Below are 54,851 nucleotides of genomic sequence, written 5' to 3'. Positions count from 1 at the left end.
CGCTCACTCATGGCCGCCGAGATCATCGCGTCCTTCCCCGACCTCGGCGTCGGACTCGGGCAGCTCCTGGAAAACGGCCGCAACGCCAGCGACATGGCCATGGTCTTCGAGGCCATCCTGCTCATCCTCCTGGTCGGCATCGCCATCGACCTGCTCATCTTCAGCCCCCTGGAGCGCTGGGTCCTGCGCAGCCGCGGCCTGCTCGTCAGGCACTGAACCCGCTCGGGCCACGGTCCTGACCCGCTCGGGCCACGGTCCGACGACCGTCAACCCACCCTCGACCGGGGCTAGAGACACCGCTGCGACGCTCATCCGGAATAGCGGCAGAAAGGGCACACCGGATGGCTTTCAATGACGGGCGGGCTACGGTGATCGCAGACGGTTTGAGTTCCGCCGGATTAAGGTGCGAAGAACCGGTGGCCGGTGACGGAATCGCCCCCGGAAATGCCCCCGGAAACGCCCCTGGAGGAAGCCGCGGAATCGGCCCGGAAATCGGCCTCCAGAATGTCGAGAAGACACCCGTACAGGAACTCCCGGTCCATGCGCTCTCGCCCGGACTGCACCTGCGCCAGGGGGGAATCAACGCCGCGTACCTCCACCTGCTCGTCGAGGCGTCGGGCCGCTGCGCACTGCCGCCCGTGCTCGTCCAGAAAGACGGCTGGCGCATCATCGACGGGCTGCACAGGATGGAGGCCGCGAAACTCTGCGGCGACCACAGCATAAAAGCGCGGCTCATCGACTGCTCGGACGCCGAAGCGCTCGTCCTGGCCATGAAGGCCAACAGCTCGCACGGACTTCCGCTGTCGAAGGCCGACCGGATCGGCGGGGCCGAACGCGTGCTGCGGGCGCACCCCGAATGGTCCGACCGCGCCCTCGCGAGCGTCACGGGACTGAGCGCCAAGACGATCGCCGCCCTGCGCGACCGCTCCGCGTGCGCCACCCCGCCCGGCGGCCAGCGCCTGGGCCTGGACGGCAAACTGCGCTCGGTCTCCGCCGGCGAGGGCCGGCGCCGCGCCGCCGCCTACCTCAACGCCCACCCCGAGGCCACACTGCGGGAAGTCGCCCGGGAGACCGAGGTGTCCCTCGGCACCGTCCACGACGTGAGCGCCCGGCTGCGCCGCGGTGTCAGCCCCGAACGCAACGGACTCCGGGGGACCGGCGCCCGGCTCACCCTGCACCCGGCCGACCCGGCCCGCCCGGCCGCGCAGGCCCCGGCGGCCGGCCACGCCCAGCCGCCGGAGGCCGAGGGCGCGCCCCTGCGGCGCACCGGCCCGGCCGAGGAGCCCCCCGCCTGGGAGACGGTCGCGGCCAAGGTCGCCAACGACCCGTGCATCCGCTACACCGCCGGCGGCAAGGAGTTCCTGCAGTGGATGGCGCTGCACGCCACCGACCCGGACGGCTGGCGCGAGCTCGTCGGCGCCGTCCCGCCGCACTGGGTCGGCGTCATCGCCCCCATCGCGGAGAGCGTCAGCAGGGAATGGAGCCTGTTCGCCGAGCGGCTCAGGGGCCGGCAGGGAGCGGTATGAGCCCCGGCCGGGCGCTGCCGCCTCAGGAGCCGCTCTCCAGCTGCCGCTTCAGCGCGCGCTCCACCGGGGACAGGGCGACCTCCGGACACAGCCGTTCCGGATGGGCCCGGGGCGGGCCCGCCAACTCCCGGGGCGCCGTGGCGGGCGGGCGCCAGGTGCCCGCCATGCAGATGGCGCCGTAGGCCTGCAGGGCCGCGTACACCTCGCGCCAGCAGCGCCTGATCAAGCCGGACATGGCAATCCCTCCGAGAAGGCGCGGCCGCAGTGGCCGCGGGTGCGCCGGGCCGTCACTGTGCGGACCACTGGTCGAGGCGGACTCCAGCCGCCCCTCCGCCCGGCCTCAAGAGCGCCTTGCCAACGTGGCCGGGTGGAGCAGTCGCGCTCCGCGGCTCCGCGGGGCGCACGGTCGCAGGAGGATAGGCCCATGGACGAGGCCGAACGTGAGCGGCAGGTACGCGGCGGTGAAGCAGTCGCGCCGGTGCTCCGGCTCGCCGGGGTGGACGACGACGAGGACGACCCCGTGGAGACGAACGTGGTGCGCGGGATCGACTGACCGACGCCCCTTCCCGGCCCGGCCCGAAAGCCGCGACGGTGGTGTGCCAGGGCGCGTTGCGCCGGTGACCGAAAGAGGAGTCCAAGACGATGACGCTCTCCCCGCGGCGCGCCGGCACGACGGCGCTGTCCCCCTCGGCCCGCGCGTTCCTCACCGCGCCGCACACCGCCGTGCTGAGCACGCTGAGACCTGACGGCTCGCCCCATCTGACACCCGTGCGGTTCACCTGGGACGAGCGGGCGGGCCTCGCCCGCGTCCTGACGGTGAACACCACGCGCAAGGTCAGGAACGTGCTGGCCTCGCCGTCGGCCCGCGTCGCGCTCTGCCAGGTGGACGGCTTCGCCTGGGTCGCCCTGGAGGGCACCGCCCGGGTCTTCGACGCCCCCGACCGCGTCGCCGAGGGGGTGCGCCGCTACACCGAGCGCTACTTCGCCGGGCCGCCGAACCCGCCGGGACGGGTGGTCGTGGAGATCGCGGTCGACCGGGTGACGACCCTCAACTGCTGAACCCACCAGGCCCCCTGAGAGCGCTGAGGGCGCTGAGGGCTCTGGGCCCGCTGGGGGAGTGTGGGGCATCAGCCGCGGGCGCCGGGCGGCATCCCGTCCACCCAGATCAGCCCGAACGAGAGCCGGGTGAGCCGCCAGCCGTCCGGGGTGCGCCGGGCCGAGCCGCTCACCGAGGTGCCGGTGGTGAACAACTCGGGCCCCTCGCCGCCGGGATGGTGGACGTGCGTGGAGAGGAGGTTGGCGCGCAGGCTCGCCGCGTCGCCCGCGCAGTCCACCACCGCGGGCGAATTCAGGTGCTGGGTGCGGGCGAAATGCGCCAGCGCGCTGCGGTGCCATTCCGCGAGCCCGTCCCTTCCCTCGTGCCGGCTCAGGGGAAACGCGACGACGGCGTCCTCGGTGAACAGGGTGCGCGCCCACGCGTCGTCGAGTTTTTCGGTGTCCAAAGCCAGGAGATAGCGGTCCAGTAGCCCGCGCACGGCAAAGGCGTCCGCCATGGCCGTGTCCGGAGTGAAGGCTTCAGCTTCAGTCGAGGTCATGCTTGAGAATGGGCCCACAAAGGCACCTCGACCAACCCCGCCTGTAGAAGATCTGACATTGTCCGCACGTTTCTGTACTGGACTGCAGAAGCGTTGCACCGACGTCTCTTTACCGGCCGCTCCGGCGCTGTCCATACTCGTAAAACATCAACCAGAAGAGGGCGGATGGACGACGATGGACAATTATGACGCGGACGTGATCATCGTAGGCGCGGGTCCCACCGGGCTCATGCTCGCCGGTGAGTTCGGCCTGCACGGAATTTCCGTTCTCGTGGTCGACAGGCTCGCCGAGCCGATGCAGCAGTCACGCGCTCTTGGTTTCTCCGCGCGCACCATCGAGGAATTCGGGCAGCGCGGGCTGCTGTCCCGCCTCGGCGAGGTCGACGTCATCCCCGCCGGGCACTTCGGCGGCGTGCCGCTGGACTACCGGGTGCTCAGCGGCGGTTCCTACGGCGCCCGGGGGATACCCCAGTCCCGCACCGAGGCGATGCTGGCCGGCTGGGCCACCGAGCAAGGCGCCCGCATCCGCCGGTCCGTCGAGGTCACCGGCCTCATCCAGGACGAGGACGGCGTCACGCTGCAGGTGGCCGAGGCCGACGGCGGCCGGCTGCGCGCACGGTACGTCATCGGGTGCGACGGCGCCCGCAGCGCGGTGCGCGAGGCCGCGGGGATCGCCTTCCCCGGCACCGAGCCGGCCATCGAGCTGCGCTTCGCCGACATCGCCGGGGTGCGGCTGCGGCCCCGGTTCGCCGGCGAGCGGGTCCCCGACGGCATGATCATGGTGCTGCCGCTGGGCCCGGACCGCTGCCGCATCATCTACTACGACCGCACCGAGCCGCTGCGCGAGAGCGCGGACCCGATCACCTTCGCCGAGGTCGCCGACACCTTCCAGAGGCTGTCGGGCGAGGACATCCACGCGGCCACCCCGCTGTGGGTGAGCTCGACCACCGACGTGAGCCGGCAGGCCGCCGAATACCGGCGCGGCCGGGTGTTCGTGGCGGGCGACGCCGCCCACATCCACCTGCCCATCGGCGCCCAGGGCATGAGCGCCGGCGTGCAGGACGCGGTCAACCTCGGCTGGAAACTCTCACTGGTCCTCAAGGGGCTGGCCCCCGACGCGCTGCTGGACACCTACCACAGCGAGCGGCACCCGGTCGGCGCCCGGATCCTGACCAACACCCTGGCCCAGCGCATCCTCTACCTCGGCGGCGAGGAGATCACCCCGCTGCTCGACGTCTTCACCGAGCTCACCCGGTACGAGTCGGTGCAGCGCCACCTGGTCGGCATGGTCACCGGACTCGACATCCGCCACGAGGTGGGCGCGGGGGAGCACCCGCTGCTCGGCCGGCGCCTCGAAGACGCCGAGCTGACCTGCGAGGGACAGCGCAAAAGCGTCTACTCCCTGCTGCACGCCGGCCGGGGCGTCCTGCTCGACCTCGGCGGGGACAGCCCGCTGCTGGACACCGCCAAGGCCTGGTCGGACCGCGTCGACATCGTCACGGCCGAACGCGGCCAGGAGCTGCCCGACGCCGAGGGGATCCTGCTGCGCCCCGACGGCTACATCGCCTGGATCACGCCCGACGAGGGCGCCGAGACCCTGCCCCGCGCGCTGGAGCGCTGGTTCGGCCCCGCCGCCTGAACCCCCCGCACCCCCGCTCCACGGCCCGCCGCATCCATTCCTGACAGGAAGTGACATCCCGCCATGCCCTACATCTCCACCCAGGACAATTACCTGACCGTCCTCAACCTGTTCACCACCGACCGGCCGGACAAGCAGGACAAGCTGATCCAGGAGATGCGGAAGATCGTCGACACCGCGGCCTTCGACGGCTGGATCTCCTCCACCGTGCACGCCGGCCAGGACAGCCCCGGCACCGCCAACTTCATCCAGTGGCGCAGCGGCGAGGACCTGGAGAAGCGGTACGCCGGCGAGGAGTTCAAGCACCGCACGCTGCCGGTCTTCCAGGACATCACCACCTCCATCCGGCTGCTGCAGAGCGAGATCGTCCACACTCAGCGCCACCCCTCCCAGGGCGAGGCGACCGAGGTCTCGCCCGACCGCGACGACCACACCGTCATCGAGATCTTCAAGGTCGCCGAAGGCAACCAGGACGAGCTGATCGCGGAGCTGGGCGAGGGCCAGTCCTGGCTCGTGGACGTGGACGGCTACCGCTCGCACAGCGTCTTCAAGGGCCTGCGCGCCCGCTTCCTGGACGGGCCCTTCGTCGTCGTCTACTCGCAGTGGGCGAGCAAGGAGCAGTACGACGCCCACCGCCACCAGGCCCTGGCGCAGCAGTCCGAGACCCGCCAGAAGTCCGAGGCGCGCATCAACGCCCTGAAGACCGAGAGCGACTGGAACTCCTACCGGGTCATCCACAGCCGCGCCGCCGGCGCCTGAACCCCTGCCCGGCCCGCCCGCGGGCCGGCCCGTCGAGCCCACCCCGCCCCGGCCGGGCGGCTCGACTCCGGCCCGCCGGCCCTGACCCTGTCGTGCCCAGCGCCCGGCGCCCACCGCAAGGAGCGAGGTATGCACAGCACGCTGATCGTGGCCCGGATGGCGATCGACTCCAGCCGCGACGTCGCCGAACTGTTCACCGACTTCGACGCCACCGACATGCCCCACCGGATGGGGACCCGGCGCCGTCAGCTCTTCGCCTACCGCGGCCTCTACTTCCACCTCCAGGACTTCGACAGCGACGACGGAGGCTCCCGGATCGAACGGGCCAAGGACGACCCGCGGTTCGTGCGGATCAGCGAGGACCTGAAGCCGCACATCGAGGCATACGACCCGGCGACCTGGCGCTCCCCGGCCGACGCCATGGCCCAGCGCTTCTACTCCTGGGAGGCCGGCGCATGACGCAGCGCCGCGTGGTCATCACCGGCATCGAGGTCCTGGCCCCCGGCGGCCTGGGCCGAAAAGAGTTCTGGCAGCTGCTCAGCGAGGGCCGCACCGCGACCCGGGGCATCACCTTCTTCGACCCCGCGCCGTTCCGCTCCAAGGTGGCGGCCGAGGCCGACTTCTGCGGCCTGGAGCAGGGCCTGACCCCGCAGGAGGTGCGGCGCATGGACCGGGCCGCACAGTTCGCCGTGGTCACCGCGCGCGGCGCGGTCGAGGACAGCGGCGCCGAACTGGCCGCCCACCCGCCCCACCGCATCGGCGTGACCGTGGGCAGCGCGGTGGGCGCCACCATGGGCCTGGACGACGAATACCGCGTCGTCAGCGACGGCGGCCGCCTCGACCTGGTCGACCACCGCTACGCCGTGCCGCACCTGTACAACTACCTGGTGCCCAGCTCGTTCGCGGCGGAGGTGGCCTGGGCGGTCGGCGCCGAGGGACCCTCCACGGTCGTCTCCACCGGCTGCACCTCCGGCATCGACGCCGTCGGCTACGCCGTCGAGCTGGTGCGCGAGGGCTCCGTCGACGTCATGGTCGCCGGGGCGTCGGACGCGCCGATCTCACCGATCACCATGGCCTGCTTCGACGCGATCAAGGCGACCACACCGCGCCACGACGCGCCCGCGACGGCCTCGCGACCCTTCGACAGCACCCGCAACGGCTTCGTGCTCGGCGAGGGCGCCGCCTTCTTCGTCCTGGAGGAACTGCACAGCGCCCGGCGCAGAGGCGCGCACATCTACGCCGAGATCGCCGGCTACGCCACCCGCTCCAACGCCTACCACATGACCGGACTGCGCCGGGACGGCGCGGAGATGGCCGAGGCCATCCGCCTGGCCCTGGACGAGGCCAGGATCAACCCCGAGCAGATCCACTACATCAACGCCCACGGCTCGGGCACCAAGCAGAACGACCGGCACGAGACGGCCGCGTTCAAAAAGGCGCTGGGCGAGCACGCCTACCGCACCCCGGTCAGCTCCATCAAGTCGATGGTGGGCCACTCGCTGGGCGCCATCGGCTCCATCGAGATCGCCGCCTCCGCCCTGGCGATGGAGTACGACGTCGTCCCGCCGACCGCCAACCTGCACACGCCCGACCCCGAATGCGACCTGGACTACGTGCCGCTGACGGCCCGCGACCAGCGCGTCGACTCCGTGCTGACGGTCGGCAGCGGCTTCGGCGGATTCCAGAGCGCCATGGTGCTCACCGGCGCGCGAAGGAGCACCGTATGACCCCGGTCGCGGTCACCGGCATGGGCATCGCCGCCCCCAACGGCCTGGGCGCGGCCGACTACTGGGCGGCCACCCTGGGCGCCAAGAGCGGCATCGGCCGCATCACCCGCTTCGACCCCTCCAGCTACCCCGCCCAACTGGCCGGCGAGATCCCCGGGTTCGAGGCCGCCGACCACCTGCCGGGCCGGCTGCTGCCGCAGACCGACCGCGTCACCCGGCTGTCGCTGGCCGCCGCGGACTGGGCGCTCGCCGACGCCGGCGTGGACGTGGCCGCCTTCGACCCGCTGGACATGGGCGTGGTCACCGCCAGCCACGCCGGCGGCTTCGAGTTCGGCCAGGACGAACTGCAGAAACTGTGGGCCAAGGGCAGCCAGTTCGTCTCCGCCTACCAGTCCTTCGCCTGGTTCTACGCGGTCAACAGCGGCCAGATCTCCATCCGGCACGGCATGAAGGGGCCCAGCGGCGTCGTCGTCAGCGACCAGGCCGGCGGCCTGGACGCCCTCGCCCAGGCCCGACGGCTGGTGCGCAAGGGCACCCCGCTGATCGTGTGCGGCGCCGTGGACGCCTCGGTCTGCCCCTGGGGCTGGGTCGCCCAGCTCGCCGGCGGACGCATGAGCGACAGCGACGAACCCACCCGCGCCTACCTGCCCTTCGACCGCGACGCCCGCGGCTACGTGCCCGGCGAGGGCGGCGCCCTGTTCACCCTGGAACCGGCCGAGGCGGCCCGCGCCCGCGGCGCCCAGGTCTACGGCGAGCTCACCGGCTACGGGGCGACCATCGACCCGCCCCCGCACAGCGGCCGCGGCTCCACCCTGCGCACCGCCCTGCGCATCGCCCTGGACGACGCGGGCGCCGGCCCCGGCGACATCGACGTGGTCTTCGCCGACGGCGCCGGCGTGCCCGAACTGGACCGGGCCGAGGCCGAGGCGATCAGTGAGGTCTTCGGCTCCGGCCGCATCCCGGTCACCGTGCCCAAGACGATGACCGGCCGCCTGCACTCCGGCGCCGCACCGCTGGACGTGGCCTGCGCGCTGCTTGCCATGCGGGCCGGCGTCATCCCGCCCACCGTCCACATCGACCCCTGCCCCGAGTACGACCTGGACCTGGTCCTGTACCAGCCGCGCCCGGCCACCCTGCGCACCGCACTGGTGCTGGCCCGCGGCCACGGCGGCTTCAACTCCGCGATGGTCGTGCGCGCCGGGCAGTGAACCGCCCGCACCGGCCGGCGCGGCACGCCCGCACCGGCCGGGCCCAAGACGAAGGAAGCACACCGACATGACCGACAAACCCTTCACCCTCACCGACCTCAAGCGCATCCTCGTCGAGGCCGCGGGCGCCGACGAGACCACCCAGCCCGACGACATCCTGGACACCACCTTCGCCCTGCTGGGCTACGAGTCGCTCGCCCTGCTGGAGACCGGCGGCTGCATCGAGCGCGAGTACGGCATCTCCCTCGACGACGACACGCTGACCGACGCCCTGACCCCCCGGGAACTGATCGACACCGTCAACGAGCGGCTGGCCGCCGCCCGCGTGGCCTGAGAGGACACCCGCCATGACCCAGTCCACCTCCCGCGTCGCGCTCATCACCGGCGCCACCAGCGGCATCGGCCTGGCCACCGCCCGGCTGCTGGCCGGCCAGGGCCACCTCGTCTTCCTCGGCGCGCGCACCGAGAACGACGTCATCGCGACCGTCAAGTCCCTGCGCAACGACGGCCTGGAGGCCGAGGGCCAGGCCCTGGACGTGCGCGACGGCGCCTCCGTCACCTCCTTCGTGCAGGCCGCCGCCGACCGCTACGGCCGCATCGACGTGCTGGTCAACAACGCCGGACGCTCCGGCGGCGGCGTCACCGCGGACCTCACCGACGAGCTGTGGGACGACGTCATCGACACCAACCTCAACAGCGTCTTCCGCATGACCCGCGCGGTGCTCACCACCGGCGGCATGCGCACCCGGGACCGCGGCCGCATCATCAACGTCGCCTCCACCGCGGGCAAGCAGGGCGTCGTCCTCGGCGCCCCCTACTCCGCCTCCAAGCACGGCGTCGTCGGCTTCACCAAAGCCCTCGGCAACGAACTGGCCCCCACCGGCATCACCGTCAACGCCGTCTGCCCCGGCTACGTGGAGACGCCGATGGCCCAGCGGGTGCGCCAGGGCTACGCCGCCGCCTACGACACCACCGAGGAGGCGATCCTCACCAAGTTCCAGGCCAAGATCCCGCTCGGCCGCTACAGCACCCCCGAGGAAGTCGCCGGACTGATCGGCTACCTGGCCTCCGACACCGCCGCCTCCATCACCTCCCAGGCGCTCAACGTCTGCGGCGGCCTCGGCAACTTCTGAACCGCCCCGACCCGCCCAAGGAGCCCCTGCCATGACGACGCGTCAGGTCGAGCACGAGATCACCGTCGGCGCGCCCGCGGCCACCGTCTACCGCCTGCTGGCGGACGTGAGCCACTGGCCGCAGATCTTCCCGCCCACCATCCACGTCGAACGCCAGGACACCGGCGACCACCAGGAACGCATCCACATCTGGGCCACCGCCAACGGCCAGGCCAAGAACTGGACCTCACGCCGCACCCTGGACCCCGAGGCCCTGCGCATCGACTTCCGCCAGGAGGTCACCACCGCCCCGGTCGCCGCGATGGGCGGCACCTGGATCGTCGAACCCCTGGGCACCGACCGCGCCCGCATCCGCCTGCTGCACGACTACCGCGCCATCGACGACAACCCGCAGGACCTGCAGTGGATCGACCGGGCCGTGGACACCAACAGCACCTCCGAACTGGCCGCCCTCAAGGACAACGTCGAACACGCCCACGCCGCCGAGAGCGAGAAACTCCTCTTCTCCTTCACCGACACCGTGCACATCGACGGCGCCGCCCAGGACGTCTTCGACTTCGTCAACGAGGCCGACCGGTGGCCCGAGCGGCTGCCGCACGTGGCCACCGTACGCTTCGAAGAACCCGCCCCCGGGCTGCAGACCCTGGAGATGGACACCCGCGCCAAGGACGGCTCGGTGCACACCACCAAGTCCTACCGGGTCACCCTGGACTCCCGCAAAATCGCCTACAAGCAGGTCACCCTGCCTGCCCTGATGACCCTGCACACCGGCGTGTGGACGTTCACCGAGACCGGCCCGGGCACCACCGAGGCCAGCTCGCAGCACACCGTGTCCATCAACACCGCCAACATCGCCAAGATCCTGGGCGAGCAGGCCACCGTCGCCGACGCCCGCGACTACGTGCACAGCGCGCTGAGCACCAACAGCCGCGCCACCCTGGGGCACGCCAAGGACTACGCGGAGCGGAAGCGCTGACATGGCCGCGCAGGACGCCGACCGCACCCGCCGGGCCGGCCCGGGCCGCACCGACGTGATGGACACCCAGGTCATCATCGTCGGTGCCGGACCCGTGGGGCTGCTGCTCACCGCCGAACTGTGCCTGCACGGCATCCAGGTGGCCGTCGTCGAGCAGCGCCACCGCCCCACCAAGGAGTCGCGGGCCTCCACCCTGCACGCCCGCACCATGGAGATCTTCGACAGCCGCGGCCTGCTCACCGACCTCGGCAGGGCCCCCACCGAACCGCGCGGCCACTTCGGCGGCCTGCCCCTTGACCTCACCCTGCCCGGCGCCTACCCCGGCCAGCACAAGGTGCCCCAGACCAAGACCGAGTCGATCCTGGAGGAGTGGGCCCTCTCGCTGGGCGCGGACATCCGCTGCGGCCACCGGCTGCAACTGCTCGACCTCACCCAGGACGGCGAGACGGTCGAGGCCGAAGCCGTCGGCCGCGACGGGAACCCCGTGCGGCTGCGCGGCCGCTACCTGGTGGCCTGCGACGGCCAGGACTCCACCGTGCGCCGCCTGACCGGCGCCGACTTCCCCGGCCGGGCGGCCGCCCGTGAACTGCTGCGCGCCGACGTCGAGGGCATCGACATCCCCGACCGGCGCTTCCAGCGGCTGCCGCGCGGCCTGGCCATCGCCGCCCGCCGCCCCGACGGGGTGACCCGGGTGATGGTCCACGAGTTCGGCGCAGCCGCCCGACAGCGCACCCGGCCACCCCGGTTCGAGGAGATGGCCGCCGCCTGGCAGCGGGTGACCGGCGAGGACATCAGCACCGGCACACCCCTGTGGGTCAACCACTTCGACGACGCCAACCGCCAGCTCGCCCAGTACCGGCACGGCCGCGTGCTGTACGCCGGGGACGCCGCCCACCGCCAGATGCCCATCGGCGGCCAGGCCCTCAACCTGGGTCTGCAGGACGCCTTCAACCTCGGCTGGAAACTCGCCGCCGTCCTGGCCGGCCACGCCCCCAAGGACCTGCTGGACACCTACCACCAGGAACGCCACGCCGTGGGCAGCGCCGTCCTGGCCAACATCCGCGCCCAGGCGATGCTGCTGCTGGGCAGCGGCGAAGTGGAGCCGCTGCGCACGATGCTGGCCGAGCTGCTGCCCCACGAACAGGTGCGCACCCGCCTCGCCGGGATGATCAGCGGCCTCGACATCCGCTACGCCGGCTGCGCATCCGGCCACCGGCTGGCCGGCCTGCGGCTGCCGCACGCCCGGCTGCGGGTGGGCAGCTCCACCTGCACCACCCTGGAACTGCTCCGGTCCGGGCGCGGGCTGCTGCTGGGCCTGGAGGGCCGGGTGCCGGCCGTGGGGGAGGGCTGGGCCGACCGCATCGACCTGGTCGCGGCCCGCCCGGAGCCGGGCGGCGGGCCCGGCGAGCTGGACCAGGTGAGCGCGGTGGCGGTGCGCCCGGACGGCTACGTCGTCTGGGCGCAGGACACCGACGCACAGCCCGCCGGCGGTGAGGATTTGGCGGCCGTCCTGGAGCGCTGGTTCGGCCGCCCCCGCTGACCTGCCGCCCGCCCCTCGCCCGCCGGCCACCGCCGTGCCGCACGAGCGCCATCGAGCCCGACCGACAGAGCAGATCCGAGCGAGGAGAGGCAGGACAATCATGGCAGGGACAGCGGTGGACACCGACGTCATCGTGGTCGGCGCCGGACCGACGGGGCTGATGCTCGCGGGCGAACTGCGCCTGGGCGGGGCCCGCGTCACCGTCGTCGAGCGCCTGGCCGAGCCGACCGGGCAGTCCCGGGGGCTGGGCTTCACCGCCCGCGCCATGGAGGTGTTCGACCAGCGCGGGCTGCTGCCCCGGTTCGGGCAGGGCCAGACCCTCGCGACCAGCCCCCTGGGCCACTTCGGCGGCGTGCAGTTCGACTACACCACGCTGGAGGACGCGCACTTCGGGGCCCGCGGCATCCCGCAGAACGAGACCGAGGCCGTCCTGGAGGCGTGGGCGCTGGAGCTCGGCGCGGACATCCGGCGCGGCTGGGACGTGCTGGGCCTGGCCGAGGGCTTCGTGGACGGCGACCACGTCGAGGCCACCGTCGCGACCCCGGACGGCACCCGGCAGCTGACCGCCGCCTACCTGGTGGGCTGCGACGGCGGGCAGAGCGGCATCCGCAGGGCGGCCGGCTTCGACTTTCCCGGACTGCCCGCCGGCCGCACCATGTTCCTGGCCGACGTCGTGGGCTGCGGACTCAAACCCCGCTTCCTGGGCGAGCGGCTGCCGCACGGCATGGTGATGGCGGCCCCGCTGAAGGAGGGCGTGGACCGCATCATCGTCTGCCCGCACGGCGTCCCGGCCCGCGACCGGGACGACGACGTCACCTTCGCCGAGGTCGCCGCGGCCTGGCAGCACATCACCGGCGAGGACATCAGCGGCGGCAGCGCCCAGTGGGTGAGCTCCTTCAGCGACGCCACCCGCCAGGCCGGCCAGTACCGGCGCGGCCGGGTGCTGCTGGCGGGCGACGCGGCACACATCCACCTGCCGGCCGGCGGGCAGGGACTGAGCACCGGCGTGCAGGACGCGGCCAACCTGGGCTGGAAACTGGCCGCCACGGTGCGCGGCACCGCCCCGGCCGCGCTCCTGGACACCTACCACCAGGAGCGGCACCCGGTCGGCAAGCGGCTGCTGATGAACACGCGCGCGCAGGGCATCGTCTTCCTGGGCGGCGAGCAGTCCGACCCGCTGCGCGCCCTGTTCACCGAACTCATCGAACACGACGAGGTCAAAAGACACTTGGCGGGCATCGTCAGCCACCTCGACATCCGCTACGACGTGAACACACCCGGCACGCCCGAGGCCCCCGGCACGTCGGGTGCACCCGGCACGCCCGACGCATCCGGCACCTCCGAGGCATCCGGCGCCCCTGCTCAGGACGCGGTGCCCCCCGCCCACCCCCTGCTCGGCCGCCGGCTGGCCAAGCGCCCGCTGACCGGCGCCGACGGCGAGAGCGACACGCTGCGCCTGCTGCACCCGGCGCGCGGCGTCCTGCTCGACCTGGCCGACGACGCCGGGGTCCGTGACATCGCCGCCCGCTGGGCCGGCCGCGTCGATGTGGTGACGGCCACCGCCAAGCCGGCGGAGGGCGCCAGTGACGTACTGGCCGGCCTGGACGCGGTGCTGGTGCGGCCCGACGGCCACGTGGTGTGGACCGGCGAGGGCTCGCCGGACGGCCTGGCCGACGCGCTGGGCCGGTGGTTCGGCGAGGACCGAGCCGCGTAGTGGCACCGTCCCCCGGGCCGGCCACGGCCGGCCGGCGGCGCGAGGAACCCACCGGCGAGGGACCCGCCGGTGAGGAGACCTCCGGCGAGGAGCCCGCCGGCGAGGCCCGTCAGGCCGTCCTGGACGGTGAGGTCCCTCAGGACTCCCCGGACGGCAGGGCCTCTCTGGTTGCCCCGGACGGCGAGGCCCCTCGGGTCACCTCAGGTGGTGAGGTCCCTCAGCCCGCCCTGGGCGGCAAGGCCCGTCAGCTCACCCCGGACGGCAAGGTCCGGCGGATCGTTCTGGACGCGGCCGGGCTCGCCCTGTCCGCCCTGGTGAGCGAACCCGCCGGCACCGCCCCGCGCGCGCTGGTCGTGGCGGTGCACGGGGGCGGTATGAGCGCCGGGTACTTCGACGGGGCGGCCCGCCCGGAGCTGTCCCTGCTGCGGCTCGGGGCGCGGCTGGGCTACACGGTGCTGGCGGTGGACCGCCCCGGCTACGGCCGGTCCGCCGCCGCGCTGCCCGGCGGGCTGCCGGTCGCCGAGCAGGTCCCGCTGCTGCGCGCGGCCGTCGCCGACTTCGCCCGCCGCCACCGGGTGGGCGCGGGCGTCTTCCTGCTGGCGCACTCCTTCGGCGGCAAGCTGGCCCTGTCGGCCGCCGCGCACGCGCGGCACGGCGACGGGCTGCTGGGCGTGGACGTCTCGGGCTGCGGCCGGCGGTACGCGCCGGGCGCCGAGGACGAGGTGCGCGGCAACCGTCCCGGAAGCCGGCGCCGGCACTGGGGGCCGCTGCGGCTGTATCCGCCGGGCACCTTCCGGGCCAGTACGGGCGTGGTGGCGCCGATGCCCGCGCGGGAGGCGGCCGACCTGGCGTCCTGGCCGGGCGCCTTCGACCGGCTCGCGGCCCGGGTGCGGGTGCCGGTGCGGCTCACCTTCGCCGAGCACGAGGGGTGGTGGCGCCAGGAGGACGGTGAACTGGCCGCCCTGGCGGCCGCTTTCACCGCCTCCCCGCGCGTCCTGCTGGAGCGCCAGCCGCAGGCGGGGCACAACATCAGCCTGGGCTGGGCGGCCCGCGCCTACCATCTGCGGGCCCTGGCGTTCCTGGAGGAGTGCCTGCCCCCGCCCGCCGCCACACCCCCCGGCCCCGGAAGCTGACCGGCCGCGCCCCCCCGATCAAGACGCTCGCCTGCGACCATGTGCCGACGCCAACTCGCAGGATCCAGGCAGCGATTGGGAGGTACCGATCTTGTCCGTCCCAGGGAGAAGGATCAAGCAGGCCGTGTCGGTCATCGGGACGTCGGTGGGACTCGCCTTGTCGCTGACCCTGGCGGCACCGGGAACGGCCGCCGCCGCCGAGAGCGCACCGCCCCTGGCCCGGTTCGCGAACTACGAGTACAAGCAGTGCATCGAGGAGAACTCCTACTTCAACCTGTGGGCCCAGGCCTGCGACAAGGACTACCACGTGCAGTACTGGTGGTGGAGCGGCGCCACCAACACCTCCTCGACACTCCAGAACTACGTCTGGGACCACTGCCTGGACAGCAACAAGGAACGGCACGTCTACACCGGCGGGTGCAACGGCGGGAACAACCAGCTGTGGCAGATCATCCAGCCCGCGCCGGCCAGCGCGGTCATGCTCCGGAACACCGCGACCCGCCTCTGCCTCTACCAGACCGCCGGCGGCCTCTACCGCACGGCCACGTGCGACCGCAACGACCGCACGCAGCGGTGGACCATCGGCTGAGCGTCCGCTGTCCGCCCCCGCCGTTTCGTCCCCGCCGGGACGAAACGGCGAAAGCGGCCGCTCAGGCGTCCAGGACCACGATGTCCAGTTCCTTGAGCCGCTCGGGCCCGGCCACCAGGTCGATGGCGGTGATCTTCCCGTCCTCGATGGTGAAGTTGAAGACCACGATCGGGCGCGTCTTGGACTGCCACACGGCGCCCACCGACCCGTCGATGAGCGCGATGCGGGCCGCTTCGGCGCCGCCGGAGAAGATGCTCGCCACGCCCTGGGCGCCCTCGGTCAGCGGCGCGGCCCCGATACGCACGGCCGTGTCGTCGGCGTGCATGGTGGCATCGGGGGCCAGCAGGGTCAGCAGCCGCTCGAACTCGCCGCTGCGCGCGGCGGTCAGGAACGCGTCCACGACCTTGTGCTGGCGCTGCAGGTCGGGCAGGGGAGAGGCACCGTGCACGCGCCGGCGGGCGCGGCTGGCCAGCTGCCGGGTGGCCGCCGGGCTGCGCCCGATGATCGCGGCGATGTCGGCGAACGGCACGGCGAAGGTGTCGTGCAGGACGAAGGCGAGCCGCTCGTCCGGGTCGAGCGTGTCCAGGACCACCAGCATCGCCAGCCCCACGGAGTCGGCCAGCACGGCCGCCTGCTCGGGGTCGGAGAGCTCCTCGGTGCGGGGCTCGCCCGAGGGTTCGGCGTGTTCGGCGAGGAACTCCTCGCGGCGGTTGCGGGCGCGGAGCATGTCCAGGCAGACCCGTCCCACCACCGTGGTGAGCCAGCCGTCGAGGTTCTCCACGCTGTCGGTCTCGCTGCGGTGCAGCCTGATCCAGGCCTCCTGCACGGCGTCCTCGGCCTCGTCGGACGAACCGAGCATGCGGTGGGCCACGGCCTGCAGCCGCGGACGCTTCTCTTCGAACGCGTGCGCCAACCGTTCGTTTTCCTGCATGACCACCGTCGTCCCCTTCGATCCCGGTCGGTGTGTGACAAACGCCTGTCACATCTTCGCGCTGCCGGGCGTCATAGCAGTGACGAACGGGACCACCCGCGTGTGACGGGATGCGGAAGCCGCCGGCCACGGAAGGCTCCGCGCCCCTGGTCGCGCTTGCTCCCGGATTCAGATCGGAGCTGTCGAGCACAGGCTCCCTGACCCTTTGCGAGCATTCATGACAACTCTACGTCGGCGACCAGCGACACACGGTGACGATCCGAGCGCCGGGGCCGGTTTCCTGACCCGTTACGCCCGAATGGTCAGCGGCCGCCGCTCCAAGTGGGCCGTGCTCGTCGTCTGGTTGGTGCTGATCATGGCGGGCGGCTCCCTGGCGGCCAAGCTGGGAGACGTCCAGGACAACGACCCCGAGACGTGGCTGCCCTCCAGCGCCCAGTCGACCCAGGCGGTGGAACTGGCGGAGAAGCACTTCGCCGACAAGGACAGCAGCACCGCCATCATCATCTACGCCCGCGGCGGCGGCCTCACCGACGCCGACCGGCAGAAGATCGCGGCGGACCGCACCGAGCTGGAGAACGACGTCGCGGTGGGCGACGTGCCCAAGCCCGAGGTCTCCGAGGACGGCAAGGCCGCCTTCCTCAGCTACCCGCTGCGCACCAGCCCCAGCGACAACGCGGTGCTCACCGACGCCGTGGACGAGTCCGAGGACATCGTCAAGGGCGGCGCGCCCGACGGCCTGGACGTCCGCGTCGCCGGCGAGGCCGGCAGCGTCCGCGACTTCGCCGAGGTCTACAGCGGCATGGACGGGGCGCTGCTGGGCGCGGCCCTGGGCGTGGTCGCGTTGCTGCTCCTGCTGACCTACCGCAGCCCCGTGCTGTGGATGGTGCCGCTGCTGACCGTGTTCCTGGCCAGCCAGGTCGCCAGCGGCGTGGTCTACCTGCTGGCCAAACACGCGGGCCTGCTCGTCAACGGGCTCAGCGCGTACATCCTGATGATCCTGTGCGTGGGCGTGGGCACCGACTACGCCCTGCTGCTCATCGCCCGCTACCGCGAGGAACTGCACCGCCACGCCGACCGGCACGAGGCGATGCAGATCGCCGTGGGCCGCTCGATGCCGGCGCTGGCGGCCTCCGCGGCCACCGTGGGCGTGGCCACGCTCTGCCTGGTCTTCGGCAGCATGAACTCCACCCAGGGCCTGGGCCCGGTGGTGGCCATCGGCATCGCGGTGGTCTTCCTCGCGATGACCTCGCTGCTGCCCGCCCTGCTGGTCATCCTGGGCCGCTGGACGTTCTGGCCCTTCGTGCCGCGCCACACCCCCGGCTACGACGCGAGCGTGGAGAAGGAACACGGCGCCTGGGCGCGCGTGGCGCAGGCCGTGGGCCGCAGGCCCCGCGTCGTCTGGGCCGCCTCCCTGGGAGTGCTGGCCGTCCTGGCCCTCGGCACCGCCACGGTGGAGACCGGCCAGACCCAGGCCGAGCAGTTCACCAAGACCGTCGACTCCGTGGAGGGCCAGCGGCTGCTGGCCGAGCACTTCCCCGCAGGATCCTCGGCGCCCGCCGACATCTATGTGCCCGCCGGCGCGGCCGGCCCCGCCCTGCAAACCGTCGAGGACGTCTCCGGCGTGGAGTCCGCGGCCACCGAGCGGACCGCGGGCGGCTGGACCCACCTGACGGCCGTGTTCGAGGACGCCCCGGACAGCGCGGCGGCCAAGGACACCGTCGAACGGCTGCGCACGGCCCTGGACCGGGCCGGGGGAGAGAGCGCGGACGCCGTCGTGGGCGGCCAGACCGCGATCGTGCTGGACACCTCCGACGCCCAGAAGGACGAGGAGATGCTGCTGATCCCGCTGATCCTCGCGGTCGTCCTGCTCATGCTGGTCCTGGTGCTGCGCGCGGTGGTCGCCCCGCTCGTCCTGCTGGCCTCGGTGGTGCTCTCCTACGCCTCCGCCGTCGGCGCGGCCTCCCTGCTCTTCCACGCCATCGACTACCCGCGCATCGACCGCGGGCTGCTGCTGATCGGCTTCCTGTTCCTGGTCGCTCTCGGGGTGGACTACACGATCTTCCTGATGGCCCGGGTCCGGGAGGAGGTCAAGTTGCGCGGCCACCGCGAGGGCACCCTGACCGGCCTCACGGTCACCGGCGGCGTCATCACCTCCGCGGGCGTGGTCCTCGCGGCCACCTTCTGCGTCCTGGCCGCGATCCCCACCGTGGGCTCGCTGCAGCAGGGCCTGCTCATCGCGATCGGCATCCTGCTGGACACCTTCCTGGTGCGCAGCCTGCTGATCCCCGCACTCTCCCTCGGCATCGGCCCGCGCATCTGGCGCCCGGGCCACCCCGAGGACGAGGCGCCGCCCGCCGGCGAGCGCCCCGCCCAGACCGCCCGCGTCGACGTCGGCACCTGACCGGCGCGCCGGACGGAAGGGCGCCGCGCCGGATTCCCCCGCGGCGCGGCGCCCGCCCCCGCCCGCACTGCCCGCCAGGTCCCCGCAGACCCGGTGACCTGCCGCTGTCACACATGTCCGCCCCCGTTCGTCATAGAAGTGACGCTGCCTGCCAGCGGCGTCGATGTGGATCGAAGAGAGGAAGAACCATGGAAGCGCGCCTGCAGAACCCGGCGATGATCCTTGACGCCACCCAGCCTGTGCAGGACATGTACAAGGCGATCTACTCCGGTGGGGTCCCCAAGGCGACCCTGGACCTGGTCCACCTGCGCGCGAGCCAGATCAACGGCTGCAGCCCCTGTGTGGACTCCGGAGCCCGTGGCGCCCGCAAGGCCGGCGAGACCGAGGAGCGGCTGTTCGCCGTCGCCGCCTGGCGGGAGACGAACTACTTCACCGACGCCGAGCGCGCCGCGCTGGAACTGGCCGAGGCCGCCACCCGGCTGGCCGACCGCACCGACCCGGTGCCGGACGACGTCTGGGAGCGCGCCAAGGCCCACTACGACGAGAAGGGCCTGGCGGCCCTGGTCATGATGATCGCCCTGAGCAACTTCTTCAACCGGCTGAACGTGACCACCCAGCAGGTGGCCGGCGCCTGGGGCTGACCGGACCGGGCACGGACACGGCTGAGGCCGGCCACCCCGAGCGGTGGGCCGGCCTCAGCCGTGTCCGTCTGCCGGCTCCGGCCCGGCTCAGCCCTCCTGGGCCGCCCGCCGGGCGCGCGCCCCCCTGGCCGGCACGAGATTGATGCGCCACGACACCCCGAACCGGTCGGTCAGCCACCCGAACCGGGCACTGAATTCATACCCGCCCGCCGGCATGATGACCTCACCCTTCTCGGAAAGCGCCGTGTAGAGACGATCGAATTCGCTTTCCGATTCGCACTGCACGTATATCGCGGTCGCGGGGGAGAACTCATACGAATCCCACGGCGCAAGATCGTATCCAACGGCCCCGGGCGGCGGCATGTTCGTGCACATGAACATTTGCCCATCGAGTGTAAAGACGGCGTGCTGCAGCGTTCCTTCCTCCCACCCCGGCTCCCCGGCCCTGGCCCGGATCATCCGGTGCACCTCGGAGTGGTCGAAGAGCGCGGTGTAGAACTCCAGCGCCTCCTCGGCCTGGCTCCTGAAGGTCAGGAACGTCATCAGTTTCGGCCCCGGCGTCGCAGGCATCGTGGCTGCTCCTGTTCGTGGTCGGTGTCCCCATCAGTGTCCCCGTCGGTTTCCCGGCACGACGGTATCGGCCGCCCGCCACTGTTCAACCGAGCATTTCTCCGGTTGAACAAAGCAGTCGAGTAATCCACCACCGAAGCTCATGGAGTGGTCGAGACCCCGTCGTAACGATGTGGGCGTCTCGAACCGACCCGAAGGGTGAGTGTTCCGTGAGCGAGAACGCATTACCGGCAGCAAAATCCGCCCGTTCCGAGCGGATCGCCGCGCGAACTCGCGGCGAGAACTGGAAGAAGCCCCCGCGCCGCATAGAAGCCTCGGAGTGCATCACCTGCGACAGCTGCCTGCGCAGCTGTCCCGAGGAGTTCGGCGCCATATTCGACCGCGGCCTCGACGTCATCATCATTCCCGAACTGTGCTCGGGCTGCCCCGCCTGCGTGCTCGAATGCCCCGTCGACTGCATCTACGTCGACGAGGACTGGGACCCCACCGACGCGAGCCTGTGGAGCCACATCGACCTGTCCTCGGGCGCCTCATGAGCGGGCCGGCCGAGCGCGAGAGCCGCCGCGCCGCCAACGCCAGAAAACGCGTCAGCCGCCGCCCCAGCAGGCTGGGCACCCCCGCGGGCACCGCGCCGGGACCCGACCGCGCCCGCGAGCCCGGCGCCGGCTTCCCCGGCCTCCTGGAGCGGGTCTGGGAACGCGCCCGCACCGCCGAGGACCTGCGCACCTGCGTGGACATCCTGCTCAGCCTCGACCGGCACGTGCCCCCCGAGGTCCAGCTGCGGGCGCTGAGCACCTCCGACGAAGCCGCCTTCTGGGCGCTGTGGCAGCTGACCTGGCGCACCCGGGCCCCCGCCGCCCCCGACCCCGGCACCGACCCGGCCCCCGACCTCATCGAAGCGGCCGACGAGGAGCCCGTGTTCATCGGCGAACTGGCGCTGGCCACCACCGGCCGGATCCTCCTGCGCGGCCCCGCCCAGGGCCCCCTGGACCGCCGCGACCTGGTCGGCGGCGTCGTGCGCGTGCCCTGGTCGCTGCAGGCCGCCCGCGCCTACCACGCCGAGCTGAACCGCGCCGCCGCCCGCAACGCCCACACCCTGGCCGACTGCCGCGCCTGGCTGGAGCGGCAGGGCGACAAGGGCCGCGACGCCCTGCTGGAACAGGCCAAGGAAGCGGCCCTGCGCACCGCCCCCTTCGTCCTCTACCAGGAGCACCGGCAGTACACCAACTTCCGCGAGCAGAACAGCCTCACCGGCAAGACCCTGTGGCCCGGCCACCCCGACTGCGTCCTGAGCAGCCTGCAGCAACTGCCCCTGGAACTGTGGTCGGACCACGACGTGCAGCTGGTGGCGGGCCTGACCCTGCTCATCCGCTCGGCCGGCTTCGGCCGCGTCGAGGAGGCCAACGGCACCCAGCTGAGCATCGACCACGTCGCCGCCATGCTGGAGCGCATCCGCCGCTCCTACAACAGCGTCCCCGGCGAACCGGTCGCCCCCGCCGCCTCGCACGGCATGGAGGACCTCCACACCCTCGCCGAAGCCCTGGGCGCACGCCGCCGCCAGGTGATCCGCCAGGCCCCCCTCTACCGCGAGATCCACGGCACCCTGATGCACAAGGTGGAACGCGTCGCCGCCCCCGCCCGGGGCGCCCGCCGGCTGGACGAGGACATCAGCCGGCGCCTGGCCGAACACCTCCCGCTGCACGGCACCACCCTGGACGAACTCGGGCACAGCGCCGCCGCCGCCCCGCAGTGGCTCGCCCGGCCGCACGGGCCCTACGCCACCGGTCTGGAAGCCCTCGTCCACGAGAGCGTGGCGGCCGTCGCCGCCGTCTTCGACGTCGACTTCGCCATGAGCCGCGGCATGCGCTCCCTGCCCGCCCTGATCGGCGCGCTGCGCGCGGAGAGCTGGGCGGAGATCTGCGGCTGGGACATCACCCACTACTTCTGCTGCGTGGTGCCCCGGCCCCGGGCCCGCACCCACTTCGGCGGCTCCACCGAGGCGGTGGCCGACGCGGCCTGGGCGATGTCCTCGCGCATGCAGTACAACTCCTGGCACTTCGTCCCCGGCAACCTGCCCCGCCACCCCGCCGTGGTGGCCCGCGACCACTTCGTGCCGCCCACCATCCCCGACATCGCGTTCTTCTCCGACCAGCACCACCACGGGCACGTCAGCAACAAGGTGCGCTTCTCCATCCGCGCCCCGCAGCCCGTGGAGGTGGCCGGGCGCACCTTCAACGGCTTCGTCGACCTGCGCCTGCTGCGCTGCGCGGGCACCGCCTTCACCGAACAGGACCTGCTCGCCGCCCACCGCGCCTCACGCTTCATCGCCCGCGCCACCACCCTGGCCGCCGAACTCGCCCTGGCCGGGGCGCCGGTGCAGGTCACCGCGTTCGACGCGGCCTGGCACTGGCGCACGATCACCGCCACCGGCCCGGCCCGCCCCGACCCCCTGGGCACCCCACGATGACCGCCCCCTCGATCGGCGAACTCACCGAACGCCTGCGCCGCAGGGAGACCACCGTCACCGAGCACGTCCAGCACGTGCTGAGCGCCGTGCGCGAACAGGACACGCTGGGCGCGTTCGTCACCGCCGCCGGCGAGCAGGCCCTCAAGGCCGCCGAAGCGGCCGACCGGCGCATCCGCGAACGCGGCACCGACGCCTGGCACGGGGCCCCGCTGCTGGGCGTCACGGTCTCGGTCAAGGACCTCCTGCAGACCCGCGACCTGCCCACCACCCGCGGCTCCCTGCTGACCAACCGGCGCCCCCAAAAGGACGCCCCGGCCGTCGCCCGGCTGCGCGCGGCCGGCGCCGTCATCATCGGCAAGACGACGACCTCCGAGTACGGCTGGAGCGCCGCCACCCTGGGCCGCCTCACCCCGCCCACCGCCAACCCCTACGCACCCCACCTCACCGCGGGCGGCTCCAGCGGCGGCGCCGCCGCGGCCGTGGCCACCGGCCTGGGCGAGGGCGCCCTGGCCACCGACGGGGCCGGCTCCATCCGCATCCCCGCCGCGTTCTGCGGCGTGGCCGGCTACAAACCCTCCTACGGCCGCGTCCCCTACGTCCCCAACGGCGTCGACCGCCTCGCCCACCAGGGCACCCTGGCCCGCACCGTCGCCGACGCGGCCGCCCTGGCCGCCGTCATCGCGGGCCCCCACCCCGCCGACCCCGACTCCGGCCTCGGCTCCATCGACCAGCCCTCCCCCCGCCCCTGCCGGCGCATCGGATGGATCGAGTACGAGGGCACCACCGACGAGATCCGCACGGTCAGCGAACAGGCGATGGCCGCCCTGGCCGGCCAGGGACACCGGATCGAGCGCATCGAGGTGCGCTGCGACGACCTCTACCCGGCCCTCGTGGACATCCTGGCCGCCGCCGAAGCCGCCGGCACCGCCCGCGAGGACGAAGAACACTGCGATGCGGGCCGCCTGGAAATCGTCCGCTACGGACGCTCCCTGAGCGGCACCGCCCTGATGCGCGCCGAAGAGGTCCGCCAGCAACTGCGCACCCGGCTGCGCGCGGTGATGCGCCGCCACGGCCTGCTGGCCATGGCCACCGTCCCCATCGAGCCGTTCGCCCGCGACGCCATCGCCCCGCCCTGGGCGGCCGACCCCCGCGACCTGCTCTGGCTGGCCTGGTCGCCCGCCTCCTACCCCTTCAACATGACCGGCCAGCCCGCGGTGACCCTCCCGGCCGGCCTCACCGGCTCCGGACTGCCGGCCGGCATCCAGCTCGTGGGACCCGTCGGCGCCGACGACCTGGTCCTGAGGGTGGCCCACCGCCTGGAGCGCGAGCTCGGGCCGCTGCCCCCGCCCCGCGCCCGGCACGCGCTCGTCCCCGCCACCGAAAGGACCCCCTGAACCATGTACACCCGGTCATGGCGCTCCATCTCCGCCCAGGACGCCGTCGGCACCCCCTCCTTCGTCGCCGACCACGGCCTGTGGAGCGAGGAACAGCTGGCCGCCGCCGAACAGATCGAGGCCGACCTCGCCCACCTCGACTTCGTCCGCCTGGTCTTCGCCGACCCGCACGGCCTGGCCCGCTCCAAGACACTGACCGCCGACACCTTCCGCTCCGTGCTGCGCAACGGCATGAACTTCAGCCCCGGACCCTTCCTCTTCGACACCGGACACGCCATCGCCGTCGACTTCCTGGGCGAGCCGGGCCTGGGCGTGGAAGAACTCGCCGGCGCCGGCAACTTCATCCTCGTACCCGACCCGCTGACCTTCCAGCTCCTGCCCGGCAGCCGGCCGCGCACCGCCTGGGTCATCGGCGACGAATACCTGCGCGAGGGCAGCGCCCACCCGCTGTCCGCCCGCGCCGTCCTGCGCCGCCTGGAAACCGCCTACCACACCCACGGCTACACGCCGGTGGTGGGCCTGGAAGTCGAGTGGTACCTCACCCGGCTGCTGGAGAGCGAGCCGGGCAACCGGGGCAACGGCTTCGGCCTGCAGGGCCCCGCCCCCCAGGTCGCCCCGCTGAACGCCGGCTACCAGTTCAACCTGGATGCCCGCTACGACTCCGTCGCCCACCTCACCGACCCCCTGGCGATGCACCTGAGCGCGCTGGGCCTGCCGCTGCGCTCCATGGAACACGAATCGGGCCCCGGCCAGGTCGAGTCCACCTTCAGCCCGATGTCCGCCCTGGACACCGCCGACGCGATGCTGCTGTTCCGCACCGCCACCAAACGCTGGTGCGCCCAGCGCGGCCACCACGCCTCCTTCATGTCCCAGCCGCGCCTGGACGCCTTCGACCCCAGCGGCTGGCACCTGCACCAGTCCGTCCTGGACACCGCCGAGGGACACAACCTCTTCGCCGCCGAAGGGCCCGCCGGCGGCCTGTCCCCGCAGGCCAAGGCCTACGCGGACGGCCTGCTGGCCTGGAGCCGGGAACTGTTCGTGCTCTCGGTGCCCACCGTCAACGGCTACCGCAGGCTCAACTCCCGCCACGCCCTGGCCCCCACCCGCATGGACTGGAGCACCGAGGACCGCAGCGTCATGCTCCGCGTGGTCGGCGGCGGCACCGGCGCCCACATCGAGAACCGCAGCGGCGAACCGTGCGCCAACCCCTACCTCGCCATCGCCGCCCAGCTCTTCGCCGGCCTGCAGGGCCTGACCGGCGCCACGGAGGCCGAGCGCGGCGAACAGCCCGCCCCGGCCGCCGCCCAGTACGTGCCGCAGTCCCTGGACGAAGCCCTGGACGCCTTCCGCACCGGACGCGCCGACCAGCTTCTGGGCCGCCCCCTCACCGCTTGCCTGACCAAACTCAAGGAGAGCGAACTGCGCCGCTACCAGACCTGGCGCGCCACCACCGGCACCGACGACACCCAGGTCACCGAATGGGAACAGCGCGAGTACTTCGAGGCCTACTGACCACCCGGAGAACAGAGGTCGTTGCATGATCGCCCGATACACCCTGCCCGAGATGGCGGATCTCTTCTCCGACGAGTCCCGCTACGCCACCTGGGTCCGCGTCGAGATCCTGGCCACCGAGGCCCAGGTCCGCCTGGGGCGCGTCCCGCAGGACGCCCTGACCGACATGCGCCGGGCCCCGGTGCCGCTCGCCCACCGCATCGCCGAGATCGAGAAGGACCGCGACCACGAGGTCCTGTCCTTCCTGGCCGCCTACTGCGAGAACATCCCCGAGTCCTCGGCCCGCTGGGTCCACCTGGGCATGACCAGCTACGACCTGGTGGACACCGCGCTCGGCCACACCCTGGCCCGCGCCGGCGACCTGCTTGCGGCGGCCGGCCGGCGCCTGCGCCGCACCCTGGTGACCCGGGCACTGGAGCACTTCGACACCCTGATGGTCGGCCGCACCCACGGCATCCACGCCGAGCCGACCACCTTCGGCCACAAACTCGCCGGCTACGCCTTCGCCGTCGACCGCTCCCTGCACCGGCTGGCAGCGGCCCGCCAGGCCATCGCGGTGGGCACCATCTCCGGCTCGGTGGGCACCTACGCGCTCATCGACCCCTACGTGGAGGAGTACGTGTGCCAGTCGCTGGGTCTGGGCATCGAGCCCGCGCCCAGCCAGGTCGTCGCCCGCGACCGGCACGCCCAACTGGTGCAGGCCGTCGCCGCCATGGGCGCCTGCGTCGAGCAGATCGCCCTGGAACTGCGGCTGCTGCAGCGCACCGAGGTCGCCGAGGTCGAGGAACAGCGCGCCCCCGCCTACCAGGGCTCCAGCGCCATGCCCCACAAACGCAACCCCACCACCAGCGAACGGCTGTGCGGCCTGGCCCGCCTGCTGCGCGGCTACGCCACCACCGCCCTCGAAGACGTCGCCCTGTGGCACGAACGGGACCTGGCCCACCAGTCGGTCGAGCGGGTCATCCTGCCCGACAGCCTGGCCGTCGCCCACTTCCAGGCCACCAAGGCCGAAGAGCTGGTGGCGAACCTGCGCGTGAACACCCAGGCGATGCGGGCCGCCCTGGAGCGCACGCACGGCCTCATCTACAGTTCGGCCGTCCTGGTGGAACTGCTCGGCGAGGGCACCGAGCGCGAGCACGCCTACCGCTCGGCGCAGACCGCCGCGAACCGCACGGCGGCCACCGGCACCCCCTTCACCGACACCCTGGCCCACGAGGGCGTCGAGCTGCGCCAGGAGCTGCGGCCCGAACGGTTCCTGGTCCATCACGACGTCATACGGCGGCGATTGGAGAAGCTCGATGAGCTGGAAGACTGAACGCGTCAACGGCCCCGACCTCGACCTGGACGACGTCCTGGCCGTCTACCACGACTCCGGACTGGGCGAGCGCCGGCCCGTCCAGGACCGCGAGCGGATGGCCGCGATGGTCCGCGAGGCCAACCTCGTCGTCGTCGCCCGGGAAGCGGACGGCACCCTCATCGGCATCGCCCGCAGCATCACCGACTTCTCCTACGTCACCTACCTCTCCGACATCGCCGTCATCCGCCGCCACCAGCGCTCGGGCGTGGGCACCGCCCTGCTGGAGGCGACCCGCCGCGAGGCCCCCGACGCCAAGGTGGTCCTCCTGTCGGCCCCCGCCGCCACCGGCTACTACCCGCACGTGGGCTTCACCCGGCACGACTCGGCCTGGGTCCTCAACCCCGGCCGGCCCCTCGCGGGGCCGCCCAGCCAGCCGTAACAACCGCCCACAGCCGCGCACTTGGGCCGCCGGGTGCGACACCGGCGGCCCGCCCGGGCACCGCACACTCCACGGGGGAGGCATGAGCCACATTCCGTCACCGGCACTGCTGGAGCCCTTCGCCCCCGTGCCCGAGGCCGCCCGGCCCACCCAGCCGGGCACCCCGGCAACGGCCCGGGCCCCCACCGGCCAGCGCATCCTGGTGGTGGACGGCGACAGCGCCCTGGCCGGCTCCCTCACCGCCCAGCTGCGCCGCCACGGCCACGACCCCATCGGCGTCCGGCACGGCAGCGCGGCCCTGCAGGCCTACGAGGACGTCGAACTGGTCCTCCTGGACCTCGACCTGCCCGACCTGGACGGCCTGGAGGTGTGCCGGGCGATCCGCGAGGTCAGCCGGGTCCCCATCATCATCGTCACCGCCCGCCAGTCCGAACTGGACTGCGTCCTCGGCCTGCACGCGGGCGCCGACGACTACGTCACCAAGCCCTACGGGCTGCGCGAACTCATGGCCCGCATCGAGGCGGTGATGCGCCGCACCCGCTGGCAGCCCGCCGCGGCCAGGGAACTGGACCACGGCCGGCTGCGCATCGACGTCGACTCCCGCCAGGTCACCGTGGACGACCGGCCCGTCGCCCTGACCCGCAAGGAGTTCGACCTGCTGTGCCTGCTGGCCTCCCAGCCCGACACGGTCATCCCGCGCAAGCAGCTCCTGCAGCAGGTGTGGGGCGACTCCTGGTCACGCCGCACCATCGACACCCACGTCAGCAGCCTGCGCGGCAAGCTCGGCGCCAGCGGCTGGGTCGTCACCGTGCGCGGGGTGGGCTTCAAGCTCGGCACCGGCTGAGCACCCCCGCACCGACCGCACCCTCCCGCAGCCCTCACCTCTACGCCCACGCCCCCGCCGGCAGCGGTGCCCACCAGCCCTGGAGACACCATGATCACCCGACGCAGAGCCCTGAGCGCCACGCTCGCCACCACCGGCGTAGCACTGACCGGCGCCGGCCTCACCCCGCTGCTCGCCGCCCACGCGCGCACCCGGCCCGCCCCCGGCACCGCCCCCGCACCGGCGGCCCCGGAGAAGTTCCGGCGCCCGATGCCCCTGCTGCCCGTCAAACAGCCCCACAGCCGCACCGGCAAAGCCGACGTGTACGTGATGACCATGCGGCCCGCCCGCGCCCGGATCCTGCCCGGCGCCCCCACCGACGTCCTCACCTACGACGGCCACTTCCCCGGACCGGTCATCAAGGCCCGCACCAACCGTCCCGTGCTGATCAGACAGCGCAACCGCCTCACCGTGCCGACCGCCGTCCACCTGCACGGCGCCGCGGTGCGCCCCGACAGCGACGGCGACCCGATGGACGTCATCGAACCCGGCAAGGACCGCCTCTACCACTACCCCAACCGGCAGCCGCACGCCCCGCTGTGGTTCCACGACCACGCCCACCACCTCGAAGCCGAGAACGTCTACCGCGGCCTGTCCGGCTGCTACCTGCTCACCGACCCCACCGAACGCGCCCTGCCGCTGCCCAAGGGACGCTACGAAGTCGTCATCGCCCTGCGCGACGCCCGCTTCGACGAACAGGGCCAACTCGCCTACGCCATGGGCGACCGCGGCCGCAACACCCTGCTGGCCAACGGCGTGCCCTACCCCTACTTCCAGGTCGCCGCCCGCAAATACCGGCTGCGCCTGCTCAACGCCTCCAACCAGCGCCGCTTCGAACTGCGCCTGGCCGACGGCACCCCGCTCGTCCAGATCGGCTCCGACGGCGGCCTGCTCACCGCCCCCCACACCACCGAGAGCATCGCGCTGTCCGCGGGCGAACGCGCCGACGTCATCGTCGACTTCTCCCGCTACCCCGTGGGCTCCGGCGTGGTGCTGACCAACACCACCGGCAGCGGGCCGGCCCAGGACATCGGCGAAGTACTGCGCTTCGACGTGGTGGAAACGGCCGCCGACCCCAGCGAGATACCCGACCGGCTGCGCACCCTGCCGCCGCTGCCCCGCCCCGACGCCGAACGCGAGGTGGTGCTGCGCATGGACGAGGGCGGCGAACACCCCGGCGCCTACATCGACGAGAAGGTGTACGACCCCCAGCGCGTCGACGCCCACGTCAAGTTCAACACCAGCGAGATCTGGACGGTCACCAACGCCAACGCCCGGGCCGAACACAACTTCCACCTGCACCTGGTGCAGTTCCGCATCCTGGAACGCGCCGGGCGGCCGCCAGGGCCGGGCGAGAGCGGACTGAAGGACACGATCTTCCTCGCCCCCGGCGAAACCGTGCGCCTCCAGGCCGTGTTCGACACCTACCGCGGCCACTACCTCTACCACTGCCACATGTTCGAGCACGGCGTGCGGGGCATGATGGCCACCATGCACATCAGATGACCCGCTCAGGCCACAAGGAGGAGCCCGTGGACGCGCCGACGGGCGAGGCCGAGGGGATACAGCGCGGCCCCCGGCCGCGCAGCGTACGCCTCGCGCTGATACCCCTGCTGCTCGCGATGCTGCCCTCCTCGCTGGGCACCACCATCGTGGCGACCTCGATGCCGACCATCGCCGGTGAACTCGGCGGCACCACCTACCTGTCCTGGGCCGTCACCTCCTACACCCTGGCCGCCGCGGCCTCCATCCCGCTGTGGGGCAAGCTCGGCGACATGTACGGGCGCAAGCGGTGGCTCGTCGTGGCCATGTCGGTGTTCCTGACCGGCTCCCTGCTGTGCGGGCTGAGCCAGGACATGACGGAGCTGATCGCCGCCCGCGCCCTGCAGGGGCTGGGCGGGGGAGGGCTCGCGGTCGGCGTCATGGCGGTCATCGGCGAACTGATCCCGCCCCGCGAACGCGGCCGCTACCAGGGCATGATCACCAGCGTCATGGTGTTCTCCATGATCGTCGGCCCGCTGGCCGGCGGCGCCATCACGGACTCGATCGGCTGGCGCTGGGCCTTCTGGGTCAACCTGCCCGTCGGCGCCCTGGCCCTGGCCCTGATCGCCCGCCTGGTGCGGGTGACCGGCCGGCGCCGCAAGGCGCACATCGACTACGTCGGCGCCCTCCTGCTGGTCGGGTGCATCGTCTCCTTCGTCCTGGTGGTCACCTGGGGCGGCGTCGAACACGCCTGGGACTCCCGGGTGATCGTCACCCTGGCCGCCCTGTCCGCCGCGGCCCTGGCCGGCTTCGTCCACGCCCAGTCCCGCGCCAGCGAACCGGTCCTGCCCCCGCACCTCTTCCGCCGCCGCAACTTCTCCCTCATGGCCGTCCTGAGCTTCACCAACGGCTTCGTGATGTTCGGCGCCGTCCTCTACCTCCCGCTCTACCAACAGGCCGTGCACGGCGTCTCCGCCACCGGCTCCGGCCTGCTCCTGCTGCCCATGCTCGCCGCCCTGGTCCTCGCCTCCCAGCTCTCGGGACGCACCGTCGCCCGCACCGGCCGCTACAAGATCTTCCAGCTCACCGGCTCCGCCGCCATGCTCACCGCCGCCCTGCTCCTCTCCCACCTGGGCACCGGCACATCCCGCCTGACCGCCGCGCTCTTCATGGCCCTGCTCGGCGCCGGCATGGGCTGTCTGGGACAGAACGTGATGACCGTCGCCCAGAACAGCGTCGGCCCCCAGGAAGTGGGCGTCGCCTCCGCCGCCATGACGCTCTTTCGCACCCTGGGCCAGTCGGTCGGCGTCGCCGTCATGGGCACCTTGTTCAACCACCGCGTACGCGAGGCGATGAGCGGGCACCACGGCACCGCCCCGGCCGACACCCGCCTGGACGCCGAAGGCCTGGACCGCCTGCCGGCCGGCCTGCGCACCCTCTACCAAAGCGCCGTCGCCCAGGGCGTCCAGGGCGCCTTCCTGCTGGCGTCGCTGGCCGCCGGCCTGGCCCTGGCCGCCGCGCTCCTGGTCCGCGAGGTCCCCCTGCGCACCACCCGCAAACAACCGCAGCAGCGCTGACAAAGAAGAGAGCCGGCGCCGCGGCCCGATCGGGGGCCGCGGCGCCGGCTCGCTGGTGCGCCGGCACGCTCAGCGCGGGCTCGCCTCCACGATCGAGATCGCCGCCGGCGTCTGCACCACGCGCTCCAGCTGGAAGCCGGCCTTGGCCAGCAGCTCGGCGTACTGGGCGCGGGTGCGCTCCTTGCCGCCGACCAGCAGCATCAGCCACAGGTCGACCAGCTTCCCCGAGTGCGGGCCGTTGACCTTGTCGGGGATGACCATCTCCATCACCAGCAGACGGCCGCCGGGCTTCATCGCCTTGCGGACGTTGCCCAGGATCTCCAGGGCCTGCGGCTCCGGCCAGTCGTGCAGGATGTGCTTGAGGACGTAGGCGTCACCGCCGGCGGGCACCGCGTCGAACAGGCCGGCCTCGGTGACCGTGCACCGGCCGGACACGCCCTGCTCCGCCAGGAAGGCGGCGGCACCGTTGGTGCCCACCCGCGGGTCGCACAGGATGCCGCGCGCCGCGGGCGTCTTCTTCAACACGCCGGCCAGCAGATCGCCCCGGCCGCCGCAGAAGTCGACCACGGTGCCGTAACGCGCGAAATCGTAGGCGGCCAGCAGCGGTTCGGTCTCCGTGCCCGACATCGCGCCCATGCCGTCGGTGAAGATCGCCCCGTACTCCGCGTTGGCCTCCAGATACTCGAAGGCGCCCATGCCGCGCAGCTTGGGCAGGCTCGGCTCACCGGTGCGCACCGCGTCGACCAGGTGGCCCCAGTCCTCCCAGTGGATGGGGTGACCCATCAGCCGGGCGATGCCGTACATGGACATCGGGGCGTCCTTGAGCAGCGCGCGGGCCATCGGCGTCAGCGCGAACCGCCCGTCCTTGTGCTCGGTGAAGATGCCGTAGGTCGCAAGGAGGCGCAGCAGCCGGTGCAGCGCCTCGGGGTCCGCGCCGGCCCGCTCGGCGATCTGCGCGGGCTTCAGCGGGCCGTCCACGAGGGTCTCTGCGACACGCAGTTCGGCGGCCACGTGGATGGCCTGGCTGACCATGGCGCCCTGGACGAGTTCGAGCAGCGCGAACGGCGGCGGTGCGAGTTTGCGCGTCAGGCTCTGCAGAGCGGCGCGCACGCTTTCCACGGCACGGACGACACGGGCGGGCGGCAGTGGCGGCATGACATTCCTCCGGCTGGACGGTTGCTGAGCGATGGCTGGACGGGTGCGTGGCGGATACGGACGGAAGGTGGGGGCGGTGGAAGGACGACGGGTGGTCACCTGCCTCGAAAGAGAAGGGACGGAAAAGGGGGGAGGGGGGGAAGCCCACAGGGGGCGGCCGGGGCCGCGTCAGTCCCGCAGCGCGCGGTCCACCAGCGCCCCCGCGGCACCGGTGTACTGCCGCGGATCGAGCAGGTCCGCCAGCTCCGGGCCGCTCACCACGCCCTTCAGGCGCGGCAGTTCGGCCAGCACCTCACCCAGCGGACGGCCCTCGGCCCGCGCCCGCTCCAGGGCCTGGCCCAGCAGCTCCTTGGCCGCGGCCCGGCCAAGGCGGGGCGCCAGATACGCCGACACGCGCTCCGAGACGACCTGACCGGCCGTCATGCCGAGGTTGGCGCGCATCCGCTCGGGGTGCACGGTCAGGCCCGCCGCCAGCTCGGCGGCCGCGTGGGCGGCGCCCCCGGTCAGCCGCAGGCACTCGCGCAGCGGCTGCCACTCGGCGTGCCACAGCCCCGCCGAACGCTCGTCCTCGGCGGGCAGGCACTGCACGAGGACGGAGCTCAGCGCGGGCACCTGGACCGCGGCCGAGCGGATCAGGGTGGCAAGGACGGGGTTGCGCTTGTGCGGCATCGCCGAGGACACGCCCCGGCCAGCCCCGCCGGGCTCGGCGACCTCACCGATCTCGGTACGGGCCATCACCTGCACGTCCACCGCCATCTTGCCCAGGGCGCCCGCGGTGTGCGCCAGGGCCGCCCCCAGGTCGGTGACCGGTGTGCGCAGGGCGTGCCAGGGCAGTGCCGGGCGGGCCAGGCCCGTCTCGGCGGCGAACGCCCCGGCCAGCTGCTCCACCACCTCCTCGGCGCTCACGCCCCCGGAGGCGGTGGCCTGCTCCGCGTACTGCAGGTAGCCCGCCAGCGTGCCGGCCGCGCCGCCCAGCGACACCACGAGCCCTTCGTCGGCGACGCGCTGCAGGCGCGCGGCCGCCTCCAGGACCAGCTGGCGCCAGCCGGCCGCCTTGAGGCCGAAGGTGGTGGGCACGGCGTGCAGGGCCAGGGTCCGCCCGGCCATCACCGTGTCGCGGTGCTCGGCCGCGAGACGGGCCAGGGAGGCGGCGGTGGCCCGCAGGTCGGCGACGATCAGCGGCAGGGCCCGCGCCGCCACCAGCATCGCGCCGGTGTCGAAGACGTCCTGGCTGGTGGAGCCGCGGTGCACATACTCGGCGGCCTCCGGCGCCTGCCGGGCGACCAGAGCGGTCAGCGCGGCCACCACGGCGACCACCGGGTTCGCCGTCTGCCGGGCGGCCAGAGCCAGTTCCCGTACGTCGAAGTGGCCGGCCCGGGCGGCGGCGGTGATCGCCTCGGCGGCCGCGGCGGGCACCGTGCCCAGGCGGGCCTGCGCCCGGGCCAGGGCCGCCTCCGCGTCCAGCATCGCCTGCAGCCAGGCCAGGTCCCCGACCGCGGCCTCGACCTCGGTGCCCACCCGGACCGGCGACAGCAGCCCGGCATCCGGCTGCACGGCGGGGGCGGACTCCGCCCGGTCGCTGCGTGTCGTCCTCACGGCTGCACCTCTCTCGCCTCGCGCGCCTGACGTACCTCTCGTCCTTCTCGTGCCTGTTGTGGCTGCCGTGGGCCGGGCGCCGCCGCCGCGCCCGGCTCCCCGTCCGGCCCCGGGCCCTCACCCGCATCCGGCGGGGCGGGCAGCGCCAGCACCGCGCCCGCGATGGCGTCAGAGTCCTCCAGCGTCACCGAGCCGACCCCGGGCCGGATCCCCGCGGCCGTCACCCAGTGCACCGACTCGGTGGGCACCCCGTACGCGAAGCGCCGCGGATGCGCCGCCCCCGCGCCGCTCAGCAGCCGGTACGAGCGCGTCACGGCCAGCCCGCCCGTCTCATAGCCCTGGACGCGGTAGGGGTGGCACTGCCCCGACTCCAGCAGCCGGCGCAGCAGCGGATCGGCCGTGCGGCGCAGGTCGATCTCGGGCAGCCGGGCCTCGATCAGCGCGGTGGCCCGCACCCGCACACCGGGGATCCGCGCCGAGCTCCCCACAAAGCCCGCCCCCGCACCCCCCTCACCGGTGGTGGTGGTGACGCGGATGCCGGGACAGGACACGTCCAGCACCCCGGCCTCCATGAGCGCGAGCATCTCCTCCACCCGCCCGGCGGGCGGGCCGATGGACAAGTACGCGTTCAGCGGCGTGTACCAGCCCTCCAGCTCGTCCCGGTGCGAGGCGGCCGCAAGACCGCCGTGGTCCACGGCCAGCCGGATCTCGTTGCGCAGATCACGCAGCACGTCCAGAGCGGCCTTCAGCGGCCCGCGCACATTGCCCCGGCGCGCCTCCCGGACGTCCCGCACCAGATAGGCCCGCAGCCAGGCCCGGAACTCCGCCGGGCCACCGAAGCAACGAGGCCCGTACGGACGGGCGACGACCTCCCAGTCCCAGCGCTCCTCCCGGCCGATCCCGGCGGCCGCCAGCACCCCCTCCTGCGCCCGCCCCGGCGCCGCGCGCAGGAACCGCGCCGCGAACCGGGCCACCGCCGCACGGTCCTCACCCCGCGCGGCCAGCAGCGCCTCGTAGTACACGCACTGCACCTCTGTGGAGATCAGCGGCCACAGGTCGTCGGCGAACCGCAGCGGCCCGCGGCCCGCCGCGCGCAGCGCCGCGACATGCTCGACGGTCAGCAGCCGCGGCCGGTAACGGCCATGGGCACCCTTCTCGTTGTCGCCGCGCGAGTGGTACGGGACGCCGCGCCGCGACCCGGCGTGCAGCCGCGGCTCACGCCCCGAGGGCCGGTAGACCAGCCGCCCCCCGACCCGCTCGAACGTGCCGCCCCTGCCGTGCGTGAACAGCGACATGTAGTCGAAGAAGTTCAGGCCGAGCCCGCGCAGCAGCACGTCCTGGCCCGGCGCGATACGCGACAGGTCCACATCGGCGGGGTTGGCCGGAGGCACATAGACCAGACCGTGCCGGGCGGCGAACTCGGCCAGCCGGCGCTCGTGTTCACCCGCGCGCACGGGCAGGTGCCCCTGCGCGAGCACCACCGCGGACAGCCCCCTCAGCCGCCTGCCGTCCTCAAGCACCACCACCTGCGCCCCGCCGCCCGGCCCCGCCGCCCCCGCCTCTTCCCCTTCCTCTTCTTCCAGGGCCACCGCCCGCACCCGGTGCACCCGGATCGCCACATGCGCCGGCGCGTTCGCCACGACCTGCTGGAACGCCCAGGTCAGATACCGCCCGTACAGGGCACGGGTGGGATAGGTGTCCGGCCCCAGCGCCCGGGCCTCGGCCAGCACGTCCTGGCCGCGGGGCGTGGCGGGACCGGGCGCCAGGGCGCCCCGGCCCAGCGCCCTGGCCCACTCATAGAGGCTGGGCCCCTCCTCCAGCGGGCCGCGGATACTGACACTGCCGTCGGTGTACACCGTCACCTGCGAGGCGACGGTGTTCATCAGCAGATGCGGCGACTGCGCGGGCCGCCACACCCGGCCCGCACCGGGCGGCTCGGGATCGACGACGTGCACGGTCACCCGGTCCCACAGCGGGGACTTGCGCTCCTGCGCGCAGACCCGTTCGAGCAGGGAGAACCCGCGCGGGCCGGCTCCGACCAGACACACCTCGGTGTGCCGGCCGCTCACCAAGGCGTTCCACCCGGCGCATCGCCGTGAACCAAGGGACCTGTGGGCATGGTCGCGTGCTCCTTGTCGCGGAGGGCATACCGGCCTGAGAGCAACCGCCGAGCGGTGCGCACCCACACTCCCGACGGGTTCAGGAGGCCTGCTCAACCAGCACTCGCGTCCCGGCGGAGGACCGCGTGAGCCAAGAAGGGCGATTCGGGGGAACAGCGCGGCACCCCGAAGCCCCGGCGCCAGCCCACAGGGCCCGTCCGGATCACCTACGAGGGGGAAAGCGCATTCTGCGGCCGAGAGCGCTCTCACGCGATTATCGGAACTCCGCCGGCAGGCGCGGGCGCAGGAATGCGTGAATGAGGACATGGCGCCGCGTCGGACGCCGATCCGTCCGGCACGGCGGACAGAACACAATCCCGCAGACCTTATTACACGTGCGTGCGGCGGGGGAGACCCCGTGTACGGAAGGACAGCGGAGGTATTACCTCCGCTTCAACCGGGGCCGTCCGCCCTGCCGCCAGGGAAGCACTTGCCGGACCCGGCAATGAGTCGACACAATTCCGCTGGCCCGTGAGCTATCGGTGGACGACGGCGAAAGCGACATCAGCGGGAAAGCTGAAAAGCGGTGGAGTATCTGCGGATCCGGGCCGCATCAGCGGCTGACCCACCCCACGGATCAGTGAGCAGAGAGAGGCTGTGAAGTCTGCCATGCCCCATGCACATGCGCTGCAGATCAGATTCGGTGCCGGCTCGCAAACGCGAAGCCGCCGGATTCTAGGAGGAATCTGTGAGGGTAAAGGTCCTCGGCCCGCTTGGTGCCGATGTTAATGGTGTGAATGTTGTGCCTACCGCAAGTAAGCCGCGGCAGATCCTGGCGCTTTTGGCCCTCTACCCGAGACGGGTCGTGCCGATCTCGACACTCATGGAGGAGATCTGGGGAGTCGACCTGCCCGCGAGCGCCATGACGACCCTCCAGACGTACATCCTCCAGCTGCGCCGGCGCCTGGGCACGGCCATGGGGCCGGACGCCCCGCGCAGCGCCAAGGACGTCCTGGTCACCCGGTACGGCGGATACCTCCTCCAGATCCCGCCCGAACAGGTCGACGTCCACGGCTACGAGCGCCTGGTGGCCGCCGGGCAGCGCGCCTTCGACAGCGGCGACGACCAGGCGGCCGCCACCCTCTTCCGGCGCGCCCTGGACCTGTGGGACGGGGCCGCGCTGGTCGACGTGCGGATGGGCTGCGTACTGGAGATCGAGGCCACCCGCCTGGAGGAGAGCCGCCTGGTCACCCTGGAGCGGCGGATCGACGCCGAGCTGCGCCTGGGCCGGCACTGTGAGTTCCTCGCGGAGCTGAGCGACCTGATCGCGCGGCACCCCCGGCACGAGGGCCTGCACGCACAGGCGATGGTGGCGCTGTACCGCTCGGGCCGGCAGGCCTCGGCCCTGGACGTCTACCAGAGCCTGCGGGCCCGCCTGATCGAGGACCTGGGGGTGGAGCCGTCGCCGCAGTTGCAGCGGCTTCATCAGGCGATCCTCACGGTCGACCCGCGCCTGGACGTGATCGCAGGCCCCCGGCCCTCGTCCACGTTCGACCGCTACGCGAGCTGAGCGGCAGGTACGCGGCACCGTCGGCGGCATCCACCGCCCCCGGGGAGCACGCCTTCCCGCGGGGGAGATGCCGCCGACATCACCCGCCACTCCCACGACCGCACCCGCACCCGCACCCGCACCCGCCACGGTCACCGTCAGAGGGCCATCGCCAGGGCCGGGTCATGCGGGCGGTTCGCGCGGCCCGACTGCGGAATTTCCTCAGTCGGGAGCCGGTCGGAGCCGGCCGGGAGCCTGCGGACACTGGCCGCAAGCCCGCAAGCACTGGCCGGGAGCCTGCAGGCACCGGCGCGAAAGCCTGCAGGCACCGGTCAACGGCGCGGGCACTAAGGGGAAGCCGGCGAGCACTCGTCGCAGACGAGCTCCATGCGCATCGCGATGCAGTTCCACTGCGCCGCGCACGCACGCGCCAGGGCGGCGATCTTCCGCGCCTGATGCGGCGGAGCCTGCAGCACCAGGCCGGGATCGGTCCTGCGGATGATGCGGGCCTCCAGCCAGCGGATCATCTCCCGGCCGTCGTTGCTGTACTTCAGGGCCGGGTCCCGCTTCAGCGATTCGAGCTGGGCGAGGGTGTCGACGAGCGAGCCCATCGCCTCCAGGCCGCTCTGCGGCGCCCGCGGCTTCACCGCCGCGCCGGGCCGCGGCCCTTCCTGACTGCACAACCGTTTCTGCGCGTCCCGGGCCGCGGGCACGGACATGCCCGCCGTCTCGGCGGTCTCCCGGGTCTCCCGCAGGACGATGTCCGGCTCTCCGGCCGGAATTCCGACGGATTTCTGCCGGCCTTTATGGGAATTGAGCGGCCGGACCCGGCCGTCGCGCCCCACCCTGAGGGGGGCCTGGGCAATCTGCCCGGCGAATTTCCGGCGTAACACCCCGACGGTCTTCCCGGAAAGCCCGGTCTTCACGGCGACCGCCCGGTCCGACCACTCGGGGAAACTCTCCAGGATCTTCATCGCCGACTTCTTGCGGTCGGAGAGAGCAAGCGCGAGGCCGTGCTTCAAGTTCAACTCGACGGCCAGGAGAAACGCTTCCCGGTTCGATCCCTCGAAGAAGCGGACCTCAATGGTCTCCCGGCCGTTCAGCCGCGCCACGTGCAACCGGTGCATTCCGTCGATGACCTTCATGGTCGAACGGTGCACGATGATCGGCGGAAGTTTATCGGGGCAGGCGGCCAGAGTGCGCACATGGTCCTGGTCGACACCGGCCAGCCGAGGGGAATCCGCATCGCGGAGCAGGTGGATCGGAATCTGGATGATTGAATCAGAGACTTCGGTCGAGTGGCCGGGCCCGACGGGCCGACAGAACTGATCTTTAGGAAGTTCCCCCCCAGGGGTGGTCTCCCCTGGCATTCCGATCATCACGCTGCTTCTCCTCCCCCGGACCGAAGCGCATAACGCGGCGAGAGTATCATGAGATTCCGCCATGAACAGAGAAGTCTCCGGGATTTCATGCAATTGCGTTATGCCCCTTTTTTCCGGAGAAGGTCTGCGGCGGCAGAGGCCCCCCGCGATCACCGGGACAGCGGCGGGGCACCCCGCGAGCACCCCTCGCCCGCCACCTCCACTGACCCTCGGGACGCCGACGAGCAGGGCCAACACCCCCGAACCACCCCCGCCACCCCACTCCGACCCTCCCGCCCCCGCAGCCGGCCCCTTCCCCCTGTCCGGCCCTGCGGCCGCCGACCCCCGCGCCCCCACACATTCAGCCATGTGACGCTCATCCCGGGAGTCGCTCTCCGGCGTACGTGTTTGTGAACCGCGAAGCCGGGCGGGCGCCAACGGCGGCAGGATCATGGGCCCAGCCGCGGGCGAACTCGCCTGAGTGCGGCGGGAGTTGACGCTCGGTGAGGGGCCCGGCCCCGTGAACCCGGGCCTGGCCCGACCCGTTTCCGCCCCGCGGGGCGAGATCGACGCCAGGGACGCCACACGTACGCACTCGGTACGCGAAATGTGCGCTTCCGGATAGGGTTGAGCAGGAGGTGCTTCATGTCTGAGCTGTTCGACGCGGTCGATGCGCTGGTCGCGTCCCGCTCCCCGCTGCCGCCGCCGGCGGAGCGCAAGCGGCTGCGCCAGGCGCATGGCCTGACGCTGGATGAGGTGGCCGCGGCGCTGCAGGTGCGGCGTGCGACAGTCAGCGGCTGGGAGGCCGGCAGGACCGAGCCCAGGCCGCCGGAGCGCGACGCTTATGCGCGGTTGCTCGTGCAGCTCACGAAGCTCTACCCCGCCCCCGCCAACCTCGCCCCCGCCAATCCCGCCCCCGCCAGTCCTGCCGTATCCGAGCGGGACATGCCGGTGCCCGAGGCATGCACCAGCGAGCCCACTCCCACCCCCACTCCCACCCCCACTCCCACCCCCACCCCAACTCCTGCGCCTGCCCCGGTCCCTGCTGCGGAAGCCCGGACCCCGGCCGCAGCGCAGGCCGCCGAGGCCGGAGCCGGGGCCGCGGCCATGACCGCAACCGCAACCGCGACCGCAACGGAAACCGCAACCGAGAACGCCCCCCGGGTGACCGCACCCCGCGCGCCGCGTACCACCAGGTCCTCGTCGACGTCGCGCCGTCCGGGTGCGAAGAAGGCGGCCCCGGCCGGTCCTCCGTCGGGCGGCGCCGACCCGCGGTTCGAGAGCGGCCCGCTGGCGGTCGTCGACGTCGAGAACGGGCAGGTACTGGCGTACTGCACCGGCGGCCTGGTCCTGGACGTACCCGCCAAATCGATCCCGGCCCTGGTGGACTGGACGCTGCGCGAGGCGAAGCTCGGTCAGCCCAAGCTCGCCGGGCCCGGCAAGGACGCCGACCCGCTGCTCGTGCTGACCGAGGCCGCCCTGGAGCGCTACGGCCTCCCGGTCACCCTCACCGAGCAGGAGCGGATCGCCGGACGCATCCCCGAGGGCCACAAGGTCATCAAGCAGCTGACCCGTGCCGACTGGCAGCTGACCAAGCGCGGCTTCGGACCGTGGGCGCGGATCTACCGCCCCGCGCAGGGTGCGGAGCGGGTCTGCGTGCAACTGTGCGTCCCGTCGTGGGACGCGCTGGACACCCGGCACTGGGGCGAGGCCGGACAGCTTCCGCCGGCCGAACTCGCCCGCGTCCTGGGCGTGTACGCCTCCCGTGTGCTGACCCCGCGCGGCTCCACCGCCGTGACCGGCCTGGAGCTGATGACCGCCCTGCACCCACCGACCCGCGCCTCCGAGCCGGACGCCGACGGCAAGCGGCACTCCGAGCACAACCCCGGCAGCCTGGGCAAGGGCCCGGTCGACCCGGCACCGTGCGAGGCCCCCGACGGCCACCCCGTTCTCAAGGACCTGCCCCGCTTCCACGTGCGCGGCCCGGCGGAGAAGCTGTTCGAGGAGGCATACGACTGGGCGCGCCCGCTGACCGATGCCGAGTGCACCCTGCGACACCTGGTCGGCATCGACGTCAACATGGCCTTCGCCGCCGGCGCCAACGGCCTGCCCGTCGGCCTGGGCGCGCCCACGCACGTCACGAACCCGGTCTTCGACCCGAAGCTGCCCGGCAGTTGGCTGGTGGACCTCTCCCATGTCGACCTGTCGAAGGTGAAGGTCGGCAAGGACAAGTGGGCGGACCTGGAGGCGAGTCTGCTGCCCAGCCCGTTCACCCCGAAGGGCGAGCAGCCGACGGGGCCGGCCTGGTACGCGACGCCGACCGTCGCCTACGCGGTGGAGCTCGGTTACGACGTCGCGCCGATCGAGGCGTACGTCCGCCACGACAACGGACGCTACCTGGACGCCTGGTACAACCGGCTGCGTGACGCCTACCTCGCCACGATGGCCGACCTGGGCGTTCACGCGGACATGGAGCCAGGGGCCTTCCTCGCGGCGATGGCCGGCTACCGGGAACGCGACCCGGGGCTGGCGGTCGTGGTCTCGGCCATCAAGGCGACGGTCAAGGGCGGCCTGGGCAAACTCCGTGAGCGCCCGCGCGGTGAGGGCTGGCGGCCGGGCGAGCCGTGGCGGGCCCTGTCCCGCCCGACATGGCGGCCGGACATCCGCGCGGCGGTCATCTCCCGCACCCGGATCAACCTGCACCGCAAAATCGTCAAACACGCGGCGTTCACCGGACAGTACCCGGTCGCGGTCCTGTCCGACTGCGTCGTCTACGCGGCGGGCGGCGAAAGCCCGCTGGACTTCCTGCCCTACCGGGAGGGCAAGCCGCTGCCCGGCGGCTTCAAACTCGGCGTCAACCCCGGCCTGGTCAAACACGAGGGCACCCAGCCCGTGCTGTGGGGCGAAGAGATCCGCGACCGGTTCGGCGCCCCGGAGCTCAACCTCGCCCGGTACATCAAGGACGGGCAGGTCACGGAGAAGGACAACGGGGAGTAGCGGGCGATGAGCATGTTCGGGGAGGGCCTGGAGCAGGCGGTGCAGCGGGCGTTCACGCGCCCGGTCCCGAAGTCGGCAGGCGCGCGGATGCGGTACCTGGTCAAGCAGCTCAAGGGCACCCGGGCCGCCGCCCAGCTGCTGCGCGTCTCCCAGCGCACCGTCGAGCGGTATGTGAAGGACCAGATCAAAAAGCCCCGCCCGGACCTCGCCGCCCGCCTGGAGCGCGAGGTGAAGGCCCGGTGGCAGCCGCACATCCGCGCCAGGGCCAAGGAGAAGGCGGCGACCACCGGCGGCATCGTCATCGACACCCGCGCCCGCATGGGCTACACCGCGCCGATCGGGTCGACGGACCAGGACCGTATCCGGCACCTGACCGTCGCCCTGCCCCCGCAGTACGCCGCCCGCCTCTTCGAGGCCCAGGAGCAGGGCGCCGACGACGCCCGCCTCCAGGAGATCGCGGCCGAAGCTCTCAGGGAGGTCTACTTCCAGGACGGCGGCCGCCGCGCCGGCAGCCTGGAGGAGGTGCGGTTCACGGACGTGGAGCACCTGGAGTTCGAGCTGTAGCAGCCGAACTGCGGCGGGCCGCGCCCCGAACAGCTGTGACGTGGCGCTTCAGTCGGCCGTTCAGCGGTCAGCGGTCAACGGTTCAGCTGGCCGGGTGGGCGCTGTTGTCGTCCCGCCGCAGGCGTGCGCTGTGGCGCCGGCTCAGGTGCCGGTTGCTCTCGCTGAGCGGGGTCGGCCGCGCAGGGCAGGCAGCCGGGCGCGGTCGTCCGCGCCGGCGCTGCTCGCTCATCGGCACCTCAGGTTCCGGCTCTTCCCGCCGGAAACGGCGGAGCCTCCGCTGGAGCGGCAGTCGGCCGACGCCGGGGGGAGGGCGGGGCAGCCGGTCCCCGGCCAGGTGGCCCGGGTCGCGCGGTGCCCGGCGCTGTCGTAGACAGGAGCAATGAGCGAGGAGAAGGCGTCATGGCATCCGGGCGAGATCGTGCCCGCCAGCGGCATCTACGAATGTGACTGCGGCGCAGAGCACCACTGGAGCACCGACGTGAAGGGGCACCGCTTTCCCCCTCCGCCGCCAGGCTGCTCCGGCGAGTCCTGGCAGCTGCAGAAGCCGGCACACCCCGAGAGCTGAGTCGGCGAGGAGAGCTGAGGCAGCGACGCGTCGCCAGAACGGAACCCGCGCCCGAGCCGGCCGGCCAGCCCCGCGCCGCAGCAGCGGGACGGGGGATGCCCCGAGCGCGGCCGGGCAGCACGGCCGGGCAGTACGACCTGAAGGCAGAGCTGGACCGGCGGCTGGACCGGCGGCTGGGCCGGCGACCAGCAGGCCGCCCAACCCGCGCCCGAGCGCCCCGACGGCGCCATCGTGGCCACGGCCCTTCGGCCTGGATCTGGCCCCGCAGCCGAGGCGGGCCGAAACCGCGTGCGGGGCGGTTTCGGCCCGCCGGTGCTCGTTACAGCCCCAGCTGTTCAGCGGCGAGGGCCGTGCCGCGGACCCGGGCCTCGATCTTGGCGAAGGCGAGGTCGCGTGAGGTGGAGGTGTCGTCGGCGAAGGGGGAGAAGCCGCAGTCGTCGCACGTGCCCAGCTGCCCGACCGGAATGTGTTGCGCCGCGAGCAGGATGCGCGCGCACACCTCCTCGGGGGTCTCGACGCGTGGATCGATGGGGTCGGTCACGCCGACGAACACCCGTACGCCGGGCCGGAGTTGGGAGGCGACGACGTCGAGTACGCGCTCGGGGTCGGCCTCGCTGGCGAGCTGGAGGTAGAAGTTGCCGGCCTGGAGCCGGAAGAGGTGGGGCAGCAGCGAGGTGTAGTCGACGTCGAGGCTGTGGGTGGAGTCGTGGTCCCCGCCGGGACAGGTGTGGATGCCGATCCGGGCCCGCTCGGCGTCGGTGAAGCGCTCCAGGACCTGGTTGTTGAGGTCGATGAAATCGTTGAGGAGGGCGCCGCTGGGATCCAGTTTGAGGGATAACCGGCCCTCGGTGAAGTCGAGTTGCACGACATGCGCGCCCGCCTCCAGGCATCCTCGGATGTCGGCCTCGGCCTCGTTGACGAGGTCGGCCAGGAATGCCTCGCGCGAGTAGCCCGCGATGGCCTCGGACGGGTAGAGCAGACTGAGGGCGGAGGGGGCGATGACGGCCTGCTTGACGGGCTTGTCGGTGTGGCGTCGGGCGTCGCGCAGGTAGGTGTCGGCACGGACCTGGTAGCGGAAGGGGCCGGCCGTCAGGCAGGGCAGTTGCCGGGTGTGCCCGTCGGCGAAGGGGATGACCGCACCGTCGGATGCGAGCGTGCTCAGGCCGCTGAGCGGGTAGGTGGCGAAGCTCGGCTTGGACTGCTCGCCGTCGACGAGGACGGGACAGCCGATGCGCTCCAGACGCGCCAACGTGTCGGCGGCGGCCTGGTCCTGCAACTTCGCCAAGTCGCTGTCGGAGAGCCGGCCTTGGGCGTGCTGGGCGAGGGCTTCCAGCAGGGCGGGCGGACGGGGGATGCTGCCGATGGGCTCGGTGGGGATGCTCATGATGGGAACGTACGCCGCGTTGACTGCCGTGGGAACGGGGGAAGATTGCTGTACCCCGGACGGGTGACGAGAGCGCTCGGTAGACGGCCGGTGAACTCCTCGACGAGCCCGGCGCGGATCAGCGAGCGCCGGGCAGGCGGGGCTCGGGGCGGTGGGTGGTCGAGGAGGCCGGCAACCAGTCGACCGGCTACTGTCCGGACGTCGACCGTCCGGTTTTACGCACGAGGTGGTCTTCCGCCGCCGCCGCTGCCGCTCCTGCCGGGAGCTCAACATCGTCTTGTGCGGCGAGGATCTGCCGCGGAAGTGGAACGTCAGGGAGCCAGGGTGAGTCAGACAGCGAGGATCGCATCGCGTTGCGAGTGCGGCAGCATGGCGGTGCGGCAGGTGAACCAGTTCCTCCTTCGCGATGAGTTGTGGTGGGACTCGGAGTTCTCTTGCGGCTCCTGCGGTGCCTATATGTGTGAGCATGCTGGTCCAGAACCAGCACCCGAGGAGGTCCGGGAGGCTCTGCTCGCCGCGCACGGGCCCAGCAGGCTGCGGCTGGTCGGTTCGGTTCCCAGCCTCGTTCCGGCTCTGAAGGTTCTTCGGGAGGTCTCAGAGGCCTCCCTGCCGCAGGCTCGCGAGCTGGTCAGGAAACTGAGCCACGAGGGCCTGGTGGGGACATTGCCGGAGATGGAGTTCCTGAAGGCCCGGCTGCAGCTGCGCGGAGTACACGCCGACCTCGATCGGTAGCTGTCCCACAGGGACCTGCCCTATCAACGCTCCGCTCAACTGGCCACCCGCAGCGCGCGGTCACGAACAGCCCGCGAGCCCCGGCCAGGAGATCGTTCTGTCTAGAGTTGAGGCCGACCATGGTGCCGAGGGGGCTGAAGGCCGCAGGTGGCGCTGACCGGCGGAGGCCGACTGGGAAGCGCATCGCCCTGCGGTTTTCGGGACGGCCTACCGGGTCCTGGGTCTGTGTGTGACGACGGTCAGGGGTCCCGCTTCGCAGAGCAGAGCAGAGCACGTGCTCGGGTAGGGGAGGCGGTGCCCACCGGAGCTGGTTACGTGACTGCTGCAACTCGTCGCTGCACCTCGCCGACCAGGACGTGACGGGTACGGGTACGTACCCGTATCATTAGGTGGTCGAAAGGAGCGCGAAGATGTCCGATGCCAATGTCCGGATCCCTGAGGAGGCCAAGGAGCGGTTGGCCGCCATCGCGGCTGCCGAGGGGTTGTCGTTGCGGGCCTACCTGGCACGCCTGGCCGACACGCTCCTGACCCCGCAGGAGCGTGCCGAGCGTGCCGAGCAGGCCCGCGCCGCGCTGCAGCAGTGGAACGGGTATGCCCCGAGCGTGGCCGAGCAGCACGACCTGGACGCAGAGCTGGACCGGCGGCTGGCGGAGGTGGCCGGACGGTGAGCGAGATGCACATCGTCCTGGACGAGTCGGCCATGGCCGCGGCCGGTGCCGGGAACGTTCTCGCCTCCCGGCTGATCCACCGCGCGCATGCCGAGGCGGGCTGGTTCCTGTACGCCCCCACCTGCGTCCTGGTCGAAGCAGACCGGGCGAGGCCCGGCACGGCCGAGCACCTGGCCGCACTGCCCGGCATCACCGTCCTGGATCTGGACCTGCCCGCAGCGCTCGCGGTGGCGCGACAGCGGACCTGGGCCGACGCCCACACCGAGCATGCCGCCCAGCCCACGCCCGAACGCCCGGACGGCGCCATCGTGGCCACGGCCCTTCCCGGGCAGTGGGAGGGGCGGCCGGTCCGCGTCCTGGATCTCACCCCGTAGCCGCACTCCAGCGCTGGTAAGTGCCGACAAGGACGTCGTCGAGCGCTGATCGGCGCCCGCCCCGGGGAGGGGGCAGGGTCGCCCTGCCCGCCTCCTGGGCCGGCGCATGGACAACGGGCTCGCTCACGGGACGACATCAAGCAGTTCCGCGAAGACTATGCGGGCGGTGGAGTGCTGCCGGACGGGCCCCGGTACGGCCCGTACTGGCTGCGGTTGATCACTACCGCCCCGGGGCCCGCTGCGGAGACGCCCCGGCGACTCAGTGAGTGAACGCTGGAGGCATGCAACCGGTCTCGGGATAAGGGCCGTTGACCTCGGCCGACACCCGGTCTTCAGTGATAGTGCCGGTGATGCAGGCTGTACCCCTGAGCCAGACGCCATAAGAGCTGCCTTCGCTCGCATTTGCACGGGCGGCTGACAGGTCTTCGACGGTGACGGGAGCGGGGGCTGCCAGCGGTGTGAGTGCGGCCCGCACCTCTGCGGGACTGGTCCTGCCGCGCCGGCGCAGCTCACCAAGGGCCCGCTTGATCTCGGTGGCCTTCTGCCTGGCCCGCCTCTCATCCCGCGGACTCATCTCGCCGGGCCGCCGAGCCCGCTGATTGTCAGCGTAATTCGGCGGAGTCTCGGGATGGGTCAGGTCTGTGCCGGGGGTACCGGGGTCGGAGCGTCTTGTCGGATGGGTGCCGTTGAGGTTGCTGAACAGATCGTCCGCGCTCTGCCCGCAACCTGTCAGAAGGGTGACGGCGATGACGGTGACAGCGGCAGGCTTCCAGGTGGACATGGTGCGATCCTGCGCTTCCCGCGCCAGGGCGGCATGAGTACCGGTACTCACTTCTGATGGCCGAGCTCAGTCCCAGACACTTTTCCCTTCATCATCGCCCGGCCCGCTCCCGTGGCGCCGCGGGGCGTCGCCGGTGCCGCGGTCGCGTACGTACAGGAGAAGGAACGAGCAGATGCCCGCGGCTCCCGCCACGATGCACACCACCTCGGTGACGTCTGTGCCGAACAGCTCCATGAGGTGCCGGTCGCCCGCAACGAGGGCCAGGACTTGGCCGAGCACCACGAGGAGCCCGCCGAGCAGGAAGGCGATGAGCAGGACGCGGGTCGCGTCCAGGAGGAAGGCACGGATGCGGTGACGGACGTAGTGACGGAGGTAGTGACGGATGGACTGCATGAGTTCTCCGTTCTCTGCTGTGCGGCGGCTCAGCCAGCTCAGCCAGCTCAGTTGGCTCAGCCGGGTCAGCCCGGAATCCACAGCACGCCCACCGCCATCAGGACCCCGAACACATAGGTCGGCAGCAGGTAGTAGAGGGCGACGGGCACGAAGATGCGGGCCGGGTTGATGTCGGCGATGCCGGCGGCCACGTACAGCGGCGCGGCGCCCGGCGGCGAACACCCCTCCGAGGAGGCCCAGACGATGACCGACGCGAAGGCGACGTGCGCGGGGACGCCCGCGGCGGTGAGTGCGGCGAACGCGACGGGGCCGACGGCCGACAGTGTGGCTGGAGCAGGATTCCGATTTCGGGCCGGCCACCCTCAGGGGCGTGAGGTGGTTGCAGAGCTGTGCACGCATCGAAGTCGACGGTGACGTCGGCCGCGACACCTGGCGGGCCCTGCGCACCAGTTCCTGCTGACCCGGAACGAAAGGTTGTCACGCACGGTTCCGTGGAAGCCCGGGGGGAGCCGATTCCCCCGGGCGACCCGCTTCCGCTTCCCCCCGGGCGACCGATGCAGATCACCGCCAGGAACGGCTCCTCGCCGCAGCCCGAGGACCATGCCGGCCTGCCGTAGTCTGCGTCACCATGATGCGCGCTTGGATCTTGCCGATGCTGCTCGTGCTCTGCGGCGGCGCCGTCGCGACCGGGCCGGCCTTCAACGGGAACTCCGGCACAGCCGCGGCACTCCTGCTGGCGTTCCTGGTACTCGCGGGCGTGCACTCACCCCTGGTCTTCCCGAAGCCGATCGGCGCGCGGGAAGCACAACGCCGCAGCGCGGTCGACGGGCGGCCGGTCGTCTTCTGGCGGCCGGGCTGCAAGTACTGCATACGACTGCGCATCCGGCTGGGCCGCGACGCCCGCCGACTGCACTGGGTCGACATCTGGCGGGACCCAGCAGCAGCCGCAGCGGTCAGGGCGGCCAACAACGGCAGTGAGACCGTGCCGACCATCGTCGTGGCGGGCCGACCACACACCAACCCCCACCCCGAGTGGGTACGCGGACAGCTCCCCCCTGCCGTGTGACCCCGCCGACTCGCAGTACTTCCCGCTCGGCACGAACGGCAAGTCGGCCATCACCCTGGAGGGGCCGGGCCAGTCCGGCATCAAGGCACGCATGCGCTCCACGTACGTCAACGGCGCGTCCGGCGACAACGTGAACTCCACGACCCACGGCGCCTGGAAATACCTTACTGGCCCAACTAGCCCCGACACGGCACCAGTTCGCCCTACGAACCGCCACGGCCCGTAGGGCGAACTGCGTTCGTTCAGTTCGTTCAGTTGGTGGGCACACGGTCCAGGAACCCGTGCACGGCACGGATCCGCCCGTCCTCGGCCAGCGTGATGACGTCGAACCCGGCGACGGGCGCGGACCCGTCCGCCGGCGACACGAGCTCCCAGGTGAAGCGCGCGATGTCGTGATGCCCGTCGACCGTGCCGGTCCGGCGGAACTCGAAGCCGGGGAACTGCTCGTGGGCCCCGTTGATCACAGCGGCGACGCCCTCGTGCCCGCAGACGTCGGCCAGCGGATCCGTGTAACTGCCGTCCTCGGTCCAGGCGGCGGCCACGGCCTTGCCGATGTTCTCGGCGCCCTCCACGTTCCACGCCTCGAAGTAGCGGGCGACGGCGGTCTCGTACACGGCGGTGTCATGTGCGGTCATGGCGGATCAGCCTCCTGTGAGGTGGTTCTCGTCCTGCGGGGCGATGACCCAAGACTGCCGCCCGGCCGCACGGCGGTCGATTACGTCCGGGGTAATGCGGCACCGGCCTCGTGGCCGAAACCGCCGTCGTCCGCAGCGCTTACCGCGAAGGTTTACCCCGGCTCAACTCCAGGGTGGACGCAGTGGCGTGCCCTCAATGGAATCTTCTGAGGGCGCCGCGAAGGGCGGCGACTCCAGCGGAGAACCGATCCGCGAAGAGGTAGGGGGAAAAGACATGGCAGTCACGAAGGGCCGTATCGCCATCGCGGCGACAGGCGGGTTGCTCATGCTCGTCACGGGCGTGGGCGCGGCCGAGGCAGGGTCGGGAACGCCGGCCGCCTCACGCTTCGCCCAGCAGGCCGAGTCCGCGCGCCTGACCAGTGCGCAGACCACGGCGCTGCAGGCAGAGGTGGACAGCTACCTGAAGAAGATGGGCGGGACCCAGGTCGCGCTCAACAAGATCGACCTCAAGGGCAAGGGCGAGGTCCTCGTCGCCCTCCCGGGCGAGGCCCGCCCGCGCGACTTCGCCTCGGGCAACGGGATGCGCGCCGCCGCCGACCCGTGCCTTTCTTCGGGGGTGTCCGGGAACTTCTGTGCCTACCAGAGGGACAACTTCCAGGGATCCCGGATCGATATGTACCAGTGCAATACGAAGTACTACGTGTCCACCTGGGGCAGTGGTGGTTCCTGGATCAACGACCAGACCCGCAACGTGGAGAGCCGGCGGGCCCGGATGTACAACCCCAGCGGCACCATGATCTACAAGACCCCGCGGGCGTACAGCTCGGACGCCCACGGGGACTGGAACCCCGTCCGCTACGTGATCCCCTGCGGCTAGCAGACCCCTCCACCCAGCGGCGCCCCCGGTCCGACCTGGACCGGGGGCGCCGCGCCGCACCCTGGTTCTGCACGAGAACACCGCGGCTGCCTCCACGCTCTCCAAGGAGGCCACCCTGCCAGGCTGAGCGCATCGAACCCGGCGACAACTACTCCCACAACGGACCGCTCGGCCCGTCGGCGACCTCGACTGCCGGTGTGGACACGGGCTTCAACCGTGAGCCCTACCTGGTTCTCAGGATCCAGTGATTCCGATGCTGTCGGCGCCAATGAGACAGGCCTGAGGAGGGTGGGCGGTAGTGGTGACGGTGGCATCAGCGGGCAGGAACGCCATTTCGTCCCGGTGTCGGTGATGTAGCGGATGGCGTCGACGACGCGCCGGCGAGGCCACTTCTCCGGGGCCCCGCCCTTGGGGGTCTGGCAGGCGGGAGTGGGCAGGAGCCGTTCCAGGAGGGCCCATTCGAGGTCGCTGGTGTCGGAGGAGTAGCGGTAGTGGGGCAGCGGCATGACGGGGTGCCAGGCCGCGACCTGAAGAAGGGGCCAACTGCGGGGCGGTCGCGGCCCGTTGCCTTTCCGGGGGTTCACTCCAGGTTGGCGAGGAGATGCAGGGCGGACTCGATCGCGCCCATCTGCGCCCTGACCGTGCGGATATAGGGGTCGTCGGGCTTCTTCTCCTAGTGCGGCAGGAGGATCCCGGCGATGAAGTTCTCCACCTGGTGATGGACGGACTCGAAGAATGCCCGCTCGTAACGGATCCAGACCTCCGGCGCGTCCTCAAGTATCCGGTAGCCCCACGTCTTGTCCCAGATCACCGGCGGGAGTCCCTTCGCGGCGGCGACCTTGCGCAGGTGGGCGAGCCCGATGTGGACCTGCGCGCGGGTGCGCTCGGTGGCCGCCACCAGCTGGACGATCGTCAGGCCGACGGGATGGGCCTCCAACAGGGCGGACAGGACGGCTTCGGCGTGGACGTGAGCGGCGACTCCCCGCCCCATCGCCTACTCACCCGCCCCCTTCAGCAGCTTCTCCAGCTGCTCGTCCAGGTCGACCTCACCGCGCATGGCGGCGTTCTCGCTCCAGTCGGCCGCGGCGCGTACCCGTGAAAGGCCGCGGCCGATGGGGTCGCGTTCGGCGTCGTCGTAGTGCTCGCCGCGCAGGTTCGGCACGATCCGCCCGGCCGTCGCAACGAACTGTGCGCAGGCCGCGACCAGGTCCATGAACTGGGCGCTGTGTTCCATGCGCTGGAGTTGCGGGGCAGCTTCCTCGTGCACGAACTGGTCCTGCTGACGGAAGCAGTCGAACTGCGCCTCGTTCACGGCGTGCCGGGGGTGTCGTCGGCCATGGCCTTGTTGGCGACCGCCGGGCGGCGCAGGAAGTCGGTGGTCACCACGGCGGCGACCGCGTCGTCGGAGGCCAAGTCGTGGATAGCCTCCACCTTCTCCTGGACGCTTTCCGGGGTGTCGACCTTCCAGCCCACCACCCGCTTCGCGCTGTCGTGCGTCCACCTCGCCGGGTCGCCGCGCGGATGGGGCGGCGGGTTGCTGACCGCCTCGAAACGTTCCTGTTCACCGGGGATGCTGGCCAGCACCTTGTAGATGGTGTGCGAGACGTCCGTCCGCCGGCGCTCCTTCGGCCAGTGCGAGGACGCCCACCGGTAGTCCCGGACCGTCGAATACGCCAGGCCGACGTCCTCGGCGAACATCCGGATCGCCTCGCTGACCGTGAACAGCTCCTCGCTCCCCAACGGGTTCGTGCTCCCGTAGGAGCGCATCGGCTCGATCTCCAGAGCGGCGTCCCCGAGCTGCCACTGGACACTGCCCATCGCCTCGACCCAGTCCCGCCCCAGCCCGACCAGTGCGTCGTAGCGCTGCCGGGTCACACTGCCGACCATCCGGTCATCCGGACACCACCCCCATGAGCCCCGGGGGCAACGCTCTCGCGTGCCATCAACTCGCCCTGGCAACCCGTCACTTCGCACCATCCGACCGCCTCGCCCGGCAGCCAAGGGCGTGCGGGCCCGGCGCCCGAAGCGGCCCCGCCGGCACCGAACGCGCAGGTTCACGCCCCGCCGGAGGGCGCGCGCCGTGTGTGTCAGGCCCGTTTGCGGCAGGCGGGAGAGCAGTAGACCGCGGAGACCGGATGGTCGTCCGACGGCATCAGCGGACCACCGCACCCCCGGCACAATGGCCCTGCATCGCCCTCCTCGGCCACGACCAGCCGTAGCCGAGGCAGCCCGTCCCTGCCCGTGCGGCCACCGTGCGCTCGGCCTCGGCTTTCGCCATGAGAGCGGCTCGTCAGGGGGGATCATGCTATCTGCCGCCACACGGTTCACCTGCACGACAAGGACTGGCGGCACATAAGGGCGTTTCCAAGACGCTCGGGAGCAGATCTGAAGCGGGAACTTTCCTACTCCGACTTATGACGCAGCTCACAGAACGGCACAATGCTGCTATCTGCGTGAGCGCTCGGCTACGCAGGAGGATCAGCGGTGCGGAGTGCTCTGGCCGTGTCGGGACCCTCTTGCCGTCATCGGAGGAGAGCTCTGGCCGCTGCCTCGAACCAACCGCTCGAATCGCACATGCTCATACCGGAGAACGGATCCCAATGGGCGACTCTCGCACCAACCCCCAGATCCGCGTCGTACGCCCCGACCAGCTCGACGGCAACACACCCCAGACCCCCGGCGTGATCCGCAAGGTCGCCTTCGACGGGCGCAACCCCGACGCGGCCCATCTGTCGGCTTTCCGCGGCATCGTCCAACCGGGCGCGGCCACGGGCGCCCATCACCACGGCGACCAGGAGACGGTCCTCCACGTCATCAGCGGCAACGCCCGCTTGCGGTGGGGCGACAAGTTGGAGGGCGTCGCCGAAGCCGGGCCCGGCGACTTCGTGTTTATCCCGGCGCGCCTCATCCACCAGGAGATCAACGCCTCACCCGAATTCGAGACGGTCTTGGCCGTCGTCCGCTCCGGCGTCGACCCCATCGTCGTGAATCTCCCTGAACTCGACGAGTACGCCGAGCCCTCGGCGGTTGACTACACCCACCTCTAACAGATTTGCCCGCCGCATGGCAGTGCGCCAGGCATGGCGTCGCTGGCTCTCGGGCTGCGCGGCTCGCATCCGTGGCCCCGTCCTCTGCAGTGCAACCGGAGTTGTGGCGTGCGCAGGCAGATCCAAGATCGCGATGAGCGGCCCTGGATGCCTTCGTTACCGCAACGACGTACACCGGCTCCGGTTGCGGCTGGTACTCATGCGTGAGAACCAGAGCTACAGCAGTCTCTTTCATTGGTGCACAGGTTCCCGGCGAGGGGGATGGAATCAGGTGATGCTCAATGTCGTGGCGATCAGCCTGTCAGTACTGGCGTTGCTGAGTTCGACCTACTTCGCGTTTCAGCAGGTGTCGTCCATGAAGCGCGCCAACTACCTTCCGGCCTACTTGGCGTTGCTCGATGACTTCCGGTCAGCGAAGTTCCATCAGCACCATCGGTATGTCGTTGACCGACTTGGTGCCGATCATGATCCCGATCTTGGTATCTCTGGCCTGCCCACGGAGGCGCAGGAGGCCATCTACGACGTCGCTTTCTTCCTCCACAACTTCGTAGTGCTCATGCGGTTGGGCATCATCGACGACAGCTACTTGATGACCCTCAACAACAGGGTCGTCCGCACATGGGAGGCGATCGGCCCGTTCGTGCGGCGCGAACGCGAACTGGTCCCAGTACCTCATCTGCTGCAGATTCTTGAGGACTACGCGGCAGTTGCCGCCGTTGTCCCACCCGACTCGGGTCCGAGCCTGCTCCGGCCCCCGGCGGGTGGCACGACAACCAGGCCCTGACCCGCTGGTGACGGGCATCCCGCCGATCCGCTCCCGCCGTGGCCGGCAGCCCGCATGCCAGGCAAGCTTCATGGCAACCCGCAGTACCGATCCCACCCCCATCGCGCCTGGCTCTGCCTCTAACCGGGCGGGGTTGACATAGATGTGTCAGACGCGGCTTCTCAGGGATTGGAGGCCATCAGGCCGGTCCGTTGCGCGTACCCTTCCAGCGGCTCCGCTGAGGCCCACCAGGACCTGTAGTAGTCCCGGAAGGAATTAACGGCTTCGGCCGTCTCCAGGCTGTGCCCGCTCATGAACGATCCATCTGCAGTCAGCAGCAACAGCACAGCGGTGTCGTCGATGATCGCCATATTGACCGCATCGACACCGCTGTTCGTGGTCACCACGCGGGCGTGGTAGTTGGCAAGGCCCTGCATCTCTTCGTAGTGCTCGCGTAGCCACTGACGCATGGCACTTTGGCCTGGTTCCTGAGCCGGGACACCAATGATGCGGTGGAACGACGCGCCGGGGTTACGCCGAGTCCAGTCCGCTGCGGTCCTGAAATACTGCTGCGCTGCCGGGGACTGAAAACTTGGCGGTGGAGTGTTGCGCACGTAGCTGGTGTAGATGTGACGCTCGCCGGTGCGCACAAGGCGGGCGAAGGACAGGAAGAACTCGTCGCTGGTGCGGTAGTGCGTGGATGCCGTTGGGGCTTGGTGATCGCGGATCTCGATAACGACCGATAGCAGGATGTAAAGGACCGCGTAGATCAGCGGTATCTGCCACTTCATGTCCCAGGAGAAGAGGTTCGCGACAATCGACCCACCGATCACGAACAGCAGAGCGAGCAGCAACAGCTTCTGCTCGACCGATTGCAGACTGACCACGCGCCGCACTGGCACCGCCCCCATCGCGCCTGCGCCCTGCCTCTAGCCGGTGGGTAGACATGCGCTTCGCCGCAGTGTCTACCCCTCAGGAAATGCACTGACACGTAGGGGTGCACCGCAGCAGCCTCTAACTGGCTCTAACAAAAGCTGCTGATCATGAGACTGACGGCTCGTCTGTACGTAGGTGTGGGTATGGGAATCCGTCAGTCGCGGCCGTGGATCGTG

General features: G+C 71.7%; 56 protein-coding genes and 3 pseudogenes (1 of these 59 running past the window's edge). 41 read left to right on the top strand and 18 right to left on the bottom strand.

Annotation, left to right across the window (positions count from 1 at the left end):
* A protein-coding gene (locus AB0H82_RS24025) for an ABC transporter permease (RefSeq protein WP_362995923.1) crosses the window boundary here: on the top strand, window positions 1–216 show its 3' end. 666 nt of this gene lie to the left of the window's left edge; only the last 216 of its 882 coding nucleotides appear in the window; the start codon falls outside the window, past its left edge; the stop codon is at window positions 214–216.
* Window positions 217–416: 200 nt separating this feature from the next.
* A complete protein-coding gene (locus AB0H82_RS24020; protein ID WP_362995921.1) occupies window positions 417–1,526 on the top strand; it encodes a ParB N-terminal domain-containing protein in 1,110 nt (369 codons plus the stop codon).
* A 22-nt stretch (window positions 1,527–1,548) separates the two neighbouring features.
* Here the strand turns inward: AB0H82_RS24020 and AB0H82_RS24015 are convergent, their stop codons facing one another.
* Window positions 1,549–1,761, bottom strand: coding sequence for a DUF6059 family protein (locus AB0H82_RS24015; protein WP_362995919.1), 213 nt, complete (start codon window positions 1,759–1,761; stop codon window positions 1,549–1,551).
* Between the two features lie 189 nt (window positions 1,762–1,950).
* Between AB0H82_RS24015 and AB0H82_RS24010 the strand changes: the two genes are divergently transcribed.
* Complete coding sequence (locus AB0H82_RS24010) at window positions 1,951–2,079, top strand: hypothetical protein (RefSeq protein ID WP_362995917.1); 129 nt, start codon at window positions 1,951–1,953, stop codon at window positions 2,077–2,079.
* 89 nt (window positions 2,080–2,168) lie between these two features.
* Window positions 2,169–2,585, top strand: a complete 417-nt coding sequence (locus AB0H82_RS24005; protein WP_362995915.1) for a TIGR03618 family F420-dependent PPOX class oxidoreductase — start codon at window positions 2,169–2,171, stop codon at window positions 2,583–2,585.
* Window positions 2,586–2,653: 68 nt separating this feature from the next.
* Here the strand turns inward: AB0H82_RS24005 and AB0H82_RS24000 are convergent, their stop codons facing one another.
* The gene (locus AB0H82_RS24000; RefSeq protein WP_362995913.1) at window positions 2,654–3,121 is read right to left on the bottom strand and encodes a nuclear transport factor 2 family protein; all 468 of its coding nucleotides are present in this window, start codon (window positions 3,119–3,121) and stop codon (window positions 2,654–2,656) included.
* 175 nt (window positions 3,122–3,296) lie between these two features.
* Here AB0H82_RS24000 and AB0H82_RS23995 point away from each other — a divergent pair, with 175 nt between their 5' ends.
* The 12 genes from AB0H82_RS23995 (at window position 3,297) to AB0H82_RS23940 (ending at window position 15,539) form a co-directional block, all read left to right on the top strand.
* Entirely contained in the window at window positions 3,297–4,760 is a 1,464-nt protein-coding gene (locus AB0H82_RS23995) for an FAD-dependent monooxygenase (protein ID WP_362995911.1), read from the top strand.
* A gap of 63 nt (window positions 4,761–4,823) precedes the next feature.
* Window positions 4,824–5,519, top strand: a complete 696-nt coding sequence (locus AB0H82_RS23990) for an antibiotic biosynthesis monooxygenase family protein (protein ID WP_362995909.1) — start codon at window positions 4,824–4,826, stop codon at window positions 5,517–5,519.
* A gap of 129 nt (window positions 5,520–5,648) precedes the next feature.
* Window positions 5,649–5,978 carry a TcmI family type II polyketide cyclase gene (locus AB0H82_RS23985; protein WP_362995907.1) on the top strand — a complete coding sequence of 110 codons (330 nt, stop codon included), beginning with the start codon at window positions 5,649–5,651 and terminating at the stop codon, window positions 5,976–5,978.
* Complete coding sequence (locus tag AB0H82_RS23980; RefSeq protein ID WP_362995905.1) at window positions 5,975–7,246, top strand: beta-ketoacyl-[acyl-carrier-protein] synthase family protein; 1,272 nt, start codon at window positions 5,975–5,977, stop codon at window positions 7,244–7,246. Before AB0H82_RS23985 ends, AB0H82_RS23980 begins: the two co-directional genes overlap by 4 nt.
* Window positions 7,243–8,454: a ketosynthase chain-length factor gene (locus AB0H82_RS23975; protein ID WP_362995903.1), complete on the top strand. Its 1,212-nt coding sequence runs from the start codon at window positions 7,243–7,245 to the stop codon at window positions 8,452–8,454. Before AB0H82_RS23980 ends, AB0H82_RS23975 begins: the two co-directional genes overlap by 4 nt.
* Window positions 8,455–8,521: 67 nt before the next feature.
* Window positions 8,522–8,788, top strand: a complete 267-nt coding sequence (locus AB0H82_RS23970) for an acyl carrier protein (RefSeq protein WP_362995901.1) — start codon at window positions 8,522–8,524, stop codon at window positions 8,786–8,788.
* 13 nt (window positions 8,789–8,801) lie between these two features.
* The gene (gene fabG, locus AB0H82_RS23965) at window positions 8,802–9,587 is read left to right on the top strand and encodes a 3-oxoacyl-ACP reductase FabG (RefSeq protein ID WP_362995899.1); all 786 of its coding nucleotides are present in this window, start codon (window positions 8,802–8,804) and stop codon (window positions 9,585–9,587) included.
* A 31-nt stretch (window positions 9,588–9,618) separates the two neighbouring features.
* Window positions 9,619–10,563, top strand: a complete 945-nt coding sequence (locus AB0H82_RS23960; protein ID WP_362995897.1) for an aromatase/cyclase — start codon at window positions 9,619–9,621, stop codon at window positions 10,561–10,563.
* Between the two features lies 1 nt (window position 10,564).
* Window positions 10,565–12,103, top strand: a complete 1,539-nt coding sequence (locus AB0H82_RS23955) for an FAD-dependent monooxygenase (protein ID WP_362995895.1) — start codon at window positions 10,565–10,567, stop codon at window positions 12,101–12,103.
* A gap of 100 nt (window positions 12,104–12,203) precedes the next feature.
* Window positions 12,204–13,817: an FAD-dependent monooxygenase gene (locus AB0H82_RS23950; protein ID WP_362995893.1), complete on the top strand. Its 1,614-nt coding sequence runs from the start codon at window positions 12,204–12,206 to the stop codon at window positions 13,815–13,817.
* A gap of 275 nt (window positions 13,818–14,092) precedes the next feature.
* Complete coding sequence (locus AB0H82_RS23945; protein ID WP_362996041.1) at window positions 14,093–14,950, top strand: alpha/beta fold hydrolase; 858 nt, start codon at window positions 14,093–14,095, stop codon at window positions 14,948–14,950.
* A 91-nt stretch (window positions 14,951–15,041) separates the two neighbouring features.
* On the top strand, window positions 15,042–15,539 hold the full coding sequence (locus AB0H82_RS23940; RefSeq protein ID WP_362995891.1) for a hypothetical protein: 498 nt from the start codon (window positions 15,042–15,044) through the stop codon (window positions 15,537–15,539).
* Window positions 15,540–15,600: 61 nt separating this feature from the next.
* On the opposite strand, the gene AB0H82_RS23935 is transcribed toward AB0H82_RS23940, so the two are convergent.
* A complete protein-coding gene (locus AB0H82_RS23935) occupies window positions 15,601–16,470 on the bottom strand; it encodes a sigma-70 family RNA polymerase sigma factor (protein WP_362996039.1) in 870 nt (289 codons plus the stop codon).
* 217 nt (window positions 16,471–16,687) lie between these two features.
* Here AB0H82_RS23935 and AB0H82_RS23930 point away from each other — a divergent pair, with 217 nt between their 5' ends.
* Together AB0H82_RS23930 and AB0H82_RS23925 are read left to right on the top strand one after the other, a co-directional pair.
* Complete coding sequence (locus AB0H82_RS23930) at window positions 16,688–18,871, top strand: MMPL family transporter (protein ID WP_362995889.1); 2,184 nt, start codon at window positions 16,688–16,690, stop codon at window positions 18,869–18,871.
* Between the two features lie 188 nt (window positions 18,872–19,059).
* Entirely contained in the window at window positions 19,060–19,512 is a 453-nt protein-coding gene (locus AB0H82_RS23925) for a carboxymuconolactone decarboxylase family protein (RefSeq protein WP_362995887.1), read from the top strand.
* 87 nt (window positions 19,513–19,599) lie between these two features.
* Here AB0H82_RS23925 and AB0H82_RS23920 read toward each other — a convergent pair whose 3' ends face one another.
* The gene (locus tag AB0H82_RS23920; protein WP_362995885.1) at window positions 19,600–20,082 is read right to left on the bottom strand and encodes a VOC family protein; all 483 of its coding nucleotides are present in this window, start codon (window positions 20,080–20,082) and stop codon (window positions 19,600–19,602) included.
* A 209-nt stretch (window positions 20,083–20,291) separates the two neighbouring features.
* Between AB0H82_RS23920 and AB0H82_RS23915 the strand changes: the two genes are divergently transcribed.
* The 9 genes from AB0H82_RS23915 to AB0H82_RS23875 all read left to right on the top strand — a co-directional run bounded on the left by AB0H82_RS23915 (window position 20,292) and on the right by AB0H82_RS23875 (window position 31,133).
* Window positions 20,292–20,618, top strand: a complete 327-nt coding sequence (locus AB0H82_RS23915; protein WP_362995883.1) for a 4Fe-4S dicluster-binding protein — start codon at window positions 20,292–20,294, stop codon at window positions 20,616–20,618.
* Window positions 20,615–22,549 (top strand): hypothetical protein, encoded by a 1,935-nt coding sequence (locus tag AB0H82_RS23910; RefSeq protein ID WP_362995882.1) that lies wholly within the window; start codon window positions 20,615–20,617, stop codon window positions 22,547–22,549. Before AB0H82_RS23915 ends, AB0H82_RS23910 begins: the two co-directional genes overlap by 4 nt.
* On the top strand, window positions 22,546–23,943 hold the full coding sequence (locus AB0H82_RS23905) for an amidase family protein (RefSeq protein WP_362995880.1): 1,398 nt from the start codon (window positions 22,546–22,548) through the stop codon (window positions 23,941–23,943). Before AB0H82_RS23910 ends, AB0H82_RS23905 begins: the two co-directional genes overlap by 4 nt.
* 3 nt (window positions 23,944–23,946) lie before the next feature.
* Entirely contained in the window at window positions 23,947–25,455 is a 1,509-nt protein-coding gene (locus AB0H82_RS23900) for a glutamine synthetase family protein (protein ID WP_362995878.1), read from the top strand.
* A 25-nt stretch (window positions 25,456–25,480) separates the two neighbouring features.
* The gene (purB, locus tag AB0H82_RS23895; protein WP_362995877.1) at window positions 25,481–26,770 is read left to right on the top strand and encodes an adenylosuccinate lyase; all 1,290 of its coding nucleotides are present in this window, start codon (window positions 25,481–25,483) and stop codon (window positions 26,768–26,770) included.
* Window positions 26,754–27,191 carry a GNAT family N-acetyltransferase gene (locus AB0H82_RS23890; protein ID WP_362995875.1) on the top strand — a complete coding sequence of 146 codons (438 nt, stop codon included), beginning with the start codon at window positions 26,754–26,756 and terminating at the stop codon, window positions 27,189–27,191. Before purB ends, AB0H82_RS23890 begins: the two co-directional genes overlap by 17 nt.
* An 82-nt stretch (window positions 27,192–27,273) precedes the next feature.
* Window positions 27,274–28,035 (top strand): response regulator transcription factor, encoded by a 762-nt coding sequence (locus AB0H82_RS23885; protein WP_362995873.1) that lies wholly within the window; start codon window positions 27,274–27,276, stop codon window positions 28,033–28,035.
* 90 nt (window positions 28,036–28,125) lie between these two features.
* Window positions 28,126–29,580: a multicopper oxidase domain-containing protein gene (locus AB0H82_RS23880; RefSeq protein WP_362995871.1), complete on the top strand. Its 1,455-nt coding sequence runs from the start codon at window positions 28,126–28,128 to the stop codon at window positions 29,578–29,580.
* Window positions 29,581–29,606: 26 nt separating this feature from the next.
* Window positions 29,607–31,133, top strand: a complete 1,527-nt coding sequence (locus tag AB0H82_RS23875; protein WP_362995869.1) for an MDR family MFS transporter — start codon at window positions 29,607–29,609, stop codon at window positions 31,131–31,133.
* A 69-nt stretch (window positions 31,134–31,202) separates the two neighbouring features.
* Here the strand turns inward: AB0H82_RS23875 and AB0H82_RS23870 are convergent, their stop codons facing one another.
* From AB0H82_RS23870 to AB0H82_RS23860, 3 genes are all read right to left on the bottom strand, one after another.
* The gene (locus tag AB0H82_RS23870; RefSeq protein ID WP_362995867.1) at window positions 31,203–32,288 is read right to left on the bottom strand and encodes a methyltransferase; all 1,086 of its coding nucleotides are present in this window, start codon (window positions 32,286–32,288) and stop codon (window positions 31,203–31,205) included.
* A 168-nt stretch (window positions 32,289–32,456) separates the two neighbouring features.
* Window positions 32,457–33,884 carry a 3-carboxy-cis,cis-muconate cycloisomerase gene (gene pcaB, locus AB0H82_RS23865; RefSeq protein WP_362995865.1) on the bottom strand — a complete coding sequence of 476 codons (1,428 nt, stop codon included), beginning with the start codon at window positions 33,882–33,884 and terminating at the stop codon, window positions 32,457–32,459.
* The gene (locus AB0H82_RS23860; RefSeq protein WP_362995863.1) at window positions 33,881–35,953 is read right to left on the bottom strand and encodes an FAD/NAD(P)-binding protein; all 2,073 of its coding nucleotides are present in this window, start codon (window positions 35,951–35,953) and stop codon (window positions 33,881–33,883) included. Before AB0H82_RS23860 ends, pcaB begins: the two co-directional genes overlap by 4 nt.
* A gap of 778 nt (window positions 35,954–36,731) precedes the next feature.
* Between AB0H82_RS23860 and AB0H82_RS23855 the strand changes: the two genes are divergently transcribed.
* Complete coding sequence (locus tag AB0H82_RS23855) at window positions 36,732–37,553, top strand: AfsR/SARP family transcriptional regulator (RefSeq protein ID WP_362995861.1); 822 nt, start codon at window positions 36,732–36,734, stop codon at window positions 37,551–37,553.
* Window positions 37,554–37,879: 326 nt separating this feature from the next.
* On the opposite strand, the gene AB0H82_RS23850 is transcribed toward AB0H82_RS23855, so the two are convergent.
* Entirely contained in the window at window positions 37,880–38,914 is a 1,035-nt protein-coding gene (locus AB0H82_RS23850; RefSeq protein ID WP_362995860.1) for a ParB/RepB/Spo0J family partition protein, read from the bottom strand.
* A 624-nt stretch (window positions 38,915–39,538) separates the two neighbouring features.
* On the opposite strand from AB0H82_RS23850, the gene AB0H82_RS23845 reads away from it, so the two are divergent.
* From AB0H82_RS23845 to AB0H82_RS23835, 3 genes are all read left to right on the top strand, one after another.
* Window positions 39,539–41,890 carry a helix-turn-helix transcriptional regulator gene (locus AB0H82_RS23845; protein WP_362995858.1) on the top strand — a complete coding sequence of 784 codons (2,352 nt, stop codon included), beginning with the start codon at window positions 39,539–39,541 and terminating at the stop codon, window positions 41,888–41,890.
* 6 nt (window positions 41,891–41,896) lie between these two features.
* Window positions 41,897–42,454 (top strand): XRE family transcriptional regulator, encoded by a 558-nt coding sequence (locus AB0H82_RS23840; protein WP_362995856.1) that lies wholly within the window; start codon window positions 41,897–41,899, stop codon window positions 42,452–42,454.
* A 379-nt stretch (window positions 42,455–42,833) separates the two neighbouring features.
* The gene (locus AB0H82_RS23835) at window positions 42,834–43,019 is read left to right on the top strand and encodes a hypothetical protein (protein ID WP_362995854.1); all 186 of its coding nucleotides are present in this window, start codon (window positions 42,834–42,836) and stop codon (window positions 43,017–43,019) included.
* A 319-nt stretch (window positions 43,020–43,338) separates the two neighbouring features.
* On the opposite strand, the gene AB0H82_RS23830 is transcribed toward AB0H82_RS23835, so the two are convergent.
* A complete protein-coding gene (locus AB0H82_RS23830; protein WP_362995852.1) occupies window positions 43,339–44,403 on the bottom strand; it encodes a cobalamin-independent methionine synthase II family protein in 1,065 nt (354 codons plus the stop codon).
* Between the two features lie 137 nt (window positions 44,404–44,540).
* On the opposite strand from AB0H82_RS23830, the pseudogene AB0H82_RS23825 reads away from it, so the two are divergent.
* The 4 genes and pseudogenes from AB0H82_RS23825 to AB0H82_RS23810 form a co-directional block, all read left to right on the top strand.
* Window positions 44,541–44,731 (top strand): annotated as a pseudogene (locus tag AB0H82_RS23825) (hypothetical protein); the annotation flags it as partial.
* Between the two features lie 128 nt (window positions 44,732–44,859).
* The gene (locus AB0H82_RS23820) at window positions 44,860–45,135 is read left to right on the top strand and encodes a hypothetical protein (RefSeq protein WP_362995850.1); all 276 of its coding nucleotides are present in this window, start codon (window positions 44,860–44,862) and stop codon (window positions 45,133–45,135) included.
* A 410-nt stretch (window positions 45,136–45,545) separates the two neighbouring features.
* Window positions 45,546–45,803, top strand: coding sequence for a hypothetical protein (locus tag AB0H82_RS23815; protein ID WP_362995848.1), 258 nt, complete (start codon window positions 45,546–45,548; stop codon window positions 45,801–45,803).
* Between the two features lie 5 nt (window positions 45,804–45,808).
* Window positions 45,809–46,177, top strand: a complete 369-nt coding sequence (locus AB0H82_RS23810; RefSeq protein WP_362996037.1) for a hypothetical protein — start codon at window positions 45,809–45,811, stop codon at window positions 46,175–46,177.
* A 259-nt stretch (window positions 46,178–46,436) separates the two neighbouring features.
* Here AB0H82_RS23810 and AB0H82_RS23805 read toward each other — a convergent pair whose 3' ends face one another.
* The 3 genes from AB0H82_RS23805 to AB0H82_RS23795 form a co-directional block, all read right to left on the bottom strand.
* A complete protein-coding gene (locus tag AB0H82_RS23805) occupies window positions 46,437–46,958 on the bottom strand; it encodes a hypothetical protein (RefSeq protein ID WP_362995846.1) in 522 nt (173 codons plus the stop codon).
* Window positions 46,959–47,024: 66 nt separating this feature from the next.
* Window positions 47,025–47,351, bottom strand: a complete 327-nt coding sequence (locus AB0H82_RS23800; protein WP_362995844.1) for a hypothetical protein — start codon at window positions 47,349–47,351, stop codon at window positions 47,025–47,027.
* Window positions 47,352–47,416: 65 nt separating this feature from the next.
* Window positions 47,417–47,542 (bottom strand): hypothetical protein, encoded by a 126-nt coding sequence (locus tag AB0H82_RS23795; protein ID WP_362995842.1) that lies wholly within the window; start codon window positions 47,540–47,542, stop codon window positions 47,417–47,419.
* A gap of 98 nt (window positions 47,543–47,640) precedes the next feature.
* Between AB0H82_RS23795 and AB0H82_RS23790 the strand changes: the two genes are divergently transcribed.
* The 3 genes and pseudogenes from AB0H82_RS23790 to AB0H82_RS23780 form a co-directional block, all read left to right on the top strand.
* On the top strand, window positions 47,641–47,811 hold the full coding sequence (locus tag AB0H82_RS23790; protein ID WP_362995840.1) for a peptidoglycan-binding domain-containing protein: 171 nt from the start codon (window positions 47,641–47,643) through the stop codon (window positions 47,809–47,811).
* 168 nt (window positions 47,812–47,979) lie between these two features.
* The gene (locus AB0H82_RS23785; RefSeq protein ID WP_362995838.1) at window positions 47,980–48,417 is read left to right on the top strand and encodes a glutaredoxin domain-containing protein; all 438 of its coding nucleotides are present in this window, start codon (window positions 47,980–47,982) and stop codon (window positions 48,415–48,417) included.
* A 10-nt stretch (window positions 48,418–48,427) separates the two neighbouring features.
* Window positions 48,428–48,643, top strand: a pseudogene (locus AB0H82_RS23780) (hypothetical protein); the annotation flags it as partial.
* A 25-nt stretch (window positions 48,644–48,668) separates the two neighbouring features.
* On the opposite strand, the gene AB0H82_RS23775 reads toward AB0H82_RS23780, so the two are convergent.
* The gene (locus AB0H82_RS23775; RefSeq protein WP_362995836.1) at window positions 48,669–49,052 is read right to left on the bottom strand and encodes a nuclear transport factor 2 family protein; all 384 of its coding nucleotides are present in this window, start codon (window positions 49,050–49,052) and stop codon (window positions 48,669–48,671) included.
* Window positions 49,053–49,326: 274 nt separating this feature from the next.
* Here AB0H82_RS23775 and AB0H82_RS23770 point away from each other — a divergent pair, with 274 nt between their 5' ends.
* Entirely contained in the window at window positions 49,327–49,929 is a 603-nt protein-coding gene (locus AB0H82_RS23770; protein ID WP_362995834.1) for a hypothetical protein, read from the top strand.
* Between the two features lie 323 nt (window positions 49,930–50,252).
* On the opposite strand, the pseudogene AB0H82_RS23765 reads toward AB0H82_RS23770, so the two are convergent.
* The 4 genes and pseudogenes from AB0H82_RS23765 to AB0H82_RS23750 all read right to left on the bottom strand — a co-directional run.
* Window positions 50,253–50,429: pseudogene (locus AB0H82_RS23765) on the bottom strand (transposase); the annotation flags it as partial.
* Window positions 50,430–50,602: 173 nt separating this feature from the next.
* A complete protein-coding gene (locus AB0H82_RS23760; protein WP_362995832.1) occupies window positions 50,603–50,920 on the bottom strand; it encodes a hypothetical protein in 318 nt (105 codons plus the stop codon).
* Window positions 50,921–50,923: 3 nt separating this feature from the next.
* Window positions 50,924–51,241, bottom strand: a complete 318-nt coding sequence (locus AB0H82_RS23755; RefSeq protein ID WP_362995830.1) for a DUF6192 family protein — start codon at window positions 51,239–51,241, stop codon at window positions 50,924–50,926.
* Entirely contained in the window at window positions 51,238–51,816 is a 579-nt protein-coding gene (locus AB0H82_RS23750; RefSeq protein ID WP_362995828.1) for a DUF6192 family protein, read from the bottom strand. Before AB0H82_RS23750 ends, AB0H82_RS23755 begins: the two co-directional genes overlap by 4 nt.
* Window positions 51,817–52,529: 713 nt before the next feature.
* Here AB0H82_RS23750 and AB0H82_RS23745 point away from each other — a divergent pair.
* Both AB0H82_RS23745 and AB0H82_RS23740 read left to right on the top strand, forming a co-directional pair.
* Entirely contained in the window at window positions 52,530–52,976 is a 447-nt protein-coding gene (locus AB0H82_RS23745) for a cupin domain-containing protein (RefSeq protein ID WP_362995826.1), read from the top strand.
* Window positions 52,977–53,262: 286 nt separating this feature from the next.
* Window positions 53,263–53,760 (top strand): hypothetical protein, encoded by a 498-nt coding sequence (locus AB0H82_RS23740; RefSeq protein ID WP_362995824.1) that lies wholly within the window; start codon window positions 53,263–53,265, stop codon window positions 53,758–53,760.
* Between the two features lie 161 nt (window positions 53,761–53,921).
* Here the strand turns inward: AB0H82_RS23740 and AB0H82_RS23735 are convergent, their stop codons facing one another.
* Window positions 53,922–54,626, bottom strand: a complete 705-nt coding sequence (locus tag AB0H82_RS23735; RefSeq protein WP_362995822.1) for a hypothetical protein — start codon at window positions 54,624–54,626, stop codon at window positions 53,922–53,924.
* Window positions 54,627–54,851: the final 225 nt, after the last annotated feature.

The sequence above is a fragment of the Streptomyces sp. NPDC050732 genome (genome assembly GCF_040654255.1).
Lineage (GTDB): Bacteria > Actinomycetota > Actinomycetes > Streptomycetales > Streptomycetaceae > Streptomyces.
Note: the sequence above shows the minus strand (reverse complement) of the source record. Positions and strands in the feature narration are given on the sequence as shown.

Coding starts and splice junctions, on each gene's coding strand:
- AB0H82_RS23960 (WP_362995897.1), top strand. CDS start 9,619: ATGACGACGCGTCAGGTCGAGCACGAGATCACCGTCGGCGCGCCCGCG.
- AB0H82_RS23805 (WP_362995846.1), bottom strand. CDS start 46,958: ATGTCCACCTGGAAGCCTGCCGCTGTCACCGTCATCGCCGTCACCCTT.
- AB0H82_RS23920 (WP_362995885.1), bottom strand. CDS start 20,082: ATGCCTGCGACGCCGGGGCCGAAACTGATGACGTTCCTGACCTTCAGG.
- AB0H82_RS24010 (WP_362995917.1), top strand. CDS start 1,951: ATGGACGAGGCCGAACGTGAGCGGCAGGTACGCGGCGGTGAAGCAGTC.
- AB0H82_RS23870 (WP_362995867.1), bottom strand. CDS start 32,288: ATGCCGCCACTGCCGCCCGCCCGTGTCGTCCGTGCCGTGGAAAGCGTG.
- AB0H82_RS23840 (WP_362995856.1), top strand. CDS start 41,897: ATGAGCATGTTCGGGGAGGGCCTGGAGCAGGCGGTGCAGCGGGCGTTC.
- AB0H82_RS23985 (WP_362995907.1), top strand. CDS start 5,649: ATGCACAGCACGCTGATCGTGGCCCGGATGGCGATCGACTCCAGCCGC.
- AB0H82_RS23760 (WP_362995832.1), bottom strand. CDS start 50,920: ATGGGGCGGGGAGTCGCCGCTCACGTCCACGCCGAAGCCGTCCTGTCC.
- AB0H82_RS23995 (WP_362995911.1), top strand. CDS start 3,297: ATGGACAATTATGACGCGGACGTGATCATCGTAGGCGCGGGTCCCACC.
- AB0H82_RS23770 (WP_362995834.1), top strand. CDS start 49,327: ATGGCAGTCACGAAGGGCCGTATCGCCATCGCGGCGACAGGCGGGTTG.
- AB0H82_RS23820 (WP_362995850.1), top strand. CDS start 44,860: ATGTGTGAGCATGCTGGTCCAGAACCAGCACCCGAGGAGGTCCGGGAG.
- AB0H82_RS23885 (WP_362995873.1), top strand. CDS start 27,274: ATGAGCCACATTCCGTCACCGGCACTGCTGGAGCCCTTCGCCCCCGTG.
- AB0H82_RS23980 (WP_362995905.1), top strand. CDS start 5,975: ATGACGCAGCGCCGCGTGGTCATCACCGGCATCGAGGTCCTGGCCCCC.
- AB0H82_RS23880 (WP_362995871.1), top strand. CDS start 28,126: ATGATCACCCGACGCAGAGCCCTGAGCGCCACGCTCGCCACCACCGGC.
- AB0H82_RS23905 (WP_362995880.1), top strand. CDS start 22,546: ATGACCGCCCCCTCGATCGGCGAACTCACCGAACGCCTGCGCCGCAGG.
- AB0H82_RS23975 (WP_362995903.1), top strand. CDS start 7,243: ATGACCCCGGTCGCGGTCACCGGCATGGGCATCGCCGCCCCCAACGGC.
- AB0H82_RS23955 (WP_362995895.1), top strand. CDS start 10,565: ATGGCCGCGCAGGACGCCGACCGCACCCGCCGGGCCGGCCCGGGCCGC.
- AB0H82_RS24005 (WP_362995915.1), top strand. CDS start 2,169: ATGACGCTCTCCCCGCGGCGCGCCGGCACGACGGCGCTGTCCCCCTCG.
- AB0H82_RS24015 (WP_362995919.1), bottom strand. CDS start 1,761: ATGTCCGGCTTGATCAGGCGCTGCTGGCGCGAGGTGTACGCGGCCCTG.
- AB0H82_RS23925 (WP_362995887.1), top strand. CDS start 19,060: ATGGAAGCGCGCCTGCAGAACCCGGCGATGATCCTTGACGCCACCCAG.
- purB (WP_362995877.1), top strand. CDS start 25,481: ATGATCGCCCGATACACCCTGCCCGAGATGGCGGATCTCTTCTCCGAC.
- AB0H82_RS23810 (WP_362996037.1), top strand. CDS start 45,809: ATGCACATCGTCCTGGACGAGTCGGCCATGGCCGCGGCCGGTGCCGGG.
- AB0H82_RS23935 (WP_362996039.1), bottom strand. CDS start 16,470: ATGCAGGAAAACGAACGGTTGGCGCACGCGTTCGAAGAGAAGCGTCCG.
- AB0H82_RS23775 (WP_362995836.1), bottom strand. CDS start 49,052: ATGACCGCACATGACACCGCCGTGTACGAGACCGCCGTCGCCCGCTAC.
- AB0H82_RS23830 (WP_362995852.1), bottom strand. CDS start 44,403: ATGAGCATCCCCACCGAGCCCATCGGCAGCATCCCCCGTCCGCCCGCC.
- AB0H82_RS23970 (WP_362995901.1), top strand. CDS start 8,522: ATGACCGACAAACCCTTCACCCTCACCGACCTCAAGCGCATCCTCGTC.
- AB0H82_RS24000 (WP_362995913.1), bottom strand. CDS start 3,121: ATGACCTCGACTGAAGCTGAAGCCTTCACTCCGGACACGGCCATGGCG.
- AB0H82_RS23845 (WP_362995858.1), top strand. CDS start 39,539: ATGTCTGAGCTGTTCGACGCGGTCGATGCGCTGGTCGCGTCCCGCTCC.
- AB0H82_RS23745 (WP_362995826.1), top strand. CDS start 52,530: ATGGGCGACTCTCGCACCAACCCCCAGATCCGCGTCGTACGCCCCGAC.
- AB0H82_RS23800 (WP_362995844.1), bottom strand. CDS start 47,351: ATGCAGTCCATCCGTCACTACCTCCGTCACTACGTCCGTCACCGCATC.
- fabG (WP_362995899.1), top strand. CDS start 8,802: ATGACCCAGTCCACCTCCCGCGTCGCGCTCATCACCGGCGCCACCAGC.
- AB0H82_RS23890 (WP_362995875.1), top strand. CDS start 26,754: ATGAGCTGGAAGACTGAACGCGTCAACGGCCCCGACCTCGACCTGGAC.
- AB0H82_RS23835 (WP_362995854.1), top strand. CDS start 42,834: ATGAGCGAGGAGAAGGCGTCATGGCATCCGGGCGAGATCGTGCCCGCC.
- AB0H82_RS23990 (WP_362995909.1), top strand. CDS start 4,824: ATGCCCTACATCTCCACCCAGGACAATTACCTGACCGTCCTCAACCTG.
- AB0H82_RS23930 (WP_362995889.1), top strand. CDS start 16,688: ATGACAACTCTACGTCGGCGACCAGCGACACACGGTGACGATCCGAGC.
- AB0H82_RS23815 (WP_362995848.1), top strand. CDS start 45,546: ATGTCCGATGCCAATGTCCGGATCCCTGAGGAGGCCAAGGAGCGGTTG.
- AB0H82_RS23750 (WP_362995828.1), bottom strand. CDS start 51,816: ATGGTCGGCAGTGTGACCCGGCAGCGCTACGACGCACTGGTCGGGCTG.
- AB0H82_RS23950 (WP_362995893.1), top strand. CDS start 12,204: ATGGCAGGGACAGCGGTGGACACCGACGTCATCGTGGTCGGCGCCGGA.
- AB0H82_RS23900 (WP_362995878.1), top strand. CDS start 23,947: ATGTACACCCGGTCATGGCGCTCCATCTCCGCCCAGGACGCCGTCGGC.
- AB0H82_RS23910 (WP_362995882.1), top strand. CDS start 20,615: ATGAGCGGGCCGGCCGAGCGCGAGAGCCGCCGCGCCGCCAACGCCAGA.
- AB0H82_RS23785 (WP_362995838.1), top strand. CDS start 47,980: ATGATGCGCGCTTGGATCTTGCCGATGCTGCTCGTGCTCTGCGGCGGC.